The sequence below is a fragment of the Pseudomonas sp. NPDC089918 genome (genome assembly GCF_050280605.1).
GTDB lineage: Bacteria > Pseudomonadota > Gammaproteobacteria > Pseudomonadales > Pseudomonadaceae > Aquipseudomonas.
Genome location: NZ_JBNNVP010000025.1, coordinates 57,672 through 103,361 on the forward strand (window position 1 = coordinate 57,672; position 45,690 = coordinate 103,361).

At 58.6% G+C, this 45,690-nt stretch carries 34 protein-coding genes (1 of these 34 cut by a window edge); 9 read left to right on the forward strand and 25 right to left on the reverse strand.

The genetic code is table 11. The features are described from left to right. Positions 1-1,795 carry the end of a SpvB/TcaC N-terminal domain-containing protein gene (locus ACQKPC_RS18390; RefSeq protein WP_427625821.1) on the forward strand. It extends 2,708 nt beyond the left edge of the window, so only the last 1,795 of its 4,503 coding nucleotides appear in the window; the start codon falls outside the window, past its left edge; it ends in the stop codon at positions 1,793-1,795. Next, the gene (locus tag ACQKPC_RS18395) at positions 1,792-4,560 is read left to right on the forward strand and encodes an RHS repeat-associated core domain-containing protein (protein WP_427625822.1); all 2,769 of its coding nucleotides are present in this window, start codon (positions 1,792-1,794) and stop codon (positions 4,558-4,560) included. Before ACQKPC_RS18390 ends, ACQKPC_RS18395 begins: the two co-directional genes overlap by 4 nt. A 41-nt stretch (positions 4,561-4,601) precedes the next feature. Here ACQKPC_RS18395 and ACQKPC_RS18400 read toward each other — a convergent pair whose 3' ends face one another. The 4 genes from ACQKPC_RS18400 to ACQKPC_RS18415 form a co-directional block, all read right to left on the reverse strand. Further along, positions 4,602-4,970 (reverse strand): glyoxalase superfamily protein, encoded by a 369-nt coding sequence (locus ACQKPC_RS18400; protein WP_008076170.1) that lies wholly within the window; start codon positions 4,968-4,970, stop codon positions 4,602-4,604. A 251-nt stretch (positions 4,971-5,221) separates the two neighbouring features. Further along, positions 5,222-6,667, reverse strand: a complete 1,446-nt coding sequence (locus tag ACQKPC_RS18405) for a SulP family inorganic anion transporter (RefSeq protein WP_427625823.1) — start codon at positions 6,665-6,667, stop codon at positions 5,222-5,224. Between the two features lie 204 nt (positions 6,668-6,871). After that, the gene (locus ACQKPC_RS18410; RefSeq protein WP_427625824.1) at positions 6,872-7,783 is read right to left on the reverse strand and encodes a LysR substrate-binding domain-containing protein; all 912 of its coding nucleotides are present in this window, start codon (positions 7,781-7,783) and stop codon (positions 6,872-6,874) included. A gap of 167 nt (positions 7,784-7,950) precedes the next feature. Further along, a complete protein-coding gene (locus tag ACQKPC_RS18415; RefSeq protein ID WP_192346871.1) occupies positions 7,951-8,541 on the reverse strand; it encodes an NAD(P)H-dependent oxidoreductase in 591 nt (196 codons plus the stop codon). Between the two features lie 162 nt (positions 8,542-8,703). Here ACQKPC_RS18415 and ACQKPC_RS18420 point away from each other — a divergent pair, with 162 nt between their 5' ends. After that, entirely contained in the window at positions 8,704-9,018 is a 315-nt protein-coding gene (locus ACQKPC_RS18420; protein ID WP_427625825.1) for a putative quinol monooxygenase, read from the forward strand. Here ACQKPC_RS18420 and ACQKPC_RS18425 read toward each other — a convergent pair. After that, positions 9,008-9,772 carry a sulfite exporter TauE/SafE family protein gene (locus ACQKPC_RS18425; protein ID WP_427625826.1) on the reverse strand — a complete coding sequence of 255 codons (765 nt, stop codon included), beginning with the start codon at positions 9,770-9,772 and terminating at the stop codon, positions 9,008-9,010. The two genes, ACQKPC_RS18420 and ACQKPC_RS18425, sit on opposite strands and share 11 nt — an antisense overlap. A gap of 163 nt (positions 9,773-9,935) precedes the next feature. Between ACQKPC_RS18425 and ACQKPC_RS18430 the strand changes: the two genes are divergently transcribed. From ACQKPC_RS18430 to ACQKPC_RS18440, 3 genes are all read left to right on the forward strand, one after another. Then, complete coding sequence (locus tag ACQKPC_RS18430) at positions 9,936-10,820, forward strand: LysR substrate-binding domain-containing protein (RefSeq protein ID WP_427625827.1); 885 nt, start codon at positions 9,936-9,938, stop codon at positions 10,818-10,820. A 263-nt stretch (positions 10,821-11,083) separates the two neighbouring features. After that, entirely contained in the window at positions 11,084-11,590 is a 507-nt protein-coding gene (locus ACQKPC_RS18435; protein ID WP_008067482.1) for a flavin reductase, read from the forward strand. A gap of 85 nt (positions 11,591-11,675) precedes the next feature. Next, a complete protein-coding gene (locus ACQKPC_RS18440) occupies positions 11,676-11,951 on the forward strand; it encodes a LysR family transcriptional regulator (protein ID WP_427625828.1) in 276 nt (91 codons plus the stop codon). A 140-nt stretch (positions 11,952-12,091) separates the two neighbouring features. Here ACQKPC_RS18440 and ACQKPC_RS18445 read toward each other — a convergent pair whose 3' ends face one another. From ACQKPC_RS18445 to ACQKPC_RS18475, 7 genes are all read right to left on the reverse strand, one after another. Continuing rightward, entirely contained in the window at positions 12,092-12,622 is a 531-nt protein-coding gene (locus ACQKPC_RS18445) for a chorismate--pyruvate lyase family protein (protein WP_427625829.1), read from the reverse strand. 80 nt (positions 12,623-12,702) lie between these two features. Continuing rightward, the gene (locus ACQKPC_RS18450; protein ID WP_427625830.1) at positions 12,703-13,065 is read right to left on the reverse strand and encodes an ArsR/SmtB family transcription factor; all 363 of its coding nucleotides are present in this window, start codon (positions 13,063-13,065) and stop codon (positions 12,703-12,705) included. Positions 13,066-13,215: 150 nt separating this feature from the next. Continuing rightward, complete coding sequence (locus tag ACQKPC_RS18455) at positions 13,216-14,646, reverse strand: efflux transporter outer membrane subunit (RefSeq protein WP_427625831.1); 1,431 nt, start codon at positions 14,644-14,646, stop codon at positions 13,216-13,218. 9 nt (positions 14,647-14,655) lie between these two features. Next, on the reverse strand, positions 14,656-17,733 hold the full coding sequence (locus ACQKPC_RS18460) for a MexW/MexI family multidrug efflux RND transporter permease subunit (RefSeq protein ID WP_427625832.1): 3,078 nt from the start codon (positions 17,731-17,733) through the stop codon (positions 14,656-14,658). Further along, a complete protein-coding gene (locus tag ACQKPC_RS18465) occupies positions 17,730-18,833 on the reverse strand; it encodes an efflux RND transporter periplasmic adaptor subunit (protein WP_427625833.1) in 1,104 nt (367 codons plus the stop codon). The genes ACQKPC_RS18460 and ACQKPC_RS18465 overlap by 4 nt, the downstream gene beginning before the upstream one ends. A 130-nt stretch (positions 18,834-18,963) precedes the next feature. Further along, positions 18,964-20,121, reverse strand: coding sequence for an acyl-CoA dehydrogenase family protein (locus ACQKPC_RS18470; RefSeq protein ID WP_427625834.1), 1,158 nt, complete (start codon positions 20,119-20,121; stop codon positions 18,964-18,966). A gap of 221 nt (positions 20,122-20,342) precedes the next feature. Next, entirely contained in the window at positions 20,343-21,218 is an 876-nt protein-coding gene (locus ACQKPC_RS18475; protein WP_427625835.1) for an NAD(P)-dependent oxidoreductase, read from the reverse strand. Positions 21,219-21,371: 153 nt separating this feature from the next. Here ACQKPC_RS18475 and ACQKPC_RS18480 point away from each other — a divergent pair, with 153 nt between their 5' ends. Beyond that, entirely contained in the window at positions 21,372-22,517 is a 1,146-nt protein-coding gene (locus ACQKPC_RS18480) for a CE1758 family FMN-dependent luciferase-like monooxygenase (protein ID WP_427625836.1), read from the forward strand. Positions 22,518-22,565: 48 nt separating this feature from the next. On the opposite strand, the gene rfbA is transcribed toward ACQKPC_RS18480, so the two are convergent. From rfbA to ACQKPC_RS18505, 5 genes are all read right to left on the reverse strand, one after another. Further along, a complete protein-coding gene (rfbA, locus tag ACQKPC_RS18485) occupies positions 22,566-23,489 on the reverse strand; it encodes a glucose-1-phosphate thymidylyltransferase RfbA (protein ID WP_427625837.1) in 924 nt (307 codons plus the stop codon). A gap of 64 nt (positions 23,490-23,553) precedes the next feature. Beyond that, the gene (gene rfbB, locus ACQKPC_RS18490) at positions 23,554-24,636 is read right to left on the reverse strand and encodes a dTDP-glucose 4,6-dehydratase (RefSeq protein WP_427625838.1); all 1,083 of its coding nucleotides are present in this window, start codon (positions 24,634-24,636) and stop codon (positions 23,554-23,556) included. 65 nt (positions 24,637-24,701) lie between these two features. Continuing rightward, entirely contained in the window at positions 24,702-26,879 is a 2,178-nt protein-coding gene (locus ACQKPC_RS18495) for a prenyltransferase/squalene oxidase repeat-containing protein (protein ID WP_427625839.1), read from the reverse strand. Between the two features lie 22 nt (positions 26,880-26,901). After that, complete coding sequence (locus tag ACQKPC_RS18500; RefSeq protein ID WP_427625840.1) at positions 26,902-28,110, reverse strand: hypothetical protein; 1,209 nt, start codon at positions 28,108-28,110, stop codon at positions 26,902-26,904. 38 nt (positions 28,111-28,148) lie between these two features. Next, entirely contained in the window at positions 28,149-29,120 is a 972-nt protein-coding gene (locus ACQKPC_RS18505) for an acyltransferase (RefSeq protein ID WP_427625841.1), read from the reverse strand. Between the two features lie 561 nt (positions 29,121-29,681). Between ACQKPC_RS18505 and ACQKPC_RS18510 the strand changes: the two genes are divergently transcribed. Continuing rightward, positions 29,682-30,026 carry a cupin domain-containing protein gene (locus ACQKPC_RS18510; protein WP_095055543.1) on the forward strand — a complete coding sequence of 115 codons (345 nt, stop codon included), beginning with the start codon at positions 29,682-29,684 and terminating at the stop codon, positions 30,024-30,026. Between the two features lie 230 nt (positions 30,027-30,256). Here the strand turns inward: ACQKPC_RS18510 and mmsB are convergent, their stop codons facing one another. Continuing rightward, the gene (gene mmsB, locus ACQKPC_RS18515) at positions 30,257-31,144 is read right to left on the reverse strand and encodes a 3-hydroxyisobutyrate dehydrogenase (RefSeq protein WP_192346849.1); all 888 of its coding nucleotides are present in this window, start codon (positions 31,142-31,144) and stop codon (positions 30,257-30,259) included. A gap of 10 nt (positions 31,145-31,154) precedes the next feature. Beyond that, positions 31,155-32,672, reverse strand: a complete 1,518-nt coding sequence (locus ACQKPC_RS18520) for a CoA-acylating methylmalonate-semialdehyde dehydrogenase (RefSeq protein ID WP_192346847.1) — start codon at positions 32,670-32,672, stop codon at positions 31,155-31,157. A gap of 161 nt (positions 32,673-32,833) precedes the next feature. On the opposite strand from ACQKPC_RS18520, the gene ACQKPC_RS18525 reads away from it, so the two are divergent. Continuing rightward, positions 32,834-33,781 carry a LysR family transcriptional regulator gene (locus tag ACQKPC_RS18525; protein ID WP_007900639.1) on the forward strand — a complete coding sequence of 316 codons (948 nt, stop codon included), beginning with the start codon at positions 32,834-32,836 and terminating at the stop codon, positions 33,779-33,781. Here ACQKPC_RS18525 and ACQKPC_RS18530 read toward each other — a convergent pair. From ACQKPC_RS18530 to recC, 6 genes are all read right to left on the reverse strand, one after another. After that, a complete protein-coding gene (locus tag ACQKPC_RS18530) occupies positions 33,778-34,281 on the reverse strand; it encodes an OmpA family protein (RefSeq protein ID WP_192346930.1) in 504 nt (167 codons plus the stop codon). The two genes, ACQKPC_RS18525 and ACQKPC_RS18530, sit on opposite strands and share 4 nt — an antisense overlap. A gap of 5 nt (positions 34,282-34,286) precedes the next feature. Beyond that, on the reverse strand, positions 34,287-35,555 hold the full coding sequence (locus ACQKPC_RS18535; RefSeq protein WP_427625842.1) for a diguanylate cyclase domain-containing protein: 1,269 nt from the start codon (positions 35,553-35,555) through the stop codon (positions 34,287-34,289). Then, on the reverse strand, positions 35,552-36,127 hold the full coding sequence (locus ACQKPC_RS18540; RefSeq protein ID WP_427625843.1) for a YfiR family protein: 576 nt from the start codon (positions 36,125-36,127) through the stop codon (positions 35,552-35,554). The genes ACQKPC_RS18535 and ACQKPC_RS18540 overlap by 4 nt, the downstream gene beginning before the upstream one ends. 117 nt (positions 36,128-36,244) lie before the next feature. Then, entirely contained in the window at positions 36,245-38,353 is a 2,109-nt protein-coding gene (gene recD, locus ACQKPC_RS18545) for an exodeoxyribonuclease V subunit alpha (RefSeq protein WP_427625844.1), read from the reverse strand. After that, a complete protein-coding gene (gene recB, locus ACQKPC_RS18550; protein WP_427625845.1) occupies positions 38,350-42,039 on the reverse strand; it encodes an exodeoxyribonuclease V subunit beta in 3,690 nt (1,229 codons plus the stop codon). The genes recD and recB overlap by 4 nt, the downstream gene beginning before the upstream one ends. Next, positions 42,036-45,488, reverse strand: a complete 3,453-nt coding sequence (gene recC, locus ACQKPC_RS18555) for an exodeoxyribonuclease V subunit gamma (RefSeq protein WP_427625846.1) — start codon at positions 45,486-45,488, stop codon at positions 42,036-42,038. The genes recB and recC overlap by 4 nt, the downstream gene beginning before the upstream one ends. Between the last annotated feature and the right edge of the window lie 202 nt (positions 45,489-45,690).

Below are 45,690 nucleotides of genomic sequence, written 5' to 3' on the forward strand. Positions count from 1 at the left end.
TCGACGCTATGCCCGGATGTTGCCACTGCTGCTAGAGTCCATCCGTTATCAGTACGAAGGCATCGCCGATGACCCGCAATGCCGGCACACCCTCAATCTGCAGCACGACCTGTTCGGCACACTGACCCACAGTGTGAACGTCCATTACGCCCGACGTAAAACCGGCAGCGATATCCCGCCGTTCAGCGATGCCGACCAGCAAAAATGGTGGCGCGATGCTCATGATCCGGCACAACAGTTCTACTACCTGAACGAAAGCCTTGCCGAATTCATTCATCTGGATAGCGCCCAAGGATGGCGGCTGGGTCTGCCTTATCGCCAGCGTACCAATGCGTTGAAGCGACCCAAGGCGCCCGAGGCCGGAGGGCTGACCACAAAGGATATGACTTACGAAAGGCTCATCGAACTCGTCAAACAAACCGCCTGGACGACCCAACACGTCCTCACCGGACTGTCCGTGCAACGCTACAAAAACACCTCAACCGCAGAAGCCCTGCCGGACGGCGTCGCCCACTTCGAAGCCCTGGCCGACCATCTGGAAACCGCCGAGCTGGACGAAACAGCCCTGAAAGCCTTCGACGTGTTGTCGCAAGCGGCTCGCCCCAAGGGAAGACTGCTCGAACGAAGTGGCTATCACCGAATGAACGATTTCCTTCCCGTAGCCACGTCTCCCAGAAAACTCTGGTCTGTCAAAAGCGGTTTCTCGACCTACGCCGCACTGAAGGGTTTTTACAAGACACAGACCCTGCGGTTGAGCAAAAGCCATGGTGTGACCGAGGTCAGCTACGACAACTATCACTGTCTCATCACCGCGCTCAAACTGCCCGATGGTTGTGTCACCAAGGCTACCTACGATTACCGCTCACTCCAGCCCCGGTGCATCACTGACCCGAACGGGAACATTCAAGAAGGGCTCTATGATGGTTTCGGCCAAGTGCTGGCCACCAGCATTTACAGCAACAAGAGCAATACGCTCATAGGTTTCAAACCTATCGCTCAATACAAACGTCCGGAGTTCACCAGCCCGACCGAAGCGATCAACAATGCAAAGGGTGCTTTGCTGGACGCCGCCAATGCCATCTACTACGCGCCATTTAGCTGGATGGGGCGCGTCTCGGACGCAGCTCTGAAGGACCGCGACTGGCTGATGCGCTGCGTGGCCAACGGTGATGTGCTGCCAACCGGATACATCTGCGCTTCGGTCCGCAGGCGCCTGGCAGGCCTTAAAACACTCTTGGCCGATGAAGCGAAACTGACAACCGAACTCGCAACCTCGGCCCGTGAGCCGATACACATCGCCACCCTGGTCGCTGATCGCTACCCCAATGACAACCAGAGACAAATCCGCATTACCGTCACCTGCTGCGATGGCTTCGGACGAACACTGCAAAGTAAGCAGCAAGTCGAATCGGGTACGGCCTACGTCGTCAACGCCAAGGGAGAACTGACCCTCGAGGACGGAACACCGAAGGAGCTCACCGCAGCAAAGCGCTGGCGTATCAGCGAACGGGTGGAATACAACAACAAGGGATTGGCGATCCGGACCTACCGCCCTTACTTCGCCGATCAGCATGACTACATCAACGATGTGTCCTTGCGACAGTTCGGCCATTGCGATCTGCAGTTTTACGATGCGTTGGGGCGCCCTACGCGTACACGTCTGGCAAAACAAAATGGCCTTTCCTATATGCGGCGGCAAACCCGCCACCCCTGGTACACCCTGGACGAGGACGAGAACGATACGCTGGAAGAGGTCATGTCCGAACGACTCCCGACAACCGGGGGTGAGGCATGAGCGCACGCCTTCACTGCAAGACACCGACGATCAACGTAGTCGACAGCCGAGACCTGACGGTCCGGCATGTCGCTTATTGGCGTAGCGACGCAGCCAAGGCTGCGCAGGCGCGCATTACCCGTCAGCAGTACGATACTGCCGGACGCCTAATTGCACAGTGGGATCCGCGACTGTTTGCCGAAACGCAGAAGGCCAATCTGACGACCCTCTACAGCCTGTCCGGCAGACCACTGCGGGTAGACAGCGTTGACGCCGGGTGGCGACTGAACCTGCCGGGGGACGCTGGGCAGACACTTCGCAACTGGGACCAGCGAGGCAATCATTGGCGAACGACCTTCGATGATCAACTACGGCCAATCACGATCCAGGAAGAATCGCCGGGGCAGTCGGCACGCATCATCGAACGCTTCAGTTATGGCGACAACTCGATAGATTCGGCCGCACTCAATCGATGTGGCTTGTTGATTCGCCACGACGACGAAGCAGGCAGCCTGCTCATCGACGAGTACGCCCTTGGTGGTAAACCCTCGCGTCAGACACGCCACTTTCTGTTGAATGCCGAAGCCTTAGACTGGCCGGCAGAGGAACACAGCCGAAACCTCTTACGAGAAACGGGTGATGGCTACAAAACGCAATGGCACTACGACGCAACGGGCGAGGTCATCCGGCAGGTGGATGCCGGTCAACACCAGCAGCGCTTTTCCTTTGATGTTGCAGGCCGACTCAAAACCGTGAGCCTGGAACTCAAAGATACCGAAATCGAAAATACCCTGGTGAAGGATCTCGTTTACAACGCCTTCGGCCAGGTTGAATCGCAAACCACAGGCAACAACGTCATCAGCCGCGCGGTGTTCGATCCCGCCAGCGGTCGATTGACCTCGATGACTGCCTCCATATCGGACCGCACCTTGCAGTCGCTGCACTACAGCTATGATGCGGTGGGTAATGTGACGCAAATCGAGGACAAAGCTCAGCCCGTGCAGTTTGGCAGCAACCAGAGAGTCGAAGCCGTCAGCACATTCATCTATGACAGTCTCTACCAATTGACCAGTGCAACCGGACGAGAAGCGGCAGGGACAACCACTGCCCCCTATATTCCTGCGCTCGGCATTACACCCATCGATACCCGGCAACTGTTCAATTTCACCCAACACTACACATACGACGCTGGCGGTAACCTGACCGAACTGCGCCATGTGCGGGATCGCAACCATTACACCCGAACTTTTAACGTGGCAAATCTCAGTAATCGTCTGGTGTCCTGGCGCCAGGGCTCTGAATTGCCCGGCACTGCTACAACCTTTGATGACAACGGCAATCTGCAAGACTTGCAATCGGGCCAGTCGCTGCAATGGAATGCACACAATCAACTTACCCGCGTGGTGCTGGTCAAGCGTGAGGATGGCCCTGACGACCATGAACGTTACGACTATGACGGCAGTGGTCAGCGTCTTCGTAAAACTACCACCACTCAGGGTGCATCGATCACTCACACCCGAGAGGTCCGTTATTTACCGGGCATCGAAATCCGTACCCGGGGGAAAGAGCGGCTGGAAGTCATAACGGTGCAAGCTGGACGTGGCAGCGTTCGTTGCCTGCACTGGACCGAAGGCCAGCCCACAGGTATTCCCTCAGATCAACTGCGCTATAGCCTTGACGACCATTTGGGTTCCAGCTCACTGGAACTTGATGGCAATGCCGACTTGATCAGTCAGGAGAGCTACTTCCCATTTGGCGGAACGGCATGGACAGAGTCGCGTTCAAAGGTGGAAGCCGATTACCGGACCATTCGATATTCCGGAAAAGAACGCGATGCCAGTGGGCTTTATTACTACGGGCACCGGTATTACGCACCCTGGTTGCAACGTTGGATCAGCCCTGATCCGGCGGGGACGGTCGACGGGTTGAACCTGTATTGCATGGTAGGGAACAACCCCGTCAGATTTACTGATGCGCAAGGCCTGAACAGATCAGAGCGTCTGGACTATCTCGATCTGGCAGAACTGAAACTCGACAAGGTAGCGGGATATAGAGAAGGGATGTCTCGTGAAAACTTCGTTGATGTAGCCCGCCGGCGAATCCCTATCGTCAAGAGGCAATACAAAAGCTTCACCATGGAAACGACCAGAATAATCAGCGAGGCCGAGGCCAACAAACAGAAAACATTCAATCAGTTGAGTGCATTGGAGAAATCGAAAGAATGGAAGTATCCCGAACCTGTGAGATTTTCAAATCCCGTCTATACATCAGCTTCGCTGGATAAACATACCGCGCTCTCTGGTATCACGAATGAACACCATGACCATCCACTCACCGGATTTCACAACCTTCCTGGAAGCTTAAGCCCCAAGAGCCTGTTTCCCGGCGTCACCCTGAATGAATCAATAGGGAATAAGGAAGACACTTACCGAGTATCAAGTATTCCGGCGTTTATGCATGGCATTCAAAAAGCTTATTTTGCCGCCGATATGCGGCTCCACGTGTTCCTGACCAAACGGATCATTCGTCACGTGACGCGTCACCAGAAAATCCCCGTAAGTGCAGGAATAGCGGGTCTACATGCCGAAGTTGTCGCGGCCAATGTCTGGCTACAGGGAGGTCCGCGTACCAGTCATCACCATCAACGACTGTCACAAGCCTTTATTTACACGGCACGTATGCAAAAACGTGGTCGAGGCTCGGACTTCCCTGCCTGCTTCAATTGCAGTGGAATTCTGCCTCCTTTCATCAACATCGTCACGGGACGAAAAACTAAGTCCTACTGACCCCCCGCATTTGCACAAAACGATATCAATGCCGGTTTCTCTCAAACACTAATCGCATTGGTAAACACCAACCGATTCCCAAACGGATCACTGATGGTCATGTCCTGGCTCCCCCAGGGCATGGCCTGAATCTGTGGGCGAGCGAAAGCATACTCCTTGGCCAACAATTGCTGCTGGAACGCCTCCAGTTCATCGGTCTCAATACGCAACGCTGAGCCCGGTGTGCTGTCACCGTGATGTTCGGACAGGTGCAGCACACATTCGCCACGGGAGATTTGCAGGTACAGCGGGAAGTTTTTTTCGAAGCGATGCTGCCAGTCGATCTTGAACCCCAGAAAGTCGACGTAAAACTCCAATGCCTTGGTTTCATCGAAAATCCGCAGGATCGGGGTGGTTTTGCCCAAGCTCATGGAGTTGCTCCCAGATTGAGAAGGCCCAGAGTGTAGCTGGGCTGGATGTCAGCGCTTCGGCTTGGGAACGGCTTTCTTTAATCGCAATGTGCCACCACGAGACATGGATCAATGAAAGTAATTTTCGTGGAGGGCTATGGGATGTCGTGCAGAGGTATGGCAGGTCGCGAGTTATGGAAATTGGCCAGGGGACTTTCATCCCCCGACGCTGACCGTCCCACACTCGGCGTAGGAACGATCACTGATCGATTTCAGTCGTGATGCTCGCTGGCGCGTTTGAGCAGTTTCTTGCAGCGTTCGGATAAATGCAGAACGCGCAGCTGCTTGCCAGCCTTGGCGTAGCGCTCGCGCAATGTCTTAAGCGCAGCGATGGCCGAGTAGTCGACGAAGCTCAGGTGGCGACAATCAAGGGTCACTTGGGCCGGGTCGTTGGCGGGATCGAACTGGTTGAGGAATGGCGTGGTAGAGGCGAAAAACAATGTGCCGTGCAGGCGGTAGAGTTTGCTGCCGTCGCTTTCCTGATAGCTGTCGGCATACAGTTCGCGAGCCTGTTGCCAGGCGAAGTTGAGCGCCGCAATGATGATCCCGCACAACACGGCGATGGCCAGATCGGTGAACACCGTAATCACCGTGACCGCGATGATCACCAAGACATCGTTCAGCGGCACCTTGTTCAGCACCCGTAACGAAGCCCAGGCGAACGTCTGCTGCGACACCACGAACATCACCCCGACCAGGGCGGCCAGCGGAATGCGCTCGATCAGCGGCGAAAGGAACAGCACAAACAGCAAGATCATCCCCCCGGCTACCGCACCGGACAGCCGACCACGACCGCCGGAGCTGAGGTTGATCACGGTTTGCCCGATCATGGCGCAGCCGCCCATGCCGCCGAACATGCCAGAGACCACGTTGGCAGCGCCCAATGCCACGCACTCGCGGTCCGGGTAGCCACGGCTCTCGGTGATCTCGTCGGTCAGGTTCAGGGTCAGCAGGGTTTCCAGCAGACCGACCAACGCCATCAATATCGCGTAAGGGGCGATGATGCGCAGGGTTTCCAGGCTCCAGGGGATGTCTGGCAGTGCGAAGCTCGGCAAACTGCCGGCAATGTGCGCCATGTCGCCCAAGGTGCGGGTCGGCAGGCCGAGCAGATAAACCGCCACCCCAACGCCCAGAATCGCCACCAACGCCGGCGGCACGGTGCGCGTCAGGCGCGGCATCAGGTAAACGATGGCCATCGTCAGCGCCACCAAGCCGATCATCATGTACAGCGGCGCACCACTCAACCAGCCTTCACCGCTCTTGAAGTGCTCCAACTGGGCCAGGGCAATGACAATCGCCAGGCCGTTGACGAATCCGAGCATCACCGGGTGCGGCACCATGCGCACCAGTTTTCCCAGCCTCAACAAACCGAACGCCAGCATGATCAATCCACCCAGCAGCACAGTCGCCAGCAAGTACTGCACGCCGTGCTGCACCACCAGCGCGACGATTACCACGGCCATCGATCCGGCGGCACCGGACACCATCCCCGGCCGCCCGCCAAACAGCGCAGTCAGGGTGCAGATGATGAAAGCGCCGTAAAGCCCCATCAATGGATTGAGGTGGGCCACCAGCGCGAAGGCGATGCATTCGGGCATCAGTGCGAAAGAGGTCGTGAGTCCGGCCAGGACATCGGCGCGCAGACGTTTGGGTTTCATGGCTTACCTAAAAAGACAGGCGGGAGAAGAGAGGGCGGATGTTACGGAATTGAGGGCGGGCCGACCAGTGAATGGGCCGTCAGAAACGCAATCGCGAGCAGGCTCGCTCCCACACTGGACTTGTATCGCCCCCAACAATGGGATCGACGCAAAACTAATGTGGGAGTGAGCCTGCTCGCGATGAACGATGACGCGGTCTACGAATCAGCCCTTGAAATCCGCAATCGCATAAGCCGCCAATTTGCCCTGGATGAAGTCCAGGAAGCACTGAATCCGTAGGGCAAGTTGCGAGTTGCGGTAGTACACCGCGTTGATCGGTTGGCGATATCCGCTGTTGAACTCCGCCAGCAGCACCTGCAAGCGACCGGCGCGGATGTCGTCGATGGTCATGAAGTGCGACAAGCAGGCGATGCCCTGCCCTGCCAGCGCCAGGTGCCGGATCGTCTCGCCGCTGGACGCATTGATCGACGCCTGGATCGGCCAGCGATCACCGTGGACATAGCGCAACGGCCATTGGTTGAGGCCTTCGTTCTGGGTAAACCCAAGCAGCGTATGTTCGGCCAGATCGGCAACGGCGGCTGGTACGCCGTGTTGTTCCAGGTACGCCGGGCTGGCGACGATGTGCAGCGGGCTGCAACCCAGTGAGCGGGCATGCAAGGTCGAGTCGGCCAGCGTACCGATGCGGATGGCGATGTCGGTGCTTTGTTCGAGCAGGTCGATGATCAGGTCATTGCTGTTGAGTTCGAGCTGGATGTCCGGGTAGAGACGGCGGAACTCATCGATGTACGGCACGATGGCGTGCAGCATGAATGGCGAGGCGGCGTTGATTCGCAGACGTCCGGAGGGGGTTTGCTGGCGTGAGGACAGGCGCTCTTCGAGTTCGTCCATTTGATCGAGAATCAGCTTGGCGTGCTTGAAGAAGTACTTGCCCTCCTCGGTCAGGTCCATGCGTCGCGTGGTGCGGTTGATCAGCGTGGTGTCGAGCTTGGCCTCCAGTCGCGACAGCGTGCGGCTGACCGCCGACGGCGTTTGCCCGACCTGTTCGGCCGCAGCTGAAATCGACCCGCACTCAATCACGCAGACGAAAATCTGCAACTCATCGGATCTGGCTTTCACGTGTGTCCTCGTTCGCTAATCGGCATGGCATGAATCGCCAAGATCGCAGCCTGCGGCCGCTCCTACAAGGATTGCGAGCGCCCCGAACCTTCGGGTGTACGCCATCTGTAGGAGCTGCCGCAGGCTGCGATCTTTCCTGCCGTTGCGACGGATACTAGCCGGAAAACTCAGGCCGGTAAGCCAAACACCTCGGCCAAATGCTGCTCATAACGCGCCACATCGGCTTCAACGTTCGGGCGCTTCATCACATCAACGCACAGGAAGGTCGGCAAACCGGTCATGCCAAGGAAGGTGTTGGCCTTGTGGAACGGGAAGTACACCGCATCCACGCCTTTGGCTTCGAAGAAATCGGTGGGGTCGTCGAAGGCTTGTTGCGGCGCGTTCCAGGTCAGCGACAGCATGTATTTTTTACCGTGCAGCAAACCACCGCTGCCGTACTTCTGCGACGCGTCGGAACGCGTGCGACCATCGCTGGCGTAGAGGCTGCCGTGGCCTTCGGTGAAGACTTCATCGACGTACTTCTTGACGGTCCAGGGGGCGCCCATCCACCAACCGGGCATCTGATAAATGATCACATCGGCCCAGAGGAATTTGGCGACTTCCTCCGCGACGTCGTACCCCTCGTCGATGAACGTGGCTTTTACATCCACACCGCCGCGATCCAGCACGCTCAGCGCCGCTTCGTGCAGCGTCGTGTTGTAGCGACCATCGGAGTGGGCAAATTTTTTGCCGCCATTGAGCAACAGGACTTTTTTCATGGGAGAAATCTCGCAAGGTTGAAATTCGATGGCGGCAGAGTAGCGATCGACCTCGCGCGGAATAAGCCCAGGATCAGCAAAATTCATTTGACCAATACGCACGAATCGACAGTGGATTGTTGCCGTAAACTTGCGCCAATTCTGACTTTCAAAGAGAACCTGATGAGCGAACTGCAAGGCTTCATCCTGCACGCCAAGACCCGCCCGGAAAAATCCGCGGCCTTCGAAGCGTTGTTCCGTGCTTATGTCGAACCGAGTCGCGCCGAACCCGGTTGCATCGAGTACCACATGCTGCGCGACAAACAGGACCCGACACTGTTTATCTTCTACGAGATCTGGCAATCCCAGGCTCATCTGGATACGCACTCGAACCTGCCACACATGAAGCAGTTCCTCGACCAGCGCATGGAGTTTCTGGAACGGGATTTCGATATCCGGCCGATCGAGATGCTCAGCACTTCGTCCGCTAGCCGCTGATCAGCAAGTGGCCGCCGAGCATACCGAGGCCGATGAAGAACACGCGCTTGAACAACACGGCGCTGATCCGCTGGCGCAGCCATTGCCCCAATAGCATGCCGAGCACCGCCGGAATCAGCGCCAGCAGCGATGCACTCAACTCGCCTCCGCCGAGGGCGCCACGCCATAACAGGCCGGCGGCCAACGCAAGGGTCGAGACGGTGAACGACAGGCCCAGCGCCTGCACCAGTTCATCCTTGCTCAAGCCCAGTGCTTGCAGATAAGGCACCGCCGGAATCACGAAAACCCCGGTGGCCGAAGTGATGACGCCCGTCAGCACACCGCACAGCGGACCGAGCCAACGCTCGGTGCGACCGCCGACGCGCAAGGTCGGTAGGAACAACCCGCTCAAGGCGTAAATCAGCAACGCCGCCCCCAGCCCTCGCACAACCCAGTGTCCACCGGCCATGCCGATCCAGAGCGTGCCGACGCCCGTGCCGATGAAAATCGCCAGCAGCATCGGCCACAACCGGTTCAACAGCCCGCGCAAATGACCGCCGAATGCCAGTTGCCAGACGTTGGTAAGGGTAGCGGGAATAATCAGCAACGCCGCAGCCTGCGACGGTGCCATAGCCAGACCGAGCAAGCCCATGGCAATGGTCGGCAAGCCGAGGCCGATCACGCCTTTGATCATCCCGGCCAGCAGGAAGGTTGCGACGACCAATAAGGAAAGGGCCAAACCCAGATGTTGGTAGAACGCGGCGAGTGTATTCATGGGGCTATGGTGAGCCCTGATGGTTGCCTTGAAAATCTGCCATATACTGAGGCAGCCTCTTGATTTGGTAGAGGCTAAAGTTTTCGTTGCGGCTGATGACGTCTTCGCGGGCAAGCCCGCGAAGGGGCCCCGTCCAGACAACAAACCTCCCGAGGCTGTAACGATGCACTTCGACCTCACCGACCTGCGCCTCTACCTGAGCATCCTCGACACCGGCAACATCACCGCCGGCGCAGCTCGCAGCCATTTGTCGCTGGCGGCGGCGAGCGCTCGAATCCGCGCCATGGAGGCTTCACTCGGCATCGAGTTTCTTGAGCGAGGTCGTCGCGGTGTCAGTCCAACCCCGGCCGGCAAGGCCCTGGCGCAGCATGCCCGAGTCCTGTTGCAACAGGCCGAGCGCATGCAGCAGGACCTGGCCGAATACGCCAAAGGGGTCAAAGGCCAGGTGCGGTTGTTGTGCAACACCACTGCAATCACCGAGTACCTGCCGGAGTTGCTGGCAGACTTTCTGCGTGACCATCCGAACCTCGACATCGACCTCCAAGAGTTGCCCAGCGCGCGCATCACCCACGCCTTGCGCCAAGGTGCGGCGGACTTGGGCATTGTGTCCGACGCCGTGGATGCCGACGGCCTTCAGACCCGCTATTTCCGTGACGACCCACTGGTGTTGATACTGCCATGGGATCACCCCTTGGCCGACACCGGACCGTTAAGTTTCAGCGCCACCCTGCACCACGATTACGTCGGCCTGAACGCCAACAGCGCCTTGGCCGTGTACCTGGAAGAACAAGCCCTGCACAGCGGTTTACGGATGCAGATCCGCATCCGTGCCGATGGCTTCGATGGCGTGATGCGCATGGTCGCCCGAGGTGCCGGGCTGGCGATCGTGCCCTTGGCGGCGGTCGAACGCTGGCCGACTGAAACACCGTTCAAAAGCATCGAACTGAAAGAGCCATGGGCCCGCCGCAAACTGTTGCTGTGTGCCCGGGACTTCGCCGCACTGCCCGGTTATGCCCAGGCCTTGCTGAATGCCTTGGCTCTCCCTTGAGGGGCAGACTTTACCCTTGAGGTTTCAGATTCAGGGACAGTTACGATGAGCAAGCAAACCGCCCGTTAGCGAGGCCTTGAACGCTCTCTCATGCTTGCCCCTTTTCAGCAAAAATAAGCACAAGGAATAGCTTGCATGGTACGACTACATACGTACTATAGCTTCGAAGCCGAACGTGTCGTTCAGTACCCGCCACCCTGCGGCGACGGCGGGCAAGGAAGAACGGATCAGCTCCAATAACCTACAAGGAATGAGGGGACGCTATGGTTGATTCAACTGAATTTCGTAATGCAATGGCGATGCTGGGAAGTGCGGTCACCATTGTGACAACGGATGGCCCCGCGGGTCGTTTTGGCTTTACCGCGTCGGCGGTGTGCAGCGTGACGGATTCACCGCCCACACTGCTGGTCTGCGTGAACCGCTCCTCGTCCAATCACGAGCATTTCAAAACCAATGGGGTGCTCTGTGTGAATGTGCTGACGGGAAATCATCAATCAACATCCGGGGCGTTCGCCAATCGTCAGCTGTCCATGCAGGAACGCTTTTCCAGTGTGAACTGCGAAACCCTGGTGACCGGTTCGCCAGCCATCGATGAAGCGCTGGTCAATCTCGACTGTCGCATCAGCAAGATCGACGAGGTGGGCACTCACAGCATTTTTTACTGTGAAATTCTCAAGCTCAAACACAGCGAGGCCAAGGAAGGCCTGGTCTACTTCAATCGCAATTACTACCGTCTCAACGACGAACTGCGATTGGCGCCCGATCAGTAACCGCTGCCTACCCGGCATTGATGACAGCCGCCGTGTTGCCTGGACGTCGGCCTGTCCAATACCGGGTCATCACAGGGATGAGAACATGTTATTCAATGAAGAAAACTTCGCGGATATAGACCTTAACCTGATCATTATTTTTCTGGTGTTGTTCCGGGAGCGAAGTGTTTCCCGCACGGCTGAACGCCTGCATGTCAAACAACCAGCGATCAGCGGATCGTTATCGCGCTTGCGCAAAAGGTTCGATGACCCGTTGTTCCTGCGCTCCTCCAATACCATGCGCCCCACCTCGAAGGCTGAAAAACTGGCGCTGGCCCTCACCCCGGCGATCAGTCAGATAGAAGCGGTGATTTGCCGCTGACAAAGAACGCCAAAACCCCTTGCTCGGGTGAACGATCAGGGGGTTGTCCCGGACTCAACCGTAGAACGCTGAGAGGATATGAAATGATGAGGGATCGGAAGATGCGTGACTTCAAGCTCGATTGCCGAGCCTGATCCTGACTAAACCCGAGCCCAAAAGGCCGGTAGAAAGCACTCACTGACCAGCAAGGCAGAGCCGTTGCGCGTGAAGCGCGAGCGCCTGGCCAGCAATCGTTTGGCATGAGGGGCGAAACGATAGGACAGCGCCGCCAATGGCGCACCGGGGGACAGCAAAGCGCACTGGAAAGGTTCTCGCAGGGTTTGGGCCGACGTGTAGAGGATCTCGGCCAATGGCCGGCCGCCGTATTCGTTGAGCTCCGACCAATCGGCGCTCAGGGCCGGTACGCTGGTCAGGCTGCGCGCCGTGACACAGGGCTCACCATCGAGCTTCATGACCACCTCACGCACCCAACCGGTCGACGCCGCCGATACGTTCAAGGCTTCTGCCTCGTCAGGGTTGAGGGGTCCGTGGGACTGCTCGACCACTTCGATGGAGTAACTGCCCATCGCCTTCAAACGAGGGGTCAGCGCGCCCGGCAAAAACAGCCAGTGATGTTCGGGATCAGTTAATTCCGACAACGGTCGCGACGACCAATAATGACTTGTCCCCATACTCTCACCTCCCTGGTGATCGTGAACTCAATGGTTGCAGTGAAGGGCTCTGCCCTTCACTTGCCGTGTACTCCTGAAACTCAAGCCTCGGTCTCTTCGTTCACTTCATGCTTGCTGATCACTTCGACGGTTTGCTCGTCGAACTTGACCGCGGTGAGTAATGAATCGAGCAGCCCTGGAAAACGCTGGTCCATGTCCTCGCGGCGCAAAGACAACAGGTTTTCACGACCATATGGCCGTTGCCAAATCAGACCGCTGTCACGCAGGACCCGCCAGTGATGCGTCATTGTCGATTTCGACGCACCCTTGAGAATGCGCCCGCACGGGTGTTCCTGGCCATCGGCCAACACCTTCAATACGGTCAGGCGCAACGGGCTACCCAGTGCGGACAGAACATTCTCTAATAAGATCTGGTCCTGATTAGGGTGATTTGCAACGTTCATAGGTAGGTACCTTTGATGATATAGGCGGGAGGTGTCTTACTAGGATTCGTCTATACGAGAACAGTAAAACTATACACAAAAAGTACCCCCCCGCGATAACCACCCCGGGCACTACAGCACCTTGAACCCTGCAATCCCCCCGTTGGTTTTTTACTGCACTTCACGCTCCTGAAAGCCGCCGCCCAAGGCCGCCATCAACGAAATCGAACTGTCGATGTGCTTGCTGTTGAGGAAGGCCAGGCGCATCTCGTCCTGAATCAATTGTTGCTCAATGTTTAACGCATCCAGGAACGTATCTTCACCGGCCTTGTACCGGGACTGAGAAAGATCGTAGGACGACTGGGCAATGGCACAGGCATCTTGCTGCACTGCAATCTGCTGTTCGAAAGAGCGCAGTTGCGTGACCGAAATCGCCACTTCATGCAGGGCCGAGGTCAGCACCTGATTGTAGTGAGCAATCGAAATATCCAATTCGGCATTGCCGGCCTTGAGGTCGGAGCGCAAGCGCCCGGCATCGAAAATCGGCAGGGAAACGGCCGGCGCGATGTTCCAGAACTTGCTGACGCTGGCGAGCAATGCATCCCCGGACAACGCGTGAGTCCCCGCCGAAGCCACCAGGTTAACGTTGGGATAAAACGTAGTCTTGAGCGCATCGACATTCTTGTTCTCGGCTTCGACCCGCCAGCGTGCCGCCACGATATCTGGCCGACGCCCGACCAGTTGCGCCGGCAACTGAGCGGGCAGCGCCACCACACTGGCTTGCAGGCTTGAAGGACGGTCGATGCTTTGCGCGCGATCCACGCCCTTGCCGACCAATGCCGACAACTGCAACCGGGCGATTTCGATGTCATCCAGCGCGCCGATCAAGGTCGATTCCGAGCGCGCCTTGAGACTTTGCACCTGCTTCAACTGCGACAGATTATCCAGCCCCGAGTCATAGCGTGAACCCGAGAGTTCCACCAACTTGCTCAACCGCGCGAGATCCCGGCGATTGAGCTCCGACACCTGCCAGGCGTAGGCAAGCTGGTTGTAGGCCTTGACCACGTTGACCGTCAGAATCAGCCTCGATGATTGCAGGTCGACTTCGGCCGCCATGGCACCGTTGAGTGCCGATTCCCAGGCTGCCCGCTGTCCACCCCACAGATCAAAGGTGTAGTTGAAATTGACCGCCAGCGATCGGGCAGTGACGTAGTTCCGGCCCTCTCCGCTGTAGTCCTCGTACCGGGACAACCGGGCACGGGTGACGCCCGCCGAAGCATTGACTTCGGGGTAGCGCTCGGCCTCGCGCAAATCCAGGAACGCGTTGGCCTTGGCGACCCGTGCCGACACTTCCTGCAAGTCCGGGTTGCTGGCATAGGCCTCTTCGATCAAGGCGCCCAGTCGCGGGTCACCCAACGACGTCCACCAGTCGGCACGAGGCCAGTTGGCGGGCGGCAGTGTGTCTTGCAGCGTTTTGGAGTGCAGATCGTCAACCGACAACAAGGTGCCCTGATGATCGATCCCGGCATAGTTCACACAGCCTGCCGCCATCAGGATGGAAATAGCCAGCGGCGCAAGCATCAAGCGCGTAATCCGATACATACAACATCCTCACATGATGGGTTGCGGCGCACTGACCAGAGTGGCCTCAGGCGCGCTGGCTGGCTGTTTGATCGAGCTCAGCAAGGTGTAAACCGAGGGCAGGATAAACAGCGTGAACAGCGTGCCGATCAGCATGCCCACCACAATCACCAGGCCCAGCCCGAAGCGGCTGTTGGCGCCGGCACCGCTGGCGAACAACAGGGGAGCAAGCCCCACCACCATCGCTGCGGTGGTCATGAGAATCGGCCGCAGGCGAACCTGCGCGGCATGTTGAATCGCCTGGACCCGGTCCATGCCCTGCTTGCGCTGCAATTCATTGGCGAACGCAACCATCAAAATGCCGTGCTTACTGATTAATCCGATCAAGGTGATGAGGCCGATTTGCGTGTAAATGTTCAGCGAGGTCATCCCCAGCGCCAGCGGTACCAGCGCCCCGCAAATCGACAACGGTACGCTGATCAGAATGATGAACGGATCGCGGAAGCTCTCGTATTGCACGCTCAGCACCAGGTAAATGATCACCAGCGCCAGACCGAAGGTGAACGCCAGGCTGTTGCCTTCCTGCACGTACTGCCGGGCATCGGACTGCCAGTCGAAACTGAAGCCGGCCGGGAACCCTTCCGATTGCTTTTGCAGGAACCCCACGGCATCGCCCAGGGTCACGCCCGGTGCCGGAATGGCCTGGAACGTGGCGGAGTTCTGCTGGTTGAATTGGGTCAAGCGATTGGGCTCGACTTTTATGTTGAGCGTGGCCAGTGTCGATAACGGTACCGGATTGCCCTTCTGATCCTTCACGTAATACAACTTGAGGGTTTCGGGGGTGAGCCGGTCCGAGGAAATCGACTGCGGAATCACGTCGTAGGAGCGCCCGTGAAAGGAAAACCGATTGACGTATTTCTCGCCGATCAAACTGTTGAGGGTCTCACCAATATCCTGCATACGAATGCCCAGGGCGTTGGCCTTGGCGCGATCGATCTGGATTTCCACCACCGGGTTGTTGAAGTCCAGGTCACTGTCGACCACGGCAAACAAACCGCTGGCCTGGGCTGCCTGCTTGAGCTGATCCATCACGTTGAACAACGCCAGGTAGTCCTGATCGCTGCGGATCACCATTTGCACTGGCAACCCACCGGTGGAACCCGGCAAGGGCGGCATCTGGAACACGAAGATGCTGGTGCCTTCGATCTCGTTGACCCGCGCCTGCAAGTCGGGCTGGATCGTGTTGGCGTCGCGACCGCGCTTGTCCCAGTCCACCAGGTTGATCCCGCCGACGCTGTTGGACAGCCCATCGGAACCGTTGGCCACCCAGTTGCTGTAGCCCTCGGGGATCTGGTTGAACGTCTCGTAGAGCTTGTGGGCGTACGCCTCAAGGTAATTGAGGTTGGCATGCTGCGGTGCCTTGATGGCCGTCAGCAAAATGTTCTGATCTTCCAGCGGCGCCAGTTCGGTTTGCGCCGAGCGGTACAGAAACGGCAGGCTGAAAAAGATCACCAGGGCCACGCTGAGGCTGATCCAGCGCCGTGCAAGCGAGCCGCCCAGCAACGCGCCATAGCGGTGGGCCAAAGACTGGAAGAAACGGTCGGCCTTGACGGCCATGAAGCCCTCGCTGCTTTTGGCGTCCAGCAGACGGGTGCTCATGATCGGCGACAACGTCAATGCAACGATGCCGGAGATAACCACGGCCCCTGCCAGGGTCAGCGCGAACTCCTTGAACAGCGTGCCGGTCAGTCCGCCCATCAAACCGATAGGCGCGTACACCGCCGCCAGGGTGAACGTCATCGCGACCACCGGCCCAGCCACTTCCCGGGCCCCGATCAACGCCGCATCGAATGGGGATTTGCCTTCCTCGATGTGGCGGTGCACGTTCTCCACCACCACGATCGCATCGTCCACCACCAGGCCGATGGCCAGAACCATCGCCAGCAACGTCAGCAGGTTCAGGCTGAAGCCGAACATCTGCATCAACATCGCGGCGCCGAGCATCGACAGCGGAATGGTCACCAGGGGAATCAGCACGGTGCGGAACGTCCCCAGGCACAGGTAAATCACCAGGACCACGATCACCAAAGCTTCCAGTAGCGTGTAAGACACTTCATCAATCGAGGATTGAATGAAGTGCGCCACTTCGAACGGAATTTGTACCGTCACACCCGGCGGCAGGGTTTCCTGGATCTGTGGCAACAACTCTCGTACGCGTTTGACGATCACCAGCGGGTTGCCGGTCGGTGCGGCGTCCAGGCCGAGGAACAGCGCCGGCACATCACTCATCGAACCACTGGTATCGGTTGAAGCGGCATTGAGCTCGACAGTCCCGACATCCCGCACGCGGATGATGCGGCCATTGTCGTTGCGCAGCACCATGTCGCGGAAATCTTCAACACTGTTCAGGTCGGTGTTGATCCGCAAATTGCTGACCACATACAAGCCCTTGACCTGCCCCGGGGCGGCCTGGAAGTTGTTGCCTTCGATCGCCTGCGACACGTCCTGGCCGGTCATTCCGTAGCCCGCCAGGCGTTGCGGATCCAGCCACAGGCGCATGGAGAGTTTCTGCTCGCCCATGATGTTGATTTTGGCCACGCCTTCGATGCCGGCGAACATCGGTTCGACAACACGGGAAATGTAATCGGACATCTGAGGAATGGTCAGGTTGGAACTGGCGAACGCCACGTACGCCACACTGGTAAAACCACCCGAGGTGCGTTCCACCACCGGGTCATAGGCATCCTTGGGCAACCGGTATTTGATCTGGTTGACCTTGGCCATGACCTCGGTCAGCGCGGAGATGGAATCACTGTTGAGTGCCATCCGGATCGTCACTTGGCTACGGCCCTGAGTCGACGCCGAAGACAGGTAATCGATGCCCTCCACCGAGGCCACGGCCTGGCTGATCGGTTGTGTCACAAAGCCCTGCATCAACTCCGACGAGGCGCCCGGGTATTGGGTGGTGACCGTGATGGTCGAGGTTTCCAGCATCGGATACTGGCGGATCGGCAGGTTCAGCAACGCACGCACGCCGAACAGCAGGATCAGCGTACTGACCACCACTGCGAGTACGGGGCGGCGGAGAAAGATGTCGGTGAATTTCATTTTTCCAATCCAGTGGTGAGGTTAAGGCCAACCGTGTCCGGCACACCTTCCACGGCCACTCCGTCATGGAGTTTCAACTGACCGGAAGTCACCACCTGCACGCCTTCATTCAAACCTTTGTCGACAACCGCCCAGCCATCGCGGCGCTCTCCGACCTTGATGCTCTCGCGCTTGACCTTCTGCACCCCCAGGTCATCCGTGTATACGGAGAAGACGCTTTCGCCGTAGGCGTTGTAGGTGATGGCCGTCTCCGGAATCACCAGCTCGGAAGTCTGCGGCAACGTGACCGACACTCGGGCATACATGCCTGGGCGCAGCAGTTTTTTCGTGTCAGTGATCACCGCCTGGACGTTGATGGTATGGGACTGATTGATCTGTGGATCGACCGCCACAATCTTTCCCTGAAACTTCACATCCGCCCAGGCATCGACTTTCGCCTGCACGGTTTGGCCAAGCTGGACGCGGGAGCCATCGCGCTCGGCCAGGGTAAAGTTGACCCGCAGCACACCGGGGTCGGTCAGGGTCGCGACAGCGCCACCGGCCTCCAGGTACTGACCCAGATGCGCCTGACGAATCCCGAGGGTGCCAGCGAACGGCGCACGAATATGACGCTGGGCGATTTGCGCCTGCATGCGCTCCATGTCGCCTTTTGCCGCGTCATATTGAGCGCGTGCGCTGTCAAAGGCCCGACGACTCTCGGCACCGGTTTTCGCCAGTTCCTGCACCCGAGCGAATTGCGCCTTGGCCGATTCGAACTCGCCCTTCAGGCGAACCAGTTCACCTTGCTCCGGTGCATCGTTAAGCGTGAGCAGAACTTGCCCCGCCGCCACTTGATCACCGGACTCGAAGTCGATGTCCACGACCTTGCCGCTGACTTCAGCCGACACCAGCACCTGGCGCTGAGCCTCAAGCTTGCCGATAGCTTCCAGGTAATAGGTGTAGGGCTGTTTCTTGACCTGCGCCAAACCGACCTTGGTACTGGGTAGCCGTTGTTCGGCCGAGACTGGGTCGGGCCACCAGAAACGCCAACCGAAAGCACTGCCAATAACAATAACCAGCAGAACAAACACCAGTGATTTAACTTTATTTCGAGCAAGCATGTGGCACTCCCTTGACTCTCAACTGCGAGCGCAAAAGTTCAAGAATTAATAAAAGAGGCGGCACAAACCCGGCGTGTCATTAATCCCTGTGATTAATCACTCATGACACGCCGGATTTATTTATAACCGTTTACGCTGCCGCGAGCGCATTGGTCTTATCCAGGTAAAACTTGCCAATACCGTGCAAGTTCAAAGGCGACAAAGTGAAGTGCTTTGAACCGGTATGAATATCGCGGAAACAGCGTTCCAGGAAGTGGGACTTATAAACCGCTTTGGAACCGGCCAACGCATAAATCTGATTCACGGCGCTCACCGAGTTTTCAGTGAGCACCGAGGCCGCCAGCCCGACCCGGGCACTGACCGGATCGCCGATCGTTTCGCCACGGTTGATGACCTGGCAGATCGCATCTTCAAGCAGCAACTGAGCCGTGTGCACCGACGAAATGGCTCGACCGGTTTTCTCGAAAATCACCCCTTCCAGGCCAGGATCGGTGTTCACCGCCCGGTCGTTACGGAAATGATCGACCGCCGCACGAGCAACGCCCAGCACGGTGGACATCGCCGCCAGGGTACCGAATTCGTAATAGCCTGTGGCGTATGCCCGCGAACTACGAATTTCCGGAGACTTCTTCAACGTCTCGACATCCAGGGAGAACGCCTTGTTGACCAGCACTTGCTCACACTCGAAATGGTGGCTGCCCGTGCCGCGCATGCCCAGCGTGTCCCAGGTGTGGTTGATCTTGCATTGAGACGCCGGAACAAAAAACATCCGCACTTCAGGGGCCGAACAGTCGGCCGGGCCTTTCACCGTGGCGGTACACACCAGCCAGTCGGCATAGGCCGAACCGCTGGCGAAGGCCCACTTGCCGCTCAGCAGGTAATCGTCGCCGACCGGCACGGCCTCACCGCCAGAGTGAATCGCACCAATCACAAAACCCGTGCAAGTGCTGTAGATCGCTTCGGAGGTCTGCTCCGGCAAGTAGTCGGAGAGCCGACCCATTGCCACTTGCACCGCCAATTGCCAGGACACCGAGGCATCATGACGGGCAAATTCGAGCAGCATGGCGGAGGTCGTCTGGATATCCACTTGCGAACCACCAAACGCCCTGGACACCGACGTTCTGCCGAAACCTTCCTTGAAGAGCTCAGACATCACATCCTTGTGAGTCGCATTCGTCTGCTCGCTGTAATCCCTGTGCCTGATGATCAACGGGTTCAGCGCACGCACCTTCTCAAGCCATTCGTTGGACTCAGTGGGAAGATTGTTCCATTGCATAAGATTTTTCATAACGGCTCCTAGCTATTATTTATTTAATGATCAGCAGACGAAGAACAGATGAATCTTTATTATTTTTGAACCCGACAAAAATGTACGTCTACAGTCGTACATTGGCAAGCGTTAGTTAGGTTTTCTTTTAGAAAAAACTCCGTCCAGCTTAATGAAAAACTCCAGACGAAAAGACACTACCGAACTCCCATAGAAGTTACGCTTTCTTTAACTTTCGGGTATTAGCGTGAGCCGGCGCGTCGTGCACTCACCTCTGACAACGATGCCCAGTCCTGATCGCCCTGACCATGGGCCATTGCGTCCAGCAAGTTGTCTTTCAAAACACTGGCAAACGGCAATGGCACCTGCGCCGCTTCGCCTGCCTCAAGGGCCAAGCGAATATCCTTCAGCCCCAGGGACAGCTTGAAGCCCGCCGGCTCAAAATGTTTATCGATCATCAGTTGCCCGTAGCCTTGATAAACCGGTACGGGAAACAGCGTCGAGGTGATCATTTCAATGAACGTCGCGCGGCTGATGCCATAGCTGCTGGCCAGAGTGGACGCTTGCGCCATGGACTCGATCGCCGCCGCAATCATCATATTGGCCGACAGTTTGGCCACGCACGCCAGCTCCGCGCATTCCCCGAATGGCCAGGTCTTGCGTCCCAACACATCGAATAGCGGCTGAACACGGGCCAGTGCCTGCGCGGGACCAGACGCGAGAATATTCAGATTGCCTGCCGCGGCCACGTCCACCCGTCCCAGCACCGGAGCAGAGACATACGCCACACCGCGCTCGGCATGCAGCGCCGCAAACTCCTTGGCCAGCGCGACCGACACCGTGGACATATTCACGTGAACACTCCCCGCCGTGAGGCCCTCCAGCCCATTGCCGTCAATGAACACCGAGCGCATGGCGACGTCATCGCCCAACATCGAGATCAACACCTCGGCCTGTGCGGCGAGTGCCGGACTATCGACGGACTGAGCACCGGCACGCGCCAATTCATCCAGCGGTGCCGACGATCGATTCCACACTTTGACCCGATGACCGGCCTTTAACAGGTTCAGCACCATCGGCACGCCCATCGTGCCCAAACCAATAAATCCCAGCTCCATGCTCTGCTCCCGTCCTTGTCAGTTCGAAATGTCCGTTGGACGTCGCACCACAATTGCGATTGTACGTGTACAGGCGTACATTTCAAGTGCCTCGTTTATTTAACCTCGAGGCAGCGGCTTCAAACACACCTACACGCAAGGCAAGGAGGCTTTATGCAATTCGGGATCTACACCGTTGGCGACGTCACACAAGACCCGACCAACGCCAGTACCCCAAGTGAATCTCAGCGCATTCAGGCCACCCTGCAAATCGCGCAAAAAGCCGAAGACATCGGCCTGGATGTGTTCGCCACGGGCGAGCACCACAATCCGCCGTTCATCACGTCCTCCCCCACCACGTTGCTGGCGTACATCGCAGCGAAAACCCAGCGCATCATTTTGTCGACGTCCACCACCCTCATTACCACCAATGACCCGGTGCGGCTGGCCGAGGAATACTCGTTGCTGCAACACCTGGCAGGCGGCCGCATGGACTTGATGCTTGGCCGGGGAAATACCGCACCGGTCTATCCCTGGTTCGGCAAAAGCATCGTCGACGGCCTGCCGCTGGCGATGGAAAATTATCGATTGCTGCACAGGCTCTGGCGCGAAGAAGACATCAACTGGAGCGGTCGCTTTCGTACCCCTTTGAAGAACTTCACTTCCATTCCCAGACCGCTGGACGACGTGCCGCCCTTTGTCTGGCATGGCTCGATTCGTACCCCGGAAATCGCCGAGCAAGCGGCGTATTACGGCGATGGTTTTTTTGCCAGCCATATCCTCTGGCCCCGCGAGCATTTCATTGCCCTGGTGGAGTTTTACCGTGAGCGATTTGCGCACTACGGGCATGGCACGCCAGAACAAGCCATCGTCGGCCTGGGCGGGCATATTTTCATGCGCCGCAACTCCCAGGACGCACGACGGGAATTCCGCCCTTACTTCGACAACGCCCCGGTCTACGGTCATGGCCCTTCCCTTGAAGAGTTCATGGAGATGACCCCGTTGTCCGTGGGCAGCCCCCAGGAAATCATCGACAAGACCCTGACGTTCCGCGAGCACTTCGGCGACTACCAGCGACAGCTGTTTCTCTTCGACCATGGAGGTATTCCTTTAAAAACCGTGCTGGAACAACTCGACATGTTCGGCAAGGAAGTACTGCCGGTATTGCGCGAAGAGACCCGCAAGCGTCGTTCACCGTTAGCGGCCGAGCCTCCGACCCACGCCAGTCGCCTGGCACGTTTGCGTTCGACGCAAACGCCGCCAATTGAACCGCGACCTGGCTTCAAAACCCCGCAACACGACAGGGTCACCGGACGATAAATCGCCCTTTCAATGGCCCACTATCATCCCGTGGGCCACTGAACGGTGTCAGGCCGCGCCTTTGAGCGGTTGCCGCGCATCCATGACCGACAGCACGCCATCGTTGATCAGGCGGGCGAGGTATTGACCGTAGCCGGTCTTGCTCATGCTCCCTGCCTGCTCCAACAGTTGCGCATCGTCGATCCAGCCTTTGTTGTAGGCAATCTCTTCCAGGCAAGCGATCTTCAGGCCCTGGCGTTTCTCGATGGCATGCACGAAATTTCCTGCTTCCAGCAAGGAGTCGTGAGTCCCGGTATCCAGCCAGGCCAACCCGCGCCCCATCACCGAAACGTTCAACTTGCCGCGTTCCAGGTAGACATTGTTGACGTCGGTGATTTCAAGTTCGCCCCGTGGCGATGGCTTGATATCCGCGGCGATCTGCAGCACGTCGTTGTCGTAGAAGTACAACCCGGTGACCGCGTAATTGGATTTCGGATGAGTCGGTTTTTCGCAGATGCTCAGAGCCTTGCCGGTATCATCGAACTCGACGACGCCGAAGCGCTCCGGATCGGCCACGTAATAGCCAAACACCGTGGCACCCTCCTCGCGGCTGGCCGCTTCCAGCAGGGTGTCGCCAAAACCGGCGCCATAGAAAATGTTATCGCCCAGCACCAGGCATACGTTGTCTTCGCCGACAAACTCGCGACCGATGATGAAGGCTTGGGCCAAACCGTCCGGGCTCGGTTGTACCGCGTAACTCAAGCTCAAGCCCAACTGACTGCCGTCGCCGAGCATACGCTGGAAACCCGGTAAATCCTCTGGGGTGGAGATGATCAGGATTTCGCGAATCTCTGCCAGCATCAATACCGACAGCGGGTAATAAATCATCGGTTTGTCGTACACCGGCAGCGACTGTTTGGAAACGCCCAGGGTCACAGGATGCAACCGTGAACCCGCGCCACCCGCCAATAAGATTCCTTTGTACCTGGCCATGCTTTTCTCCTTGAAGCAGTTGTGTGACAGACGCCCGCAATGGCGTCTGTGAAGTGGGTTGGGTTCAGGCCTCGACGGCTTCGTTTTGGTGTTCGCCGATGCGTTCCAGGGCGTAGTCGCCCGACAGTACCCGCGTCCACCAGGAACGATTGTCGAGGTACCAGTCGACCGTTTTGCGCAGGCCACTCTCGAAGGTTTCCAGCGGCGTCCAGCCCAAATCCTGCTGGATTTTTCCGGCATCGACGGCGTAGCGCTTGTCATGGCCGGGGCGATCCTTGACGAACGTGATCAGGTCCCGAAAGCGCTCCACGCCCGCCGGTTTGAGTGCGCCGCGCGTCTCCAGCAAGTCGCACAAGGTGTGCACCACTTGCAGGTTGGTTTTCTCGTTGTGGCCGCCGATGTTGTAGGTCTGACCTACCTCACCGCGACTGACCACCGCATACAACGCCCGGGCATGATCTTCGACGAACAACCAGTCACGGATCTGCCCTCCGTCGCCGTACACCGGTAACGGTTTGCCGTACAGCGCATTGAGAATGATGTGAGGGATCAGCTTTTCCGGGAAATGGAACGGCCCGTAATTGTTCGAACAGTTGCTCAGCACCACCGGCAAACCGAACGTCCGGTGCCAGGCGCGAACCAGGTGATCGGAGCTGGCCTTGGTCGCCGAGTACGGCGAACTGGGTGCATAAGCGGTGGTTTCGGTGAACGCCGGATCCTCGGGCTCCAGGTCGCCGTACACTTCATCCGTGGACACATGATGGAAACGAAACGCCGCCTGACGTGGCGCATCCAATCGGTTCCAGTAGCCACGCGCCGCTTCGAGCAAAGTATAGGTGCCGACGATATTGGTCTCGATGAAGGCCTGGGGCCCGTCAATCGAGCGATCCACGTGGGACTCGGCCGCCAGATGCATGACGGCATCGGGTTGAAGACGCGCAAAGATCTCGTCCAGCGCGTTCCTGTCGCAGATGTCCACTTGATAGAAACGATACCGCGGCGAGTCGGCCACATCGGCCAATGACTCGAGGTTACCGGCGTAGGTCAACTTGTCTACGTTGATGACTTCGCACTCGGTTTCGTTGATCAGATACCGCACGACTGCCGAGCCGATAAAGCCCGCGCCCCCTGTCACTAAAATTTTCATCAGCGCCTCCCTTGGCCAATTGATGATTCACAGTCCATCGATGGCGTCTGCCATCGAGCCATCGGTCAGTTGAGCAAGGCCACCCAGTACTGGCTCAAGCCTTTCTCCAGAATCAGCAAGGTCTGAATGCAGACAAAGCTTTCATCGGTGGTGGCCGACGTCGAATTGAGCGGCCCGAAACCGCCATCCTGTTTTTGATGGGCAGCGATCCAGTCCTTCGACGCTTGCAAGTAGTGCGGCTGGGCATCGAGCAAATACATCGCGGCGATGGCCATGTACGTACCCACCAGACTGACAGCCTTGCCAGGCCGGTAATGGAACGAGCCATTGGGCTGTTGCAGTTTTTGCAGCCACGCCACGGTCTGCTGCGCGTCGACGATGCGTTTATTGAGAATGAACAGCGTGGAAACCACGCGGTACACCGAGAACGCATCCGGCGGATAACCCGGTTTGTTGGCAAACCCGCCATCGGCGGTTCGGCATCGCAGCGCAAAAGCCTGCACGGCCTGTTCGTCTGGCGCCCGAGCGCCGAGCGCATGCAGCGACAAAACCGCCAGGTTGGTGTGCCAGATATCGGAGACATAACCCGCGACGTCGCCGAAACCACCATCCGGGTTCTGGCACGCCTGCAAGTAACGCACGCAACCTTCCACATCATTCGGCAGCGCCCCCAGCACCCGCAGTGACAGCACCGCGCAATAACTGGCGAATACATCGCTGAGATGACCCGGTTGTTCGGCGAAGCCGCCGTCGGCGTTTTGCGATGACTTGATGCAGTCGATCAGGCTCTCCTTGTTTTCAATCTCGATGCCCAGGGCATGCAAATCCGAGATCACGTGCAAGCCGGAAAACACCTGCCACGTCTTGTCTGCCCGAAACCCCAGCGGAGCGGTTTCAGCGGTCAGCCCGTAAGGTGTGTCGCTGGAGGCCCGAGCTTGGGACAGCCACGCCAGATAACGTTTCAAGTCCACATTGATCGCCGGCACGGCCGCTGGATGAATGTCTTGCACATCGCCACTGCCATCGATGCTCTCCAGCCCCTGCGCCACCAACGCTGCGTCATCGTGATGATGCACCGCCGTGGCTGGCTGGACCGCCTGCAGTGCCTGCGCGGCAGCGAGCTGGGTTTTCAGGCTTTTCAAATGCAACGGCAGGTACGTCAGGTTGCCGATGGTGAACACGCCTGGCTGGCGCGGCGTCGCCCAGAACTGTCGAATGAAGGGCACGGTCGGGTCATCGGGGGTCGACCAGAAATAACCTTTGCCCATGAACAGCCCACCGTTGCGGCTGTCGTGAAAATCCAGCAAGGCAGCCGTTACGCCGGCCCGATCCAGGTCATGCGCATCCGCCGGGAACGCCTGGATCGCCTGCAACAGCAGCGCTGCGTCATAGGCCGTTTTGATCGGAAATGGCGACTCGTGTTTCTTATAAGACGTGTGCCAATCGACCCGCACTTTGCCGCTGATACACACCCGATCCCAGTACCCGCCATAGGCGGGATCGCGGAACAATGCCAACGTCTGCTTGAGAAACGAACACGCCAGATTCGACAGCGCATTGTCATCGCGAACGCTCGCCAAGCCGACCAGTGCGAGGCTGGTTTGCGCCCGCACGGCACAGCGGCTCAACGCCACATCGACGCCCTGCTCGCTGTCACTGCCGGCGACGCGAGCGATCAGGTTTTCGGCATGCGCTTCAAGATGCCCGACAAGGCCGGCTCCCAGCGGATCGGTGCCGATCAGCGCGAGCAAGTTGACGGCGCTGATGTCCAGCTCGATCGAGGTGGCCAGTTCCAGCGGTTCGGACCAGTCACTGCTGTACATCCCCGCCACCACCGAGCGGCTATAAACAGTTTCGATTTTCTCCAGCATTGCCTTGATGTTGGCCAGGTTTGCAATGTCTTGCGGCACTTTGCGCTGGTAGGCAATCAATGCCGCCAAGGCGTCCAGTTGCAGCGCCAGCGTCCGGCAACGGCCCGAACCGTGGGGCGTCCAGAACCGATCGGCGAGTTCGTGAAACCCCGCGTGCTGGCCATCATACAAACGCATGAGGCCCTCATGGGCGAAACGCAATTGCGCTTCGCTGCCATGAGCAGCCTGGTAGAGCGTCACCTCAACCTGATCCTGCAACTGCTTGTCACTGGAAATCGCGACCTGCCCGCTGGCATCAGTGATTGCAAAATAACCACCGTACTCGGCGTCTTTGAGGCCTTGATCAAAAAGGAACTGTGGATGAAGCGACATGGTGTATCCCTCTTCCTTGAGGTTAGGCGGCTTTGCTTTCGGTCAACGGGACAACGGCGCCCTGGCACAACTCGATAATCCGCATGGCAGCGCGGGCAGCGCCTTCGCCGTCCGGGGCGGCCACTTGTTGATGAGGGGCGAAGTAACCGGTCGCGTTGGTATTTTTTTCGAGCTCGCCCGCCACCAATTCAACGATCCGGTGCTGGTCGTGACCCAAATGGGTCGGGAAACCCAGAAGCTCCAGGCGACGCAAGGCCTCGAGTTCGTGGTATTCCGACTTCGAAGGCAGGACGAACAATGTAGGGATGTTCAGCGCCGAAATTTCCGTCACGGTGATCCAGCCTGGTGCCGAAATCAGCAGACTGGCTTCACGCAACAAGCCCATCCAGTCGGGGTAGTACGGCACGCAGATAACACCTTCCTGGGCCTGGATATCCTGACGTCCCAGCAGCACCATCTTCAGCTCGGGATTTTGTTCGCGCAGGGTTTTGAAACTCTCCAGGTAAGCCGCCAGCAGTGCTTCCTTGTTTTGCGAGAACATCGTAGTGCCACTGATGGAGGCGACAATGAACGGCGAGTCGCCAAGGTTCAGTTCGGCGCGCACGTTCAAGCCGCTTTGCACCGTGATGTCACGGATCATCGGCCCGACGAAGTGTGCTTTGCCGGTACTCAAGGCCTCGGCGACCGGAGTGCCTTGATCGAGGGAAGCGACATAGGGTTTGTCGGTCAGGACCAGTTGGCTCTGATTGATCATCCAGGAGAACTGGCTGTGCAGGGCCGTGCGGGCTCTGGCCATCTCAAGGGCGTTGACTTCGAATCCGCCGTCGGCCAGGTCGCTGTCTTCCAGTTGGCAGAGGGTGAAGTCATAACGCTCGGTCACGAACACCAGCGGCGTACCGCTGAAAATCGCCGCCAGGCAGGCCGCCATGTTGTAGTCCGACACCAGCACCGCCGGCTTGTATTCCGCGATCAACGCCAGGTAAGACAGGATTCGCTCGCCGGACAAAAAGGTATTGGCGATATAACCACCAATGTAATTGGCCCAGTCCAGCTCTTTCGACAAGTTGCTCTTTTTCGAGTAATCGACCAGTCGCCCGGCGATGTCCACTACCTCGACCCCGGCCTTTTCGAACAATGGCGTAAAGGTCGGTTGCAAGGAAGCCAGCGCCACGGTCAGCGCCATATCCGGACGTTGTTTCTTTATCGCCTGAGCGATGGAAAGAGCCCGCATGTTATGTCCGGAACCAGTAGGGTTGGGGGCAAATAAAATCATTCCTGTATCTCCATTAGTTGAACAACGCCATTGACCACAGTGTTTTCCAATACATCCCTTATAACCACTGAGTAGGGTTTTATAACGGCACCATCACCGATACTCAGTGGACCAACTATGATTGCTCCCTCACCAATAACGCAGCGACTTCCAATGCGTACAGGGGCCTCCTCCCAAGGCAGTGAACGAAACGAATGATCATGTGATGAAGTAACGACAGTGACCCGCGCGCCCAACTCACTGAAGGCACCAATCGTGACGCCGCCCGCGGCCTCGATAACGATGCCTTCATCCAACGAAGTCCCGGTTCCAATATCGATACCACCCAGTTGCGACATCCCGCCCTGACGCACACTGCGCCCGATCAGAATGCAGTCCCGAGCGATTTCCACCGAGGCACCACCGCGCAATTCGGCATCGATAAGCGTGTCTTCACTGATGTCCCAGGTTTGAGTATCCGGGTTCAGTTCCTTGAGTCGGGCCACGGATAACGAAGTCCGGTCGAGCAATGAAGGCATGCCCTGACGAGCCCGCTCCCGCACCTTCGCCAGTACGCCTTCGGGGCTCGGTGCGCCGTCCTCTACAACACTGCGATAGGCGATGATTCGGGCAGGGCGCCCTACTGCGACAGCATCGGGCGGAACATCCGAGACCACCAGAGCCCCCGCAGCAACCACTGCACCAGCCCCGATGGAGACACCTGCTTTCACCGTAACCTTCGCACCCAGCCAGGCGTTTGCGCCGATCTGGATCGGGGATTGAGCCGTCCCCAGGCACTGCACACCGGTGGCCAGCATGCTTGCCTTGCCGATGGCGACAAACCTCAAGTCGGACTTGAACCCGACGAAACAGTCATCACCCAATTGAACATTTTGCAGACGACTGGCGGCGCGAATCCATACATGCCGACCGAGTTCACTGCCAGAATCGATCGTCGTTAAAACTTCGACTACATTAGTGTCATCCACAGTAAAGCCTCATTCCATTGATACGGGATGCATGATGATTTAATGCACACAGAAACCTGCGAACCTATCCGCTTGTGCATAAGCAATAACTAACTGTTTATTTTTTCTGCCATCTCAAAGCACGCATAACATTGCGTCCGCGCAACTTTAATAACTGTTACTCCGCCGCCACGTTGTTATTTGGATAACAACAGGTAGACAGCAACACTTGGCCCGATGGCCAAGTCAGCAATTAATGATAGAGAAAGCTGAATAAAGTCTGTCCGTGACTAGAATGTAGCTCCATTGGCGGAAAAGTCCGCTAGTACGAATGTTATAGTACAGACGATTTTGTTTTGCAATAGGTGTCCGGTGGGTTATTTCGTTTGCGTCTAAAAAATTATTGAACTTTTATGGTTCGTTGCTGTAGCGAAACCTTCACACATGCACGGCAATGGTGCGAAACAGCTTCGCATAGGCTATCAGCGTTTACAGGTAACTGGATGTCGACCCCAGACATCCGGGTGCCCCCCTCTCGGCGATAGGCTGGTCATTCAATCCTGCCGCTAGCCTGGAGCTGACATGCCCGCACCTATCACCGTCCTACGCGATACCCACCCATTGCCCGTGCTCGACGCCTGCAAATGGGAAAAACTCGAAGGCGACCCGCACACCGTCAACCTAAACGCCTACACCAGCGAAGACGGTAGCAAGATCATGGGCACCTGGATTTGCACGCCAGGCAAGTGGTACGTGGAATACGTGAAGTGGGAATACTGCCATTTCCAGGAAGGCTACTGCGTCATCACTCCGGAAGGCATGGCGCCGATCCACCTGCGTGCCGGTGACATTTTCGTCATCGAGCCAGGGATGAAGGGCACATGGGAAGTGGTTGAGACCGTGCGCAAGTATTTCGTGTTTGCCTGATGCAAAAAACCGAGAGACCACCCGACGTGGTCTCTCGGCAAAAAAACTGATAGGAATCCGCATCCCTTGTGGCGAGGGAGCTTGCTCCCGCTGGTTCGCGAAGCGAACCCAACAAGCTGATGCGGTGTTTCAGATACACCGCATGCTCAGGACTTACGACTGCTCCGCAGCCGGACGGGAGCAAGCTCCCTCGCCACAGGCAAGCCTCCCATCACCATCCCGAAAAATCCTTATTGGGGTTTGCGATAGCTGTTGATGATCGCCGAGAAGTCCTTGCCGCCTTCCCCACGCTGACTCATCGCCTGATACAACTGCTGCGCCACCGCGCCAAGCACCACCGGTTGGTGCGCCTGACGTGCCGCCTCAGTGGCCAGGCCCAGATCCTTGAGCATCAGTTCAGCACCGAAACCGCCGGTATACCCGCGCGAGGCCGGCGCCGTTTCGACGATACCCGGCCACGGGTTGTACATCTCCGAACTCCAGCAGCGCCCGGTGGAACTGTTGATGATCCCCGCCAGCACCGTCGTGTCGATCCCCAGCGCATCGCCCAAGGCCATGGCTTCGCTGACGCCGACCATGGAAATCCCCAGCAGCAGGTTGTTGCAGATCTTGGCGATTTGCCCGGTGCCGACTTCGCCACAGTGGACGATGTTGCGGCCCATCTGCGCCAGCACCGGTTGCAGGGTGGCGAACAGTTCAGGCGTAGCGCCGACCATGAAAGTCAGTGTCCCGGCCGCAGCACCGCCGGTACCGCCAGAGACCGGGGCATCGGCCATGACCACGCCTTGTTTGGCAGCCGCTGCGGCGACGTCGCGCGCCGTCTGCGGATCGATGGTGCTGCAATCCACTGCGGGCACGCCCTTGGCGATTCCCGCCAACACGCCGTCTTCACCCAGCCAGACGCTGCGTACATGCACAGCGGCTGGCAGCATGGTGATCACCAGTTCTGCATCTTGAGCGGCTTCACGCGCCGAAGCGCTGATGCTGCCGCCCAGTTGCTCGAGCTCTGCCAGCACAGCTTTGTTCAGGTCGACCAGGCGCAGTGAATGGCCGGCCTTGATCAGGTTGCGCGCCATCGGCGCGCCCATGTTGCCGAGACCGATAAAAGCGATTTTCATGTCCGGCTCCTTAACGCAAGTGGATGGTGGTGTTCACGCCGTCGTTGACGCTGTCATCGTCGAACCAGCGCGCAGTGACGGTCTTGGTTTGAGTGTAGAACTGCACCACTTGCTTGCCATAAGGACCGAGGTCACCGAGCTTCGAACCACGGGAACCGGTGAAGCTGAAGAACGGCACCGGCACAGGAATCGGGATGTTGATGCCGACCTGGCCGACGTCGATTTCCGTCTGGAATTTACGCGCCGCCGCACCGCTCTGGGTGAACAACCCCGTGCCGTTGCCGAATGGGTTGGCGTTGACCAGAGCGATGGCCTGATCGAGGGTATCGACTTCCAATACCACCAGCACCGGACCGAAGATTTCCTGGGTATAGATCTGCATCTCGGGAGTGACACCAGAGAACAGGGTCGGACCGACAAAGTTACCTTTCTCGTAGCCCGGAACGCTGATGTCGCGACCGTCCAGTTCGAGCTTGGCGCCCTCCTTGATGCCGCTTTCGATCAGATCGAGAATCCGCGCCTTGGCTCGCTTGGAAATCACCGGGCCAACATCAGTGCCCGGCTCGCTGCCGGCATTGACCTTGAGTTTCTGCGCCAGTGCTTTCAGGTCTGGCAGCCATTGCTTGGCCGCGCCCACCAGCACCACTACCGAGGTGGCCATGCAGCGTTGCCCCGCCGCACCGAAACCGGCGCCGACCAGCGCATTGAGCGCTTGCTCACGATTGGCATCTGGCAGCACAACGGCGTGGTTCTTGGCGCCCATCATCGATTGCACGCGTTTACCGTGTTTGCCGGCCAGGTCGTAGACATGCGTGCCGACCGCGGTCGAACCGACGAACGAAACAGCCTTGATGTCCTTGTGGGTGCAAAGCGCATCCACCACATCCTTGCCACCATGAACGACGTTGAGCACACCCGGCGGAATGCCGGCCTCGATGGCCAGTTCCACCAACAGCATGGTCGACATCGGGTCCTGTTCGGACGGCTTGAGCACGAAGGTGTTGCCGCAGGCGATGGCCATCGGGAACATCCACAGCGGAATCATCGCCGGGAAGTTGAACGGAGTAATGCCGGCGCAGACGCCGATCGGTTGGCGCAGGGTGTAGGTATCGACACCGCCAGCGACGTTCTCGGCGAACTCGCCCATTTGCAGGCTGCCAATGGAGCAGGCGTGCTCGACCACTTCCAGGCCTCGGAAGATATCGCCTTCAGCATCGGCGATGGTTTTGCCCTGCTCATTGCTGAGTACCACGGCAATACGCTTGGAGTGTTCACGAATCAACGCCTGAAGCTTGAGCATGATGCGCATCCGCGCGCCGATCGGCGTCAGCCTCCAGGTCTGGAAGGCGCGATGGGCGGCGCTGATGGCAGCATCGACTTCGGCAGCCGTCGCGAATGGGACTTTGGCCAACACTTGTTGGGTCGCCGGGTTGACGATGTCGTGCCATTCGGTGGTCTGGGATTCGACCCACTCGCCATCGATCAACAGCTTGACCTTTTGCACGGTGGTTTCTAGCGATGCGTTCATATTGGTCTCCGGACGTTGTTCTTATTTAGAGAGCGATCTTTGGAGCCAAGGCGAGAAAGTCGCCTTGAGATGAGGCGTGTGTCACGAATTGGTTATCGGACTGTTTTTGGAGTATAGATGTGCAAACTTCTAATAAGAACGCACATAAAAGCCGGTCCATCATGCAAAAAAACATCACGTCTTTAGGCTCGTTGAACTGGGATGACCTCAAGTTCTTCCTCGAGGTTGCCCGCACTCGCAAGGCCAGTACCGCAGCCAAGCGCCTGGCGGTGGACTACACCACCGTGTCGCGACGCATCAGTTCGCTGGAAACCTCGCTGGGCACGTTGCTGTTCGAAAAGTCCCGCACCAGCGGTTTCGTCCTGACTGCCGAAGGCCAGCGGCTGCTGGGTTACGCCGAGTCGATCGAAAGCACTCTGCACATGGCCTGCGAACAGGTTTCGGGCTCCGGCGTGGCGTTGTCCGGGCATGTACGCATGGGCTGCACCGAAGGGTTCGGCAGTTTTTTCATCACTCCGCAGCTTAGCCATTTCGTCGACGCCTACCCGGCGATCTCGGTGGACATCCTGCCGCTGCCGCACTTCATCAGCCTGTCCAAGCGCGAGGCAGACATCGTCATCGCACTGGAGCGACCGGAACATGGCCCGTATGTCTGCTGCAAACTCTGCGACTACCGACTGCAGCTGTATGCGACCCAGGATTATCTGGACAAGCACCCACCGATCCGCCGCCCGGCAGACTTGGGCAAGCATCAATTCATCAGTTATGTGGACGATCTGGCGTTCAGCTCGGAGCTGCTGTACCTGGCGAATGTGTTGCCCGGTGCCAGTGCCAATCTGCGCAGCACCAGCGTGATCGCGCAGTTCGTGGCGGCGCAGCAAGGACGGTCACTGGCGATTCTGCCGTGCTTCCTGGCAGCTCAGGACCCGCGATTGCTGCCGGTGTTGCCGCAAGAGATCACCATTACCCGGCAGTTCTGGATGTACTGCCGGGAAGACCTGCGCAAGCTCAAGCGGATTACCTTGTTGTGGGACTACATCCGTGGGGTCACCGAGCAGAATCAAGCGCTGTTGATGGGGGAAAGTCGGGAGATGTTGTTCGCCGATTAATCCGCGCTCACCACGATCGACACCCGACGGTTCTCGGTGCGTCCGACCGCGGTGTCGTTGGAAGCGACGGGCTTACTGCTGCCCAGGCCGCGCAGCTGGATGTTTTCTTCTTTTATGCCGACGGTGGCCAACACCTTGCCGACGCTTTTTGCGCGACGCAGAGAAAGCTGTTCGTTATAGGATTCTTTGCCTGACGCATCGGTGTGGCCGTCGATCCTCACCCGTTCGATTTCCACACTCAACAACGCCTTGCCAATGCGCTCCACGATCTCGGTACTGGCAGGATTGAGGCTCTCGACATCGCTGCCGAACAAAACTTTGCCTGACAGGCCATAGGCCCAGCCATCATCCGTCATTTCGAAACCTTGCTGCTTGAGCACAGCGATCTGCGCCGGGGTCAGGCCCTTTTGCGGTGCCGTCTGGCAACCGGTCAATGCCAGCAAGGCCAGGAACAGGGAGATCGTGAAAAGTCGCAGAGAACGCTGATTGAAGGTGAACACAGAAATTAGCTCCTGGTTTGAACATGGGCGACAGGGAGCTCCGCTCCTGCCGTTTGCTGCGCGCCTCGGGAAAGGCGTTTGGCCTGGTACATCGCGGCGTCGGCAGCATCGAGCAACTCGCCCGGTGTGACCCCATGATCGGGGTACACGGCGATGCCAATACTGAGTGAAGTCAACACCTGGGTACTGCCCGGCAACTGGATGGGTATTTCCATGCTGGCGATGATTTTGTCAGCAATCCGTTCGGCGTCTTCGGCCTTGTGCAGCGGTGTGAGCAGGATTGCAAACTCGTCGCCACCCAGACGCGCAACCAGGTCCTCTTCACGCAGTTGCGCACGAACCCGGGTTGCCACGGCGACCAGCACCGCATCGCCGGCAGCGTGTCCGAAGTTATCATTGATCTCCTTGAACCGGTCGCTGTCCAGGAACAGCACGGCCACTCGTTCATCGAGCTTGCCGGCATTGCGCAAGGCACGCATCAGGCGGCCTTCGAAAAATGCTCGATTCGGCAGTCCGGTCAGGCTGTCATGGCTGGCTTGGTGGGCCAGGGTTTCGTTTTCGCTTTGCAGGTGGGTCTGCCAGGACTCGAGCTCATCGAGCAAGGCATTGAAGTCGTTGCCCAGGTTGTCGAGTTCGGCAATGTCGGCGGGCGGTACGCGCTGGTCGAAGGCTCGCTCGCTGCGAGCGGCGTGAGCCACGGCAGCCAAGCTGCGCAACGGGCCGGTGATCCCCCGCAATTGCCGCCGCGCCAGATAGAGCGCAACCCAGGCACTGACAGCGGTACACAAGACGATTCCCATCAGACCGCTGAGCAAAAAGCGCATCAGGCTGCCACCGTGCCCGACCAGCAGGATACTGCCAATTTCCTGACCTTGATGGACGATCGGCATGCTGATGGGCTTTTCCAGAATCACCCGGGCGATCTGCATTTCAAGATCGGAGAGCAACCCCGTTTCCGGTCGTTGCCAACGTGCAAGTAACTCGCCTTGCTCGTCCAGGACCTGTGCGTCGGCCACTTCTTCGGTGGACGCGATCAACGCCAGCGCCTCAGTGGCGGCGACCTTATCGTTGAACACCACCGCGGCTTCCACGGTGTAATTGATCGAACGGGCGATCAGATGCAGGTTGTGATCGGCATAAACCCGCAAGGCCAGCACCCCCAGCAGGGTCAACGAAACACTGGCCATGGCCACGCCCACCAGGGCGACGATCAAATGTCCACGACCTATAACCGACCCCAGGGTCGGACGTATACGGGATTTGAATAGACTCATGGTGCCGCCGGCTTGCGACGCGACAGTTGCAGCACACTGGGATGGATGCGCACACCGCTGCGGGCGACTGAGTCTAGGTTGACCTCGAAGGATACTTGTTCATCGCCGACCCGCAGGCAGAACAGACTGCCGACGGTGCATTGATCGCCGCCTTCGCTGATGCTCACCACCGGGCGCCCTGTCAGCGAGGCGAATAATCGACTGCGTTCGTCGCTGGTCAGCTTGCCGATGTACACCGCGTCGCATTCACCGGCAATGGCCGGGTTGTCGGCCAAAAGCCGTTGCACGGTGACAGGCCGACCTGTGGCCTGGGTAGTGCCCTTGACCAGATCGTCGGTGTACTCGGTAGGGCCGACTACGCACAGACGCAATTGTTGAGGCTCAACAGGCCACCGGGCATAACTGAGGATCCCGAGCACCACCTGAGTGACTGATCTGGCGCGCTGGTCGGCCTTGCTTACGGCGGTTTCCGGCTGAGCGAAGGCAACGCCCGTCAACAAACAGAGAAAGCCGGCAAGCAGCGCTCTCTTGCAACCAATAACGCGCTCTGTCGTCCAGACAGCCACCTTCATGCAGGGATTCTCTTCGATCGCAACGAAATGATGCCGCAACGATAGCACAGCACCGAAACACCAGCGAGGCCACGTACGACGGCACCTCGGACAGATTCCGTCGTCTGCTCCCCCTTTTCAGTGACCCGGCTCGATCCCCTCTTCCAGCTCCAGCATCAGCCCGCTCAAGCGCTTGACCTTGCGCCGCACGGCCTCTTCGAATACGCCGGCACGAGGCTCAATCAGGGTGAACCAGTGTTTGGCCCGGGTTATGCCGGTATAGATCAGTTCCTTGGTGAGCACAGGGTTCAGGGCATCCGGCAGAATCAGCGCCGTATGGGCAAATTCCGAGCCCTGGGATTTGTGTACGGTCATGGCGTACACGGTGTCGACATCGTTCAGCCGACTTGGCAGAACGAAGCGCACACCACCCTGGCCATCGTTGCGCGGGAAGGCCACACGCAGCACTTGCCGTCCCGCCTCGGCCCCCTCACGCTCCGGCAGCTCGAGGGCAATGCCGATATCGCCGTTCATCAAACCCAGGCCATAGTCGTTGCGGGTCATCAGCACGGGCCGACCTTCGTACCATTGGTGGTCGCTGTCGATCAGCCGAGCCTTGAGCAGCGCGTCGGTCACTCGCTGATTCAAGCCTTCCACACCCCAAGGCCCTTTGCGTACCGCGCACAATAGCTGGAAGGCGTCGAAAGCTTGCAGGACCACACGAGCCCAATGGGTCCAGCCTGGATCGTCGAGCGGGCTGTCGAGCGGTGGCCGCTGACTGCGCAAAAGACTCAGGTAATGCCGATAACCTTGCGGCCCCTCGCCATGGCCTTCGAGCAGTAAACGCTCCAGCGCCCGGTCCTGCTCACCCTTGAGGGGCAGGGAAAATACGTCGCCATGGCTTCCAGCCGCCAGTAACTTGCGGGCTTCCTCGGGTTGCTGCCGGTTGACCCAACGGGCCAACTGGCCAATGCCGCTGCCCTCGCCGAAGCGCCGTGAGTGACGCAGCATCACCACTTGCTGAGCCAAGGGATGCGCTCCGTTGATGTCTTCGTGCAAATCGCTGCCACCAAGGTTTTCCCCGCTGACTGACTCCAGCCACTGGCATGTCTGCGGGCTGTACCAACCGGCTTCGGCATCGCGGCACAGATCGCCCAGGACGGCACCGGCCTCTACCGACGCCAGTTGATCCTTGTCACCGAGCAGTACCAGACGGGCATGGGCCGGCAATGCGTCGAGCAGATTGGCCATCATTTCCAGGTCGATCATCGAGGCTTCGTCCACCACTAATACATCCAGCGGCAAACGATTGCCGGCGTGGTGCCGGAAATGCCGGGTACCGGGACGACTGCCGAGCAAACGGTGCACGGTGGTCACATCCGACGGGATCTTCTCCCGCACCGTTTCAGCAACTTCCAGGGTTTGAACCTGTTGGCTGATGGACTCGGTCAATCGTGCGGCAGCTTTGCCAGTGGGTGCCGCGAGACGAATGCGCAGCGGTTTGCCGGCTTCCACCGCGGGCGCTTGTAGCAATGCGAGCAAGCGTACGACCGTAGTGGTCTTGCCGGTCCCCGGGCCGCCGGTGACGATGCTGAATGCGCTACGGGTAGCCAGGGCGCAAGCGAGCTTCTGCCAGTCGATCACTTCATCAGGCCTGGCAGGGCCGAACAGGCCGGTCAGGCGTTGGGGCAAATCACTCGGTGTCGTTTCGTGTGCAGCCAGGCGCTGACGCAGGGCGTTATCGATGCGCCGTTCGTAAGCCCAGTAGCGGCGCAGGTACAGGCGTTTTCCCGACAGCACCAACGGCCGATGCTGCGCGGCCTCGCGCCCGTCGACGGCCAGAGCCACCAAGCGGCTGGACGCCAGCACCTTGCACCAATGAGCCCCCTCCAGCGCCTCAAGCAATTGCGACGGCAGCAACATCGCGCCACTTTGCAGATCACCTTCCGGCGGCAGCGACAGAGCGAAGTCCGGCTCTTTCAGCGTTTCGAACAGATCCAGGCAAACATGGCCGTGGCCCAACTGGTGACTGGTCAACGCGGCGGCCAGCAGCACCAGCGGATCATCGTCGGGGGCGATTTCGTGGAGAAAGGCCACGAAGGCCTTGTCCAGCGCACGCAGCCAACCGCGTTCGACCCAGCGCGTGAGCAGTAGCAACAAGTCATCTGCGCGACTCAGGGGGGCCAGATCCGCCAGACTTTCGGCCGCCAATGGCGTGGGCAGCAAATCGGCGAAGGTGCGACTCATAGCAGTACTCCCTGTTCCCAGGCGGGTTCGGCCTTGGGCTCTGGCTTGCCCTGGAACAACCGGTCCAGACGCTCGATCAGCTCCCGTGGTGGACGGGCGAAGTACACGCCCTGGCTGGTCGCGCGAGTACCGCGAAGGAACAGGTACAACGCCCCACCGATATGCCGATCGTAATCGTAATCGACCAGCCGCGCCTTGAGCTGGCGATGCAAGGCGAGCAGGTACAACACATATTGCAGGTCGTAACGGTTGTCCAGAATCGACTGCTCCATGGCCTGCTCGGTATAGGCCGCGTCATCGACGCCCAGCCAGTTGGATTTGTAGTCGGCGACGTAATAACGACCGTCGTGCTCGAACGTCAGGTCGATGAAGCCTTTGAACATGCCATTGAGCAGCACCGGTTCGGCGGCCACCCTGGCCACGCCGTTGTGGGTGTATTGGCGCACCAGTTCATCGAGCTTGAGCACATCGACTTTGTGACTGGCGAACCAGAACTCCATCTCGACCCGGTACTGGGTCAGTTGCTCGAACACCACCGGTGCCTGCCCGCCGCCGACGTGCAGCGGGGATTTGAGCAAGTGCTGTAGCCAGTCACTCAATGTCGTGATCCAGCCTTCCCAGCCACGGCGATTGCAGCGGCGGGCGATGGCGTCTTCCACAGTTTGTGGTGCAGTGGCAAAACCTTCGTCACCGGCCCACTCGAGCAATCCATGGAGAAATGTGCCGGGGTTCGGCCCGCGAGGGAATCGATGGATATCCGCGCCGCCAGCAATCACTTCTCGCGGCGCTTGCGGATCGAGACGTTCGTCGTCAAAAAGCTTTTGGGCTTGCGGGCTCTCCGGGGCTTCGTCACTGCCCACGCTCAGACTGTCGCCAATACGCAAGGCGCTGTAGGAAGCGATCCACCAGTTTTCGCTGGCCTTGCGCTTGGGTATCAGCGGCGCAAGCAAGGTCGCTTCATTGCGCGGCGGATGGTAATGCTCGGCGCTCGCTTCAGGCATTTCACCGTAGTTCAGCGCCGGGCAGTTCTGCTGCAAATCCTCCAGCCATCGCCGCAACCCGGCCGACTCGGCCAATGGTGCACCACCGCCCAGCAGATAACCCAACGCTGAAAGGTGCAGCGTCGAGCCGTTGTTACTGCCGCGCTTGAGGTCCGTCACTCCGAGCCAGCAAGCATGTTGTGCCCGGGTCAGGGCGACATAGAGCAGCCGAAGATCCTCGGCCAAGCGCTCATCATCGGCTTGGGCGATCAACTTCGGCGTCGGCTTCAAGCTCACCTGAGCCTTGCCCGTCGCGTCGTGGTAATACAACGGCAAACGGCTGCCATCCACCGGTTTTGCCGAGCAGATGAATGGCAGAAACACCAACGGATATTCAAGCCCTTTGGATTTATGGATGGTCACAACCTTGACCAGTTGCTCGTCGCTTTCCAGGCGCAGGATCTGTTCTTCGCCAGCCTGACCGGACAATGCCAGATGCTCGGACAAGTGACGGATCAAGGCTTGCTCGCCATCAAGCTCGGCGGCGGCCTGCTGTAGCAACTCGGACAGGTGCAGCAGGTTGTTCAGCACCCGCTCGCCATCGTTGCGCGCGATCAACGCCTGGGGCAGTTGGAAGTCGTGCAGCAAACGTCGCAGCATTGGCAGCACGCCCTGTTTGCGCCAGAGCTCGCGATAACCGCGGAACTGCATGACCCGCGCTTCCCACGCCAGTTCGTCCTGATTCAGCCGCTCCAGCTCAGCCAGCGAAAGGTTCAGCGTGATGCAGGCCAGCGCGGCGCGGAGGGGACGCTCGACATCCGGTTCGGCACAGGCCTTGAGCCAGGTCAGCAGGTCATGGGCTTCCTGCGCGGCAAACACGGAGTCCTTGTCTGACAGGTAAACACTGCGCACGCCGCGGGCCGAAAGTTCGCCACGCACGGCCTGGGCCTCTTTGCCGTCGCGCACCAGAATTGCAATATCCGATGGCAGTAGACCTTTGAAGTCCTTACCGTCCTGGATGAAGCCAGCACAGCCTTGCTGACCGCCATTGAGCAGCGCGGTGATTTCACTGGCGCAGGCGGCGGCCAATTGTTGCCGATACACCGCGCCAGACAGTGGCTGATCGGCGGACAGGTGCCAGATGTTCAGGGCCGGTACAGCCTGACCATCAATCTGCAGGACTTCTTTGCGTCCCTGGGATTCGACGGGCAGGAACGGTACCGGGTTCTCTCCATTTTTCTCACGAAACAGGAATGCTCCGCGCCCCTGCTCACGAGATTCGGCGCGCTCGAACACATGGTTTACCGCACTGACCATGCCATGACTGGAACGGAAGTTGGTGCCCAGGGTATGCAGGCGGCCAGTGGTGGCCTGGCGAGCGCGCAGGTAGGTATAGATGTCGGCTCCGCGGAAGGCATAGATCGCCTGCTTCGGGTCGCCGATCAGAAACAGACCGGTTTCAGGATTGTTATCTTCGATGCGATAAATGCTCTCGAAGATTCGGTACTGCACCGGGTCGGTGTCCTGGAACTCGTCGATCAACGCGACCGGGAACTGCTCGCGGATCAGCGTTGCCAGGCGCTCACCGCCTTCGGACTGCAAAGCCGCATCGAGACGCAGCAACATGTCATCGAAGCCCATTTCCGCGCGGCGACGCTTTTCTTCCTCGAACCGCGCACCGACCCAGTGAGCGGCGTGTTGCAACACAGCGGCATCGGGAGTCGGCAAACCATCGAGACTGGTCTTGAGACCGGCCATCGCATCGAGACCGGGATGACGGGGGGCTTCCCCCTTCCAGGCTTCAGTCATGCCATCGGGAGTCAGACGAGTGAAGCCGGTGCCAATGTCCAGTTGCTCGAGAGACTCATCCTCGGCCCAGGCCCGGAGCTTTTCGAACCAGGGTTCGAAGTAGCGCGGCTGCATCTTGCGGCCATCGACGCTCTTGCTTGCGACACCCTGGTGACAGATGGCAAGCAACTCATCCGCCCATTGGCGCCAGGGCATCTTGAGATCGAGCAAAGCGGCCCGTCGTTCCTGCAGGCACTCGGCAATCAACTCGGCAGGCTCTTTACCTTCAACACTGTCACGCTCGCTGGCGAACAACCCACGCACTCGTGGTAGCAACGCCGCAGGGCCGCCCCAATTGCCGCGAACCCAGTTCAGTGCATCACCTTGCATTGGATAACAGAACAGTCGCCAGTAGTCGCGCAGGACTTCGCCGAGCAAATCACTATGATCGGTTTCCAGGGTCTGGGTGAACAGACTTCCACTGTCGAACGCATGTTCGCGCAACATGCGCTGGCACCAACTGTGGATGGTCGATACCGCCGCTTCATCCATCCACTGGGCGGCGATGTCCAGGCGGTTTGCACAGCCGGACCACTGCTCGGGGAAGTACTGCTCGCGCAATTCAGCAATGAGGCCATCCGGTGCCGGTGTCTCATCGCGGAAAAACCGTGCGGCTTCAGCCAGCCGGGTACGAATACGTTCGCGCAGCTCTTTGGTCGCGGCATCGGTGAAGGTCACCACCAGGATTTGCGGCGGCAGCAATTCACGGCCAAAACCACTCGATTCGCCGCCGTGGCCAAGGACCAGACGCAAGTACAGCGCAGAAATAGTGAAGGTCTTGCCGGTCCCGGCGCTGGCTTCGATCAGTTGGCTACCACGCAGGGGGAATGCCAGGGCCAGCGGTGTTTTCGTGGTCATGCGCGCGCCTCCTCGCTGGTCAATGAACGCCAAGGGGCTTCAAGCAGAGGCCGATACAAAGCGTCGCACCAATCGGGGAAGGTTTCATCGGCAATCAGAGCATCGTAGTCGGCGAATTGCCGAGCGAGTGCCGGGCTTTCGCGGCGCTCGCCGTCAGTGGTCTGGCCGTCGCCTTCATAGGTCTTGCGGGCAGCGGCGTCAGCTTTGGCCGGGTCGGTTTGAGCGAGCCAGGCGAACGCTGTTTTTACTGCAATCGGCAGCGGCTGGCGCATGCCCGTTTGCCAAGCCAACAACAGGTCACCCAGAACCCGGGATGCTGCGGCCTCCTCCATCGGACCGAGCAACAAACTGTCGTCGCTGGCCACCAACGCAGTGGTCATCGGCATGCCGCTGGCACAGGCAACCAGGTGATTGACCCAAGGTCGCGTCAGGCGATGCCATTTGCGGGCCTTGATCGAACCGATGCTGTTGGGAATCGTAGTCACCGACAACAACCCGCCATCTGCGCGTTGATGCAGGCCACTGAGCCAGCCTTCCAGACGCAATCCTTGTAGTTCCACACTCACCGGCAACGCGCTGGTGAGCGGGGTCGGCCATAACGCCAGAAGCTGCTGATAGCGCAGCAGCAGATCCGGCAGTGGCTCGATCAACTCTCGCTGAAGACATTCGCCAAAACCGGCCATGGGCAAGAGCCCGCTGTTTTGCAGGCGTTTTGCCTGCGCCTCCAATACCTGATCGGTTTGGTCCGGTTGCCCCAGTGCCGCTTCAAGCAAGCTGTCGCTGAGGCTATAGCGTTGCAGCGCGTCGAGTACAAATGGCTCTTCATCAGCCAAAGGCACTTCTGCAGCCTCGAAGAACACTTTGAGCCGGTGACTGAAGAAATGTCGTACAGGGTTGCGCAGAAAATCCTGCAGCTGACCCAGGCTCAGCGGCTCGTCCTGGACGTAGGGTTCAAGCACTTCGATATCAGTCGCCAGATCACTGGCTTGATGTAGAACCTGCCACTCGCTGGCGTAGCTGAATAGATCATCGCCTTCATGAAAGTAGCGAGCGCTGAAAGGTTGCAGAGGGTGTTCCTGAGTCATGGACTCAAGCAGGTCATCATTATCATCGTGCAGTCGCCAGCCGCTGCCGAGATGATCACGCAACTGCCCTATCAACACCGAAGCAGGGCGCTCGCTGTTGTCCCGAATACTGCGGCCGACCCAACTGATATAGAGTTGGTCGCGTGCCGACAACAATGCTTCCAGCAACAGATAGCGATCATCTTCACGTCGGGAGCGATCACCGGGGCGGTAGTCACTGCCCATCAGGTCGAAATCCAGCGGCGGTTGCGCGCGAGGGTAATCGCCGTCATTCATGCCAAGCAGACAGACCAGTTTGAAGGGAATTGCTCGCATGGGCATCAAGGTACAGAAGTTAACGGCCCCGGCAAGGAAGCGCTGAGACAGGCGACCTTGGTCGAGACCCGCCAGCCAGGCTTCACGAACTACGGTCAACGGTAATTCGTCGTGCAAACCTACGGACTCGCAGGTCTCAAGCCAGGTCTCACGCAGCTCTTCGAGTTGGGCCAACAAATAGTCGTCATGCTCGTTGCTGGCCAGGAAGAATAACTGCACCAAAGCTTGCAACCGCGAGCCCCATTGTTTGGGCGCTGCAGGTTGAGTGAGTTCCTGGTGAGCAACTTCCAATGTATCCAACAACGCCACCAAAGGGCCTATGAGCGCGGCATCCAGACCACCAATTTCGTCGTAGGGTTCAATCCCCTCGCAGGCACTGGCGCTGCCCACGGCATAACCCAGCAACATCCGTCGCAGACCGAAACGCCAGCTGTTTTGCTCCAGTTCTTCAGGCAGCCCCAGGCCCGCACGCTGCTCGGCGTTCATCCCCCAGCGAATGCCTGCGCCTTCGATCCAGCGATGCAAGGTCGGCAGATCTCGTTCCTCTACGCCAAACCGGGCGCGTAATGCGGGAACGTCGAGCAGATCCAGGATCTCGCTGACAGGGAAACGACTGTCGGGAAGTTTGAGCAGGTGTTCGACAGCAATCAGTAGCGGATCCCGGCCGCGCTGGCCTTGATCCGCAAGTGTGAAAGGAATGAAGCGTGGATCAAAGCGATCGATCTGACCAAAAACAGCACGGATATGCGGGGCATAACTGTCGATGTCCGGGACCATCACGATTACGTCGCGAGGCCTGAGGTCTGTGTCAGCACTGAATCGTGCGAGCAACTGATCGTGGAGTATTTCCACTTCGCGTTGAGCGCTATGGGCGATGTGAAAACGGATCGATTCGTCTTTTTTCAGATCGACAGCAGCCCAACGCTCGCAAGTCTCGTTCAAGGGACGCAATTCCAGGATATCGTCCTGCAATTGATTGAGCATGTTCCGTGGCTGGCTTTCGCTGAAAAGATCGATGCGCCCGTCGCGAAATGCCGAGCGATAGCTATTGGGATCGTCGTAGCTGTCGAGCAGATTAATGTAGTCCCGCCCCTGCTTGCCCCACGCGGCCAGTAGCGGATGGGCATGCTGATGGAGCGTTTGCGCGTCGAGCACGACCGGCATGCCGCTCTTGCGAGCCTGGCGCTTGTACTGATGTCGCAACAGATCTTTATCAGCGACGATGTCCGCCCAATGGTGACGACATGGGTTGTGTACGCACAGTAAGACCTGGCTGAATCGAGCAAGCCCGGCAAGCGCTTCCAGGGCCTGAGCAGGCAGTGAAGAAATCCCGAAAACGATCACCCGCGAAGGCAATCCACTCGGCGCTACGTCGAGGCTATTGATGCGCTCGATAAAGCGTTGGTGGACGCCTGCGCGGCTTTGCGCCATGCCTTGTTCACCGACATCCAGCAACAGCGCACGCCACAGCTCCGCCTGCCAACAGTTGGCCGGGGTCAGGGCTTTGGCCTCGCCCCTACCATTTCGTAACTGATGACGACCTTCTGCCCAGTCTTCGAGCCAATCGGCACGGTAGACCTGATATTGGTCGAACAGATCCGCCAGTCGCTCCGCCAGTTGATAGCGTTTACGTAAGTCGGTGTCATGGGTAAGAAAGCGCTGCAGAGGTTCGAAGTGCGGCTGGTTGATTAACTGTGGCAACAGACGCATCAGACGCCAGGTCAGCGGGGCTTTATCGAGCAGGGATTTGACCGGGATCTCGTCACGTCCCAGTACCATGCGATAAAGCTGCCACATGAAGCTGCCCGGTAACTGCACATCGATGGCAGCGGCGATTCCGCAGCCGCCCATGTCGTCATCTTCGGGGTCTTCGGCCAGTGCCAGCTTCAGCCATTGGGCGATGCCGTTGCTCTGTACCAGGGCGACTTCATTTTCCAAGGGAGCCAGCGGGTAGCGCCGCATCCAGCTGACCACCAGGCTGCGCAACTCGTCCAGACGGTTGCCGTGAACCACCATAAAACCAGCACTGAGAGACGTAGCGTCCGGCATAAAGGCTTCCTTGGGAAAATACAAAAGCTAGGGCCGAACCTTAGCACTGTCATCAGACTGTGACAGCCGGGAGCGGTCCGATAATGCTGTACGAACTTTCCTGCGGGCAAAACAAAACCCCTACCTGCATACGCAGATAGGGGTTTCGGAATTTAATCTTGACGATGACCTACTCTCACATGGGGAAACCCCACACTACCAT

What these genes read in the sequence shown, in the direction of transcription:
- ACQKPC_RS18395 (WP_427625822.1), top strand. Translation starts at nt 1,792, where the DNA reads ATGAGCGCACGCCTTCACTGCAAGACACCGACGATCAACGTAGTCGAC.
- ACQKPC_RS18400 (WP_008076170.1), bottom strand. Translation starts at nt 4,970, where the DNA reads ATGAGCTTGGGCAAAACCACCCCGATCCTGCGGATTTTCGATGAAACC.
- ACQKPC_RS18405 (WP_427625823.1), bottom strand. Translation starts at nt 6,667, where the DNA reads ATGAAACCCAAACGTCTGCGCGCCGATGTCCTGGCCGGACTCACGACC.
- ACQKPC_RS18415 (WP_192346871.1), bottom strand. Translation starts at nt 8,541, where the DNA reads ATGAAAAAAGTCCTGTTGCTCAATGGCGGCAAAAAATTTGCCCACTCC.
- ACQKPC_RS18420 (WP_427625825.1), top strand. Translation starts at nt 8,704, where the DNA reads ATGAGCGAACTGCAAGGCTTCATCCTGCACGCCAAGACCCGCCCGGAA.
- ACQKPC_RS18425 (WP_427625826.1), bottom strand. Translation starts at nt 9,772, where the DNA reads ATGAATACACTCGCCGCGTTCTACCAACATCTGGGTTTGGCCCTTTCC.
- ACQKPC_RS18430 (WP_427625827.1), top strand. Translation starts at nt 9,936, where the DNA reads ATGCACTTCGACCTCACCGACCTGCGCCTCTACCTGAGCATCCTCGAC.
- ACQKPC_RS18435 (WP_008067482.1), top strand. Translation starts at nt 11,084, where the DNA reads ATGGTTGATTCAACTGAATTTCGTAATGCAATGGCGATGCTGGGAAGT.
- ACQKPC_RS18440 (WP_427625828.1), top strand. Translation starts at nt 11,676, where the DNA reads ATGTTATTCAATGAAGAAAACTTCGCGGATATAGACCTTAACCTGATC.
- ACQKPC_RS18445 (WP_427625829.1), bottom strand. Translation starts at nt 12,622, where the DNA reads ATGGGGACAAGTCATTATTGGTCGTCGCGACCGTTGTCGGAATTAACT.
- ACQKPC_RS18450 (WP_427625830.1), bottom strand. Translation starts at nt 13,065, where the DNA reads ATGAACGTTGCAAATCACCCTAATCAGGACCAGATCTTATTAGAGAAT.
- ACQKPC_RS18455 (WP_427625831.1), bottom strand. Translation starts at nt 14,646, where the DNA reads ATGTATCGGATTACGCGCTTGATGCTTGCGCCGCTGGCTATTTCCATC.
- ACQKPC_RS18460 (WP_427625832.1), bottom strand. Translation starts at nt 17,733, where the DNA reads ATGAAATTCACCGACATCTTTCTCCGCCGCCCCGTACTCGCAGTGGTG.
- ACQKPC_RS18465 (WP_427625833.1), bottom strand. Translation starts at nt 18,833, where the DNA reads ATGCTTGCTCGAAATAAAGTTAAATCACTGGTGTTTGTTCTGCTGGTT.
- ACQKPC_RS18470 (WP_427625834.1), bottom strand. Translation starts at nt 20,121, where the DNA reads ATGAAAAATCTTATGCAATGGAACAATCTTCCCACTGAGTCCAACGAA.
- ACQKPC_RS18475 (WP_427625835.1), bottom strand. Translation starts at nt 21,218, where the DNA reads ATGGAGCTGGGATTTATTGGTTTGGGCACGATGGGCGTGCCGATGGTG.
- ACQKPC_RS18480 (WP_427625836.1), top strand. Translation starts at nt 21,372, where the DNA reads ATGCAATTCGGGATCTACACCGTTGGCGACGTCACACAAGACCCGACC.
- rfbA (WP_427625837.1), bottom strand. Translation starts at nt 23,489, where the DNA reads ATGGCCAGGTACAAAGGAATCTTATTGGCGGGTGGCGCGGGTTCACGG.
- rfbB (WP_427625838.1), bottom strand. Translation starts at nt 24,636, where the DNA reads ATGAAAATTTTAGTGACAGGGGGCGCGGGCTTTATCGGCTCGGCAGTC.
- ACQKPC_RS18495 (WP_427625839.1), bottom strand. Translation starts at nt 26,879, where the DNA reads ATGTCGCTTCATCCACAGTTCCTTTTTGATCAAGGCCTCAAAGACGCC.
- ACQKPC_RS18500 (WP_427625840.1), bottom strand. Translation starts at nt 28,110, where the DNA reads ATGCGGGCTCTTTCCATCGCTCAGGCGATAAAGAAACAACGTCCGGAT.
- ACQKPC_RS18510 (WP_095055543.1), top strand. Translation starts at nt 29,682, where the DNA reads ATGCCCGCACCTATCACCGTCCTACGCGATACCCACCCATTGCCCGTG.
- mmsB (WP_192346849.1), bottom strand. Translation starts at nt 31,144, where the DNA reads ATGAAAATCGCTTTTATCGGTCTCGGCAACATGGGCGCGCCGATGGCG.
- ACQKPC_RS18520 (WP_192346847.1), bottom strand. Translation starts at nt 32,672, where the DNA reads ATGAACGCATCGCTAGAAACCACCGTGCAAAAGGTCAAGCTGTTGATC.
- ACQKPC_RS18525 (WP_007900639.1), top strand. Translation starts at nt 32,834, where the DNA reads ATGCAAAAAAACATCACGTCTTTAGGCTCGTTGAACTGGGATGACCTC.
- ACQKPC_RS18535 (WP_427625842.1), bottom strand. Translation starts at nt 35,555, where the DNA reads ATGAGTCTATTCAAATCCCGTATACGTCCGACCCTGGGGTCGGTTATA.
- ACQKPC_RS18540 (WP_427625843.1), bottom strand. Translation starts at nt 36,127, where the DNA reads ATGAAGGTGGCTGTCTGGACGACAGAGCGCGTTATTGGTTGCAAGAGA.
- recD (WP_427625844.1), bottom strand. Translation starts at nt 38,353, where the DNA reads ATGAGTCGCACCTTCGCCGATTTGCTGCCCACGCCATTGGCGGCCGAA.
- recB (WP_427625845.1), bottom strand. Translation starts at nt 42,039, where the DNA reads ATGACCACGAAAACACCGCTGGCCCTGGCATTCCCCCTGCGTGGTAGC.
- recC (WP_427625846.1), bottom strand. Translation starts at nt 45,488, where the DNA reads ATGCCGGACGCTACGTCTCTCAGTGCTGGTTTTATGGTGGTTCACGGC.